The 51,722-nt window shown below is 40.6% G+C and carries 51 protein-coding genes and 2 tRNA genes (1 of these 53 only partly in view); 46 read left to right on the top strand and 7 right to left on the bottom strand.

Going from position 1 to position 51,722, the window contains the following annotated elements:
- Window positions 1–80 precede the first annotated feature (80 nt).
- Window positions 81–335, top strand: a complete 255-nt coding sequence (locus WMO43_RS10110; RefSeq protein WP_306723472.1) for an HTH domain-containing protein — start codon at window positions 81–83, stop codon at window positions 333–335.
- Between the two features lie 121 nt (window positions 336–456).
- Complete coding sequence (locus WMO43_RS10105; protein ID WP_353531085.1) at window positions 457–1,083, top strand: DUF3879 family protein; 627 nt, start codon at window positions 457–459, stop codon at window positions 1,081–1,083.
- A 314-nt stretch (window positions 1,084–1,397) separates the two neighbouring features.
- Here WMO43_RS10105 and WMO43_RS10100 read toward each other — a convergent pair whose 3' ends face one another.
- Both WMO43_RS10100 and WMO43_RS10095 read right to left on the bottom strand, forming a co-directional pair.
- The gene (locus WMO43_RS10100) at window positions 1,398–1,637 is read right to left on the bottom strand and encodes a DUF6061 family protein (RefSeq protein ID WP_055233313.1); all 240 of its coding nucleotides are present in this window, start codon (window positions 1,635–1,637) and stop codon (window positions 1,398–1,400) included.
- 446 nt (window positions 1,638–2,083) lie between these two features.
- Entirely contained in the window at window positions 2,084–2,443 is a 360-nt protein-coding gene (locus WMO43_RS10095; RefSeq protein WP_434784179.1) for a helix-turn-helix domain-containing protein, read from the bottom strand.
- Window positions 2,444–2,671: 228 nt separating this feature from the next.
- Between WMO43_RS10095 and WMO43_RS10090 the strand changes: the two genes are divergently transcribed.
- The 24 genes from WMO43_RS10090 to WMO43_RS09975 all read left to right on the top strand — a co-directional run bounded on the left by WMO43_RS10090 (window position 2,672) and on the right by WMO43_RS09975 (window position 28,997).
- A complete protein-coding gene (locus WMO43_RS10090) occupies window positions 2,672–3,364 on the top strand; it encodes a response regulator transcription factor (protein WP_353531078.1) in 693 nt (230 codons plus the stop codon).
- Window positions 3,361–4,392, top strand: a complete 1,032-nt coding sequence (locus tag WMO43_RS10085; protein WP_353531077.1) for a sensor histidine kinase — start codon at window positions 3,361–3,363, stop codon at window positions 4,390–4,392. Before WMO43_RS10090 ends, WMO43_RS10085 begins: the two co-directional genes overlap by 4 nt.
- 26 nt (window positions 4,393–4,418) lie before the next feature.
- Window positions 4,419–4,838 (top strand): nuclear transport factor 2 family protein, encoded by a 420-nt coding sequence (locus tag WMO43_RS10080; protein ID WP_044946403.1) that lies wholly within the window; start codon window positions 4,419–4,421, stop codon window positions 4,836–4,838.
- 189 nt (window positions 4,839–5,027) lie between these two features.
- Window positions 5,028–5,693, top strand: coding sequence for an ABC transporter ATP-binding protein (locus tag WMO43_RS10075; RefSeq protein WP_353531076.1), 666 nt, complete (start codon window positions 5,028–5,030; stop codon window positions 5,691–5,693).
- 14 nt (window positions 5,694–5,707) lie between these two features.
- A complete protein-coding gene (locus WMO43_RS10070) occupies window positions 5,708–8,200 on the top strand; it encodes an ABC transporter permease (protein ID WP_353531075.1) in 2,493 nt (830 codons plus the stop codon).
- Between the two features lie 30 nt (window positions 8,201–8,230).
- Window positions 8,231–8,644 carry a hypothetical protein gene (locus WMO43_RS10065; protein WP_353531074.1) on the top strand — a complete coding sequence of 138 codons (414 nt, stop codon included), beginning with the start codon at window positions 8,231–8,233 and terminating at the stop codon, window positions 8,642–8,644.
- 523 nt (window positions 8,645–9,167) lie between these two features.
- The gene (locus tag WMO43_RS10060) at window positions 9,168–11,024 is read left to right on the top strand and encodes a diguanylate cyclase domain-containing protein (RefSeq protein ID WP_353531073.1); all 1,857 of its coding nucleotides are present in this window, start codon (window positions 9,168–9,170) and stop codon (window positions 11,022–11,024) included.
- On the top strand, window positions 11,005–11,259 hold the full coding sequence (locus WMO43_RS10055) for a potassium-transporting ATPase subunit C (protein ID WP_353531072.1): 255 nt from the start codon (window positions 11,005–11,007) through the stop codon (window positions 11,257–11,259). The genes WMO43_RS10060 and WMO43_RS10055 overlap by 20 nt, the downstream gene beginning before the upstream one ends.
- 134 nt (window positions 11,260–11,393) lie before the next feature.
- Complete coding sequence (locus tag WMO43_RS10050; protein ID WP_353531071.1) at window positions 11,394–12,734, top strand: TrkH family potassium uptake protein; 1,341 nt, start codon at window positions 11,394–11,396, stop codon at window positions 12,732–12,734.
- A gap of 13 nt (window positions 12,735–12,747) precedes the next feature.
- Complete coding sequence (locus tag WMO43_RS10045; RefSeq protein WP_353531070.1) at window positions 12,748–13,395, top strand: potassium channel family protein; 648 nt, start codon at window positions 12,748–12,750, stop codon at window positions 13,393–13,395.
- Between the two features lie 21 nt (window positions 13,396–13,416).
- On the top strand, window positions 13,417–13,959 hold the full coding sequence (locus WMO43_RS10040) for a LysR substrate-binding domain-containing protein (protein ID WP_353531069.1): 543 nt from the start codon (window positions 13,417–13,419) through the stop codon (window positions 13,957–13,959).
- Between the two features lie 37 nt (window positions 13,960–13,996).
- On the top strand, window positions 13,997–16,696 hold the full coding sequence (locus WMO43_RS10035) for an ATP-binding protein (protein WP_353531068.1): 2,700 nt from the start codon (window positions 13,997–13,999) through the stop codon (window positions 16,694–16,696).
- Window positions 16,689–17,390: a response regulator gene (locus tag WMO43_RS10030; protein WP_353531067.1), complete on the top strand. Its 702-nt coding sequence runs from the start codon at window positions 16,689–16,691 to the stop codon at window positions 17,388–17,390. The genes WMO43_RS10035 and WMO43_RS10030 overlap by 8 nt, the downstream gene beginning before the upstream one ends.
- 232 nt (window positions 17,391–17,622) lie before the next feature.
- Window positions 17,623–18,741: a hypothetical protein gene (locus tag WMO43_RS10025; RefSeq protein ID WP_353531066.1), complete on the top strand. Its 1,119-nt coding sequence runs from the start codon at window positions 17,623–17,625 to the stop codon at window positions 18,739–18,741.
- 72 nt (window positions 18,742–18,813) lie between these two features.
- A tRNA-Lys gene (locus tag WMO43_RS10020) sits at window positions 18,814–18,886 on the top strand.
- 522 nt (window positions 18,887–19,408) lie between these two features.
- The gene (gene pepT, locus WMO43_RS10015) at window positions 19,409–20,629 is read left to right on the top strand and encodes a peptidase T (protein WP_353531065.1); all 1,221 of its coding nucleotides are present in this window, start codon (window positions 19,409–19,411) and stop codon (window positions 20,627–20,629) included.
- Window positions 20,630–20,873: 244 nt separating this feature from the next.
- The gene (locus WMO43_RS10010; protein WP_353531064.1) at window positions 20,874–21,782 is read left to right on the top strand and encodes a substrate-binding domain-containing protein; all 909 of its coding nucleotides are present in this window, start codon (window positions 20,874–20,876) and stop codon (window positions 21,780–21,782) included.
- 121 nt (window positions 21,783–21,903) lie between these two features.
- Window positions 21,904–22,761 (top strand): phosphate ABC transporter permease subunit PstC, encoded by an 858-nt coding sequence (gene pstC, locus WMO43_RS10005; protein WP_353531063.1) that lies wholly within the window; start codon window positions 21,904–21,906, stop codon window positions 22,759–22,761.
- The gene (gene pstA / locus WMO43_RS10000; protein ID WP_353531062.1) at window positions 22,761–23,648 is read left to right on the top strand and encodes a phosphate ABC transporter permease PstA; all 888 of its coding nucleotides are present in this window, start codon (window positions 22,761–22,763) and stop codon (window positions 23,646–23,648) included. Before pstC ends, pstA begins: the two co-directional genes overlap by 1 nt.
- 9 nt (window positions 23,649–23,657) lie before the next feature.
- A complete protein-coding gene (gene pstB, locus WMO43_RS09995; protein WP_353531061.1) occupies window positions 23,658–24,410 on the top strand; it encodes a phosphate ABC transporter ATP-binding protein PstB in 753 nt (250 codons plus the stop codon).
- Window positions 24,410–25,054, top strand: a complete 645-nt coding sequence (phoU, locus tag WMO43_RS09990; protein WP_353531060.1) for a phosphate signaling complex protein PhoU — start codon at window positions 24,410–24,412, stop codon at window positions 25,052–25,054. The genes pstB and phoU overlap by 1 nt, the downstream gene beginning before the upstream one ends.
- 143 nt (window positions 25,055–25,197) lie before the next feature.
- On the top strand, window positions 25,198–26,976 hold the full coding sequence (locus WMO43_RS09985) for a Na/Pi cotransporter family protein (protein WP_178052268.1): 1,779 nt from the start codon (window positions 25,198–25,200) through the stop codon (window positions 26,974–26,976).
- A 16-nt stretch (window positions 26,977–26,992) separates the two neighbouring features.
- Window positions 26,993–27,664: a response regulator gene (locus WMO43_RS09980; protein WP_353531059.1), complete on the top strand. Its 672-nt coding sequence runs from the start codon at window positions 26,993–26,995 to the stop codon at window positions 27,662–27,664.
- A gap of 7 nt (window positions 27,665–27,671) precedes the next feature.
- Window positions 27,672–28,997 (top strand): sensor histidine kinase, encoded by a 1,326-nt coding sequence (locus tag WMO43_RS09975; RefSeq protein WP_353531058.1) that lies wholly within the window; start codon window positions 27,672–27,674, stop codon window positions 28,995–28,997.
- Between the two features lie 130 nt (window positions 28,998–29,127).
- Here WMO43_RS09975 and WMO43_RS09970 read toward each other — a convergent pair whose 3' ends face one another.
- Window positions 29,128–29,778: an HAD family hydrolase gene (locus WMO43_RS09970; protein WP_353531057.1), complete on the bottom strand. Its 651-nt coding sequence runs from the start codon at window positions 29,776–29,778 to the stop codon at window positions 29,128–29,130.
- Window positions 29,775–30,422, bottom strand: coding sequence for a tRNA (guanosine(46)-N7)-methyltransferase TrmB (trmB, locus tag WMO43_RS09965; protein WP_177962962.1), 648 nt, complete (start codon window positions 30,420–30,422; stop codon window positions 29,775–29,777). The genes WMO43_RS09970 and trmB overlap by 4 nt, the downstream gene beginning before the upstream one ends.
- A 179-nt stretch (window positions 30,423–30,601) precedes the next feature.
- On the opposite strand from trmB, the gene WMO43_RS09960 reads away from it, so the two are divergent.
- The gene (locus WMO43_RS09960) at window positions 30,602–31,981 is read left to right on the top strand and encodes a D-alanyl-D-alanine carboxypeptidase family protein (protein ID WP_177962963.1); all 1,380 of its coding nucleotides are present in this window, start codon (window positions 30,602–30,604) and stop codon (window positions 31,979–31,981) included.
- 144 nt (window positions 31,982–32,125) lie between these two features.
- Here the strand turns inward: WMO43_RS09960 and WMO43_RS09955 are convergent, their stop codons facing one another.
- Window positions 32,126–32,644, bottom strand: coding sequence for a hypothetical protein (locus WMO43_RS09955; RefSeq protein ID WP_177962964.1), 519 nt, complete (start codon window positions 32,642–32,644; stop codon window positions 32,126–32,128).
- Window positions 32,645–32,809: 165 nt separating this feature from the next.
- Here WMO43_RS09955 and WMO43_RS09950 point away from each other — a divergent pair, with 165 nt between their 5' ends.
- Both WMO43_RS09950 and WMO43_RS09945 read left to right on the top strand, forming a co-directional pair.
- Window positions 32,810–33,451, top strand: a complete 642-nt coding sequence (locus WMO43_RS09950; RefSeq protein ID WP_353531056.1) for a type IV toxin-antitoxin system AbiEi family antitoxin domain-containing protein — start codon at window positions 32,810–32,812, stop codon at window positions 33,449–33,451.
- Complete coding sequence (locus tag WMO43_RS09945; RefSeq protein WP_353531055.1) at window positions 33,451–34,320, top strand: hypothetical protein; 870 nt, start codon at window positions 33,451–33,453, stop codon at window positions 34,318–34,320. Before WMO43_RS09950 ends, WMO43_RS09945 begins: the two co-directional genes overlap by 1 nt.
- A 4-nt stretch (window positions 34,321–34,324) precedes the next feature.
- Here WMO43_RS09945 and mobA read toward each other — a convergent pair whose 3' ends face one another.
- Window positions 34,325–34,969 (bottom strand): molybdenum cofactor guanylyltransferase, encoded by a 645-nt coding sequence (mobA, locus tag WMO43_RS09940; protein ID WP_177962967.1) that lies wholly within the window; start codon window positions 34,967–34,969, stop codon window positions 34,325–34,327.
- Window positions 34,970–35,041: 72 nt separating this feature from the next.
- Between mobA and WMO43_RS09935 the strand changes: the two genes are divergently transcribed.
- From WMO43_RS09935 to WMO43_RS09885, 11 genes are all read left to right on the top strand, one after another.
- Window positions 35,042–36,514 (top strand): aminotransferase class I/II-fold pyridoxal phosphate-dependent enzyme, encoded by a 1,473-nt coding sequence (locus tag WMO43_RS09935; RefSeq protein WP_353531054.1) that lies wholly within the window; start codon window positions 35,042–35,044, stop codon window positions 36,512–36,514.
- A 59-nt stretch (window positions 36,515–36,573) separates the two neighbouring features.
- A complete protein-coding gene (locus WMO43_RS09930; protein ID WP_353531053.1) occupies window positions 36,574–37,173 on the top strand; it encodes a nucleoside/nucleotide kinase family protein in 600 nt (199 codons plus the stop codon).
- 4 nt (window positions 37,174–37,177) lie between these two features.
- Window positions 37,178–37,618 (top strand): YaaR family protein, encoded by a 441-nt coding sequence (locus WMO43_RS09925; protein WP_177962970.1) that lies wholly within the window; start codon window positions 37,178–37,180, stop codon window positions 37,616–37,618.
- Between the two features lie 11 nt (window positions 37,619–37,629).
- The gene (locus tag WMO43_RS09920; RefSeq protein ID WP_353531052.1) at window positions 37,630–38,619 is read left to right on the top strand and encodes a DNA polymerase III subunit; all 990 of its coding nucleotides are present in this window, start codon (window positions 37,630–37,632) and stop codon (window positions 38,617–38,619) included.
- 1 nt (window position 38,620) lies between these two features.
- A complete protein-coding gene (locus WMO43_RS09915; RefSeq protein WP_353531051.1) occupies window positions 38,621–39,532 on the top strand; it encodes a PSP1 domain-containing protein in 912 nt (303 codons plus the stop codon).
- Window positions 39,519–40,259, top strand: a complete 741-nt coding sequence (locus WMO43_RS09910) for a tRNA1(Val) (adenine(37)-N6)-methyltransferase (protein WP_434784178.1) — start codon at window positions 39,519–39,521, stop codon at window positions 40,257–40,259. Before WMO43_RS09915 ends, WMO43_RS09910 begins: the two co-directional genes overlap by 14 nt.
- A gap of 24 nt (window positions 40,260–40,283) precedes the next feature.
- Window positions 40,284–41,120 carry a 16S rRNA (cytidine(1402)-2'-O)-methyltransferase gene (gene rsmI / locus WMO43_RS09905; RefSeq protein WP_177962973.1) on the top strand — a complete coding sequence of 279 codons (837 nt, stop codon included), beginning with the start codon at window positions 40,284–40,286 and terminating at the stop codon, window positions 41,118–41,120.
- A 36-nt stretch (window positions 41,121–41,156) separates the two neighbouring features.
- Complete coding sequence (locus tag WMO43_RS09900; protein ID WP_353531050.1) at window positions 41,157–41,921, top strand: DeoR/GlpR family DNA-binding transcription regulator; 765 nt, start codon at window positions 41,157–41,159, stop codon at window positions 41,919–41,921.
- A 195-nt stretch (window positions 41,922–42,116) separates the two neighbouring features.
- Entirely contained in the window at window positions 42,117–43,601 is a 1,485-nt protein-coding gene (locus WMO43_RS09895) for an FGGY family carbohydrate kinase (protein WP_353531049.1), read from the top strand.
- Window positions 43,602–43,637: 36 nt separating this feature from the next.
- The gene (locus tag WMO43_RS09890) at window positions 43,638–46,022 is read left to right on the top strand and encodes a glycyl radical protein (RefSeq protein WP_353531048.1); all 2,385 of its coding nucleotides are present in this window, start codon (window positions 43,638–43,640) and stop codon (window positions 46,020–46,022) included.
- Window positions 46,023–46,043: 21 nt separating this feature from the next.
- A complete protein-coding gene (locus tag WMO43_RS09885; RefSeq protein WP_177962835.1) occupies window positions 46,044–46,937 on the top strand; it encodes a glycyl-radical enzyme activating protein in 894 nt (297 codons plus the stop codon).
- Window positions 46,938–46,980: 43 nt separating this feature from the next.
- Here WMO43_RS09885 and WMO43_RS09880 read toward each other — a convergent pair whose 3' ends face one another.
- Complete coding sequence (locus WMO43_RS09880) at window positions 46,981–48,762, bottom strand: DUF885 domain-containing protein (protein WP_353531047.1); 1,782 nt, start codon at window positions 48,760–48,762, stop codon at window positions 46,981–46,983.
- Between the two features lie 144 nt (window positions 48,763–48,906).
- On the opposite strand from WMO43_RS09880, the gene WMO43_RS09875 reads away from it, so the two are divergent.
- The 6 genes from WMO43_RS09875 to rpsF all read left to right on the top strand — a co-directional run.
- The gene (locus WMO43_RS09875; RefSeq protein ID WP_353531046.1) at window positions 48,907–49,527 is read left to right on the top strand and encodes a nucleoside recognition protein; all 621 of its coding nucleotides are present in this window, start codon (window positions 48,907–48,909) and stop codon (window positions 49,525–49,527) included.
- A complete protein-coding gene (locus tag WMO43_RS09870) occupies window positions 49,524–50,051 on the top strand; it encodes a spore maturation protein (RefSeq protein WP_177962848.1) in 528 nt (175 codons plus the stop codon). Before WMO43_RS09875 ends, WMO43_RS09870 begins: the two co-directional genes overlap by 4 nt.
- Before the next feature lie 233 nt (window positions 50,052–50,284).
- Window positions 50,285–50,358 (top strand) — tRNA-Met (locus tag WMO43_RS09865).
- 210 nt (window positions 50,359–50,568) lie between these two features.
- Window positions 50,569–51,282, top strand: coding sequence for an NAD-dependent protein deacylase (locus tag WMO43_RS09860; protein ID WP_353531045.1), 714 nt, complete (start codon window positions 50,569–50,571; stop codon window positions 51,280–51,282).
- 26 nt (window positions 51,283–51,308) lie between these two features.
- On the top strand, window positions 51,309–51,500 hold the full coding sequence (locus tag WMO43_RS09855) for a DUF951 domain-containing protein (RefSeq protein ID WP_177962838.1): 192 nt from the start codon (window positions 51,309–51,311) through the stop codon (window positions 51,498–51,500).
- Between the two features lie 142 nt (window positions 51,501–51,642).
- A protein-coding gene (rpsF, locus tag WMO43_RS09850) for a 30S ribosomal protein S6 (protein WP_177962839.1) crosses the window boundary here: on the top strand, window positions 51,643–51,722 show its start. Its footprint extends 211 nt past the window's final position; only the first 80 of its 291 coding nucleotides appear in the window; the start codon lies at window positions 51,643–51,645; its stop codon lies off the right edge, out of view.

The raw sequence follows: 51,722 nt of genomic DNA, 5'->3' as shown, positions 1-51,722 counted from the left end.
CAGTGAGGAGGATATAAAGAACCGGACAAAAAGATATTCTTCACTGGTAACGGAATTGAGTTCATAATTCAGAATTTTAAATAGAAGTAGGATTTCTGTATTTTGGAGCGATTGAAGATAAGGATAAGCAATTAAGCGGTTTTTTGGAAGTGCTTGTTTCCTATCATGGCATATCCAAGCTAACGATAGCAAAAATGGCTGATGTTGAGGAACAGGATATTGACAGGCTTTTAGCCAATCCGCCAGAAAAAGTTGAAATCGAAGTAAAATATAAAATTGCTGTGACTGTTATGGAACTGCGATTTTGGCTAAAGGATTGTGAGTTACCTGTATAATTGTGAGGGCACTTAACGGTGAAATTTATTTCTTGGAGATTTATGACGATATATACCATATAACATTGAGTTAATTCTAAACGGATTTTGAATTTATTTACAAGGAGGTTTTTATATGGCAATGAATATCAGCGGATTAGGTAACACGTATAATGGCATCAATACAAATAGCAAACAATATAAGGCTTTGAAAGAAAAAGGCTGGTTATCTGGTATTATGCAAAATGAAGCCATGATGTCACCAGAAGAAAGAATGATATATGAAACATTCGGTGGAAGAGATACCATTATTAAGAATCTGATGAAGCAATTTGATTCAGAAGGTGATTTGCTGAATGCAAATGGAGTGGCAGGAATGGATGTTACCGGCACAGGTACATCGTGGCAGCAACTCACAAGTGTATCTGAGGAATATCGTCAAAAGATGTTTGATAATGTGAAGAAGGAATTTATTCAGGAAAATGGTCTTTCAAATGGTGATACAACGAAGCGTTCAGATATTTTCAAAGATTATCAGTTAAGTGTAAGCAAAGACAAACGGCTAAGTGGCACATGGACTTTAGAGCAATACGAAGGACAGTATAGAGCCGCTATGTATGCAGCAGTGAAATCAGCTAATCCAAATTGGAAACCGGGACAAAAGTTTGATACAAGCATTCTTGATAATGTCACAAGAGAATCAGTGGAATCTACTCTTGTCAAAAATGGTAATAGGTTAGTTCGCAATTCTATTGATGTATCAGTATAAAATTAGGAGATTTAGATAATAACACAAGGGAAGAAGTTGAAAACTTTTCAAAAACTTCTGGTAACGCTTTGAAATACATATCATATCAATAGATACGATAATATAAATTATGTTTGTATTTGTTGATAACAGGTTTATATTGGAAAAATTGTAAATTTATTTTCTATGTGAATTTTCATTTTTGTAGGGCTGGCATTAGACCAGCCCTTGATTTCATTATAATAGATAAAAAGATATTGAATATATATGCACGGTAAAAAGACGATTCTCAATAAATGAGATTGGAAAAATTAACCTTAGTGCTGTTGAAAAAATCACCATAGTTCTAATGAATCTTCTGCATCTACCCATATCTGCATTGTTTCATCAAGATATAATTTTGCATATTCAAGCGGTTTATCAATGGCAAGTGCGTTCAATGCACAGTCTGATCCGGGTGTGGTTTTTAAATCCTTTTCGGTTTCCCAACAGTCAATGCGGAGCATATAACCAGCAGAAGTATAAATATCAATGCTGTTTCTGTGTGGATTGTATTCTGCAAATATTGTTCTCATCGTATAGAATCTCCTTATCATTCAATCAGTCATTTGTTACAAAAATCAGAAGCATTTCAATCAGTTCACCATGTCACTTTTATTTTGTGTTATACTGTTTTATAGATTTTTCTTGCCCTTGTATTTGCCCTTATCAGAGTTCGTAAACACTGACGGGACGATATAACACAAGGGAAACAATAAGGGAAAGCTCACCTGCGATAAATCCAGTGTTTTCAAGGGTTTGCGGAGAATTTAATAACAAAATATAACAGTTATTAAATTCCCTAAAACAGGTGAAAGCTCAATCGAAATTTGTAGGATTAGTAAATCTCGATTTTGGGAAATACAAGAATGTGTCTCATTATGGTTTTAATGCGGTTTGTAAGGAGAAACAATATGATTGGGTTTGTTATTGCTTGCCACTTAGCGACAGCCCCTAAAATGGCGCAAAAAAACAGAGGCCCTTATTCTGGAATCTCCGTTTCTCTGGCTTTCTTAATGCCCTCGGCTGTGGCTTCTATTACAACAAGCTCTTTTTCATTCATAGAATTTAGGAGCATATCAATGTGCTTTCTGCAAGAACTTGACCTTGCCCCTCCGTCCGCATGAATAAACTGGTCAACTGAAACGTCAAACATCGTAATGAGTTTAACAAAAAGGTCGAAGCTGGGATAATGACCTTTGTTCTCAATATTCATAATGGTACGGGAGTCACGGTCTACTAATTCCGCAACGTAGGCTTGTGTCCAGCCCTTTTCTTCTCTGGCTCTTTTGAGAGCTGCCCCGAGGCCGTGAAAGTCAAACCTTCTTTCATCTTGGTTCATTCTCATATCACCCTATATCATTGTACATTTCGGGTTGGATTATGAGAATGTAATGAAACTTTATGTAAGGTAGTATTTCATTTCACTATTCACTTGTAAAATCTTGATGTAAAAGCCAACAGGCTATACAATTTATGAAGAAATAATTTTTTCAAAAATTCGTCCGCTGTAACATTTCACGGACATTTGCCTGTTATACTATCTGCAAAAAGCAAAGGAAGTGAGGATATGAAGCAGATTTTAATTGTCGAGGACGACAGTTTTTTGAATAAGATGTTGGCCTATAACCTGACTGCAGACGGCTACGGCGTGACTTCTGCCCTAAATGCCAGAACCGCAGCCGAAGCCATCCGCCAGCGGGAATTTAATTTAGTGCTGCTGGACATCAACCTGCCGGACGGGAACGGTTTTGAACTGTGCAAGCTGATAAAGCCCCAGCACCCGGACACCATCGTAATATTCCTGACCGCCAACGATCATGAGAGCGACCAGATACGGGGCTATGAGGTGGGCGCGGTGGACTACATCACAAAGCCCTTTGTGATCGGGGCCTTGCAGCGGAAAATCAAAGCCATGTTCGCCATGCTGGAACACCACAAACCGGCTAAGGACATTTACGACGACGGGCGGCTGTTTCTGGACTTCTCGGAGCAGACGGCTTCCCTAAACGGCAAGCCCCTGACCCTATCCCCGATGGAGTACAAAATGCTGAACCTGTTCCGCAAAAATCCCCGGCAAGTGCTGACCCGCGGGCAGCTTTTGGAAAGGCTGTGGGATATAGACGAGCGGTTTGTAGACGAACACACCCTGACAACCTCCATCAGCCGGATTCGCAGCAAGATTGAATCCGACGGCGGCGCGCCCTACATCAAGACCGTTTACGGCATGGGCTATCAATGGACGGGAGGTGAGGCAAAATGAAGTTTCAAAATCTCTCGGTAAAGCGGCTGTTTAGCCGGGTGGCAATGGGGCTTGCCCTCTCCATGTCCGGGATCACCATAGCCCTGTTTCTTGTGACAAAACAGATTGCGGTGCTGCCGACAGGCGGGGCGCTGCTGCTGTGCGCCCTTGTGGGGATTTTTGTACTGACGCAGGCGTTTGGAAAGCGGCTGTCGCAGTTTACCGCTGACCTGTGCCAGACCTTAGACCACATGATCGCCGGGAATGAAGCGCCCCAGCGGCCAGAGGACAGCGAAACCCAGCTTGCCAGAATCGGACACCGGCTGGCAAGGCTTTACCAGATCATGCAGGAGAACCGCCGCCGGGTGGACGAGGAACGGCAGGAGTTACAGACCCTTGTATCGGATATTTCCCATCAGGTGAAAACGCCGGTAAGCAATCTGAAAATGGCGACGGACACCCTGCTGGAAAAGCCCATGACCGAGGCGGAGCGCACCGACTTTATCCGGGGAATCCGCAGCCAGACGGATAAGCTGGACTTTCTCTTTCAGGCCCTTGTGAAAACCTCCCGACTGGAAACAGGCGTGATCCAGTTGGATAAGAAGCTGGGCCGTCTTTTTGATACTGTGGCGCAGGCCATGAGTGGGATCGTGTATGTGGCGGAGAAAAAGGAAATCGCCGTGTCCGTGGACTGCCCGGAGGATTTGACCGTTTCCCATGACAGCAAGTGGACATCGGAAGCCCTCTTTAACCTGCTGGACAATGCGGTGAAGTACACCCCGGCAGGCGGGAAAATCGCTGTGTCGGTGGTGCTGTGGGAAATGTATGTGGAGGTCAAAGTGACCGACACCGGCAAGGGCATTTCCGAAAGCAATCAGGCTGCCATCTTCCGGCGCTTCTATCGTGAGGAAGAAGTACACGAACAGCAGGGCGTGGGCATTGGCCTGTATCTGGCCCGCGAGATTGTAATGCGGCAGGGCGGCTATGTCAAAGTGGTTTCGGAGCCGGGCAAGGGTTCGGAATTTTCCATTATGCTGCCTACAAAATGAAAGTAAACAAGCGAGGTGTTTCTATTATGAATGAACGAGAAAAAATAATCCGACTGTGGTTTGATATGTGGCTTTATCAGAAAGATATGGGCATTGATGATATTTTTGCGGAAGATGTACTCTATACAGAAAGTTGGTGTCCCCAGTATAGCAATCGTAAAACAGTAAAACATTGGTTTCAGGAGTGGAATACCCGTGGAAAGGTGGTAGTTTGGGAAATCAAGCAATTTTTCCATAAAGAAAATCAAACGATTGTAGAGTGGTATTTCAAAAATGGAATGAACAATGGGGATATAGAGGAATTTGACGGTATTTCTTTGATTGAATGGACAGAGGACAATAAAATAAAATCATTAAAAGAGTTTGGGTGTAACCGTAATACCTACAATCCTTATCAAGAAAGCGATACTCCTCAATTTAGAAATCAAAAGGCGAATTGGTTTTAGAACAGATCATGAGCTACGGCGGACGGCCATTTCCGGCTGCCCGCCGTAAATTTTTTTGAAATGTCCGAGCGTTGTAACATTTCACCCCGATTTTCAATGAAATTTTTGGGCCGCTGTAACATTTCGCGGACATTTGGGTTTTACAATACCCTTATCAGCAGGCAGAAAGCCTTGAAAGGAGTTTTGAGTATGAGTATTTTACAGACTATCGACCTGAAAAAGTATTACGGCACAAAGCCGAATATCACCCGCGCCCTTGACGGCGTGAACTTCTCCGTAAATGACGGTGAGTTTGTGGCCGTTGTGGGAACCTCCGGCAGCGGCAAGTCCACCCTGCTTCACATGATGGGCGGGCTGGACACTCCCACCAGCGGAACCGTGATTGTCCGGGACAAAGAGCTGTCGAAAATGAACGACGAACAGCTCACCATCTTCCGCCGCCGCAACATCGGCTTTATCTTCCAGAACTATAACCTTGTTCCGATCCTGAATGTGTATGAGAACATCGTCCTGCCGGTGGAGCTGGACGGGGACACGGTGGATCAGAAGTTTTTGGACGAGATCGTTCATCTGCTGGGGCTGGAAGATAAACTGAAAAACATGCCGAACAATCTTTCCGGCGGCCAGCAGCAGCGTGTGGCTATCGCCCGCGCCTTGATTACCAAACCGGCTATTGTGCTGGCCGACGAGCCGACCGGCAACCTTGACAGCAAGACCAGCGCCGAGGTGCTGGGACTTATCAAGCGTACCAGTGCGGAGTTTCGGCAAACTGTTGTGATGATTACCCACAACAACGACATTGCCCGCCTTGCAGATCGGATTGTCCGCATTGAGGACGGCAGGATTGTGGAATAAGGAGGTGGCAAGCTATGACATGGCCTTTTGAAAATGATACCAGTGACATTGAAAAGAAGCTGGCAAAGCGCAGTTTGCATCGTGAACGGCAGCGTAATTTATTTGCAATCATTGCTCTTGTGCTAACTGCATTTATGATAACTGCGACATTCAGTATTGGTTTTAGTTACTTTGAAACCTACCAAATGCAACAAATTCGGTTAATGGGAACTACCGCTGATGTCGGAATCACAAATGTAACAGAAAATCAGTTGGTTGAAATTTCAAAATCAAACCTTGTCCTTGACGTAGGTATACAGCAGCGTTTAGGCAGTGTTGATACAGAGCAACTGCAAAATGCGAGATTAGGTATAGTTTGGATAGATGATACCGAGTGGGGAACCCACCGTCTGCCTACTATATCAAGTGTTGTAGGAAATTACCCATCAAGTAAAAACGAAATTATGCTACCTACATGGGTGCTTGAACAGATGGGCATTTCTGATCCGCAAATAGGGATGGAGATTGTGTTGTCGTACCAAATTGGCGATAGCTATAATTATGTCTCAGACACCTTTTTGCTGTCGGGCTACTATACGGACTACATTCCAATGCGCACAAATAATCGTGGTTATGTTTATGTTTCATCCGCTTTTAAGGATAGCTTAAATGTATCACTGGATAATAGTGTTACGGCAATGATCCGTTTTCAAGGCAATGATAATGCTGACAAAAACTGTGAAAGATTGCGGCGTGAGATTGACTTTACAGAAGGGCAAACATTTGAAATTGTACCATTAGAACAGGCAAATGGTGGAACTATTATTTTAGCTGTAATAATTTTAGCAGTTTTTATATCCTTTAGTGGCTATCTGCTGATTTATAATATTCTTTATGTCTCTGTCGTAAAAGATGTGCAATTCTATGGCCGTCTTAAAACGATTGGAACGACCCAAAGGCAGATAAAGAGAATTATCTATAAGCAGGCAATCAGAATCTCTTGTATTGGTATTCCGATTGGTCTGTTACTTGGTGCGGTTGTTTCCTTTGGCATTGTTCCTTACTTCCTGAATATGATGTATTCAACAAATTCTGATGTGGGAACAAAAGTATCTTTTTCGCCGTTTATTTTCATAGGAGCGGCCATATTTACGTTCATTACCGTTATGATTGCAAGCATGAAGCCCGCCAAAATTGCCGGAAATGTTTCACCAATAGCAGCACTCCAATATACAGCAGCCAGCACAAAGAGCAGCGCCAGAAATTGTAGCAAAATGAAGTTGTCCAGAATGGCATGGAACAATGTCTTTCGTAATGCTAAGAGTACAACCCTTGTTTTTGCATCGCTTTTTTTCGGCCTTTCCTTGTTCCTTGTCGTCACAGGGCTATTACATGGTTTAAGCCCGGAGAATTATGTGAGCCAATGGGGAGTAAGCGATTTTGCACTCACATATAGTATCCACGAAAGAGAAGATTTAATTTCCAGCGAAATGGTTTCAGAGATTGGTCAGCTTGACGGCATTGAGAATTTGAGGTTGACCTATGCACCTTATCCTCAAGTAGCAGCAGATGTTGTATATGACGATGCTGTATTTCACGAGTTTCTTGCGTCATTAGACGGAGTAAACGGCATTGATTTTTCTGATCCGGCAAAATTAGAAAATTATCAGCAAAACTTTTTTAGCGGGGTTTTTGGAATTGACAGTGCATATTTGGAAGAAATCAATAAAACCTTAAACTTGCCTATTGACACGTCTGCCTTTGAACAAGGAAAGGTTGTGCTGCTGTCCAAAACAGTAGAAGACCTTATTCAGCCGGGGCAGGAAATAACAATCCAGACGCAGAACGGACAGCATTCCTTTATTGTAGCGAACGGTTATTTGAATGAAGGGTTTCGAGCAGGAGGAGGCAATGAGAGAGGGACGGCTCCTGATTTGTATATTAGTCAAACAGCTTTGAAAGAACTCTTTCCGCAATATAGAGTGTTCCGCGTGGCCTTTGATACGGATGGTCAACATGACGAAAGTATACTGCAAGAATTAAAGCAAATCACCGCATCACAAGCTAACATTGATATTATATCCCGATATGAACGGCGAGAAGAAATGCAGGAATATCTCATTACAGCAAAGGTTTTAGGAACAGGGTTGTCCGTGATCCTGCTGCTTGTTGGTGTCATGAACTTTGTCAATACAATGGTTGTCAATGTAAATACTCGGCGCTATGAATTAGCTGTTCTTGAAAGCATTGGAATGACAAAGCGACAAATCAAACGAATGCTATTTATGGAAGGTTTCTATTATTGGGGCGTTTCCCTTTCCCTTGCAGTCACCATTGGAACAGCAATCTTCATCTTGCTATATATGATTTTTAGTAAAGTGGCCTATTATGCTGTTTTCTCCTATCCATTTATCCCACTGGTGCTGGTGTCTGGGCTGGTGTTGCTAATCTGCCTTATTGTGCCTATATGGGTCTACAAAACTGACGTTAACCTTCCAGTTGTGGAGCGATTGCGGTTGACAGAGTGAGTTTAATCAAATAGCAAAATGTGTTTATTTTTGATTACTCTTGGAGAACCAGTCTCTTATCCTGTCAATCAGGTTGACGGCTTTGAATTGACCATTGAAAAGCCCACATGGTCTCCGTTTAAGGGATATACCATTCGCTGGGCTGTTACTGCGAATTCTAAAGAAATCTATTCCTTCGGTGAGGATGGTAGTCCTGGCTTTGAGTATCTCGAACGCCACATTGACGAGCAATGGTATCGTTTGACATATTCGCAGGATATATTTCCTTTTAATAATTTAGAATTCTCATTGGGTGGAGACAGTACGGGCTTGCAGGGAAGTATTGTTCAAAAATATGATTATTATGGAACTCGCTTGGAGGCGGGAACCTATCGTGTAGTATTAGAAATGAAGGCAAAGGACGGAACACCGCATTATTTGGCGGCTGAATTTGATGTTGAGTAAATAAGCAGAAAGACAACTTCAAGTTTGTAAAACTGATGGAATAAAAAAATGTAAAGCTGGGAGCATTAGCTTACGGCTTTTTAAGTTAAAGCAAATAGAAGTAAATAATGGTCAAAAAATAATCGACATCCGACCTCACACACGTTATAATATAGATAATCTAATAAGAAAACAGTGTTATCATTACCGCATATTCAGTGAGAATGGTAGCCATAAATATGAATTCGCAGGAACGGAATGGTTGAACCCTCAGGGTGACAGTGTCACTCATTTGTCAGCGAGAGGTGCTTAACTTGGATGATTTTCAGTTTTCTTATTTTGACATGGATTTACAGGAAAGTCAGTAAAATCAAGTTGTTGCTTGACTTATGTTGACCAAGAAAAACATAGATTTTCTGTAGTGACTTGAACTCCTAAGCACTAGTTGAGGGTTCGATTCCCCCTGGGAACGTTCAATGTGCAACAATGATGATAAGTCATTGCTGCTTTTAATTTAGAATGTGTATTTGAGGAGTAGATCAATATGAATTTTGATGAATTCTTGAAGGAAAAAGAAAAAATTGAGAAATTATCAATAGAAGAACAAAAAAAATTCTATGAGCAACTGTTGAAAAATAAACATGATAAAACAGAGCTTTATGTGTATGCAAGTTTTTATTATGGACATTTGTTTTACCAGAATGGAAATTTTGGAAAAGTGATAGAAATCATGGAACCAATTGTAATGGATTATCAGAGTTATCCGTATACACCAAAAATATTGTCATGTTTTAATTTGATAGGTGTAGCAGCACATTGTGAAGCAGAATACAGTATTTCACGCTTTTTTTATAAGATTGCATTAAAGATTGCAAAGGAAAATAGTGCTAAGTTTTATTATGCGTTTGAGTATAATAATATTGCACTGACGTACATTGCGGAACAGAACTATACGGAAGCAATCAGAAATCTTGAATTTGCAGAAGATGTTTTGAAAGATTGCGATGAAGAGATGGGTGCATATATCTATATAAATAAATCCATCTCACTTCAGAAGTTAAACCGATTGACAGAGGCACTGCAGGCATATGAAATTGGTATCAATCAATATCATGCGGATAAAATTGTCCCGGATGATGCGATTCGTTGTGCGGCAACTCTTTATTACAGATTGGGAAAAATGGACAAGTATAAAGAGTATAAGCAACAAATTCTTTTGAAAATAAGAGACATGCATGCTGCTGAATTTATGGATGCATGTAAAGAACTGTTTGAATGTGGAATGGATTCGGATGATGATGAACTCATGACCACTATTTTGCGTTCGATGGATTGGTATATAGAAAAATATACGAATGAAATTAAGGTAGGGCTTGTTTTTTCCGAATTGAAATATGAGTATGCTGTTAAAAAATCAGATAAAGATGCGGTGTTGGATGCTTTAGAGAAAAAGAATGATTATAAAGACCGTATAATTAAGCATTCTATAGAAAAAAGACTGAAATCCTTAGAGCAGCATATAGAAATCAATTCACAAATTTCTGACCTGGAGCTGGATGCATTAACCGGATTTAGAAATCGTAAGGCATATTATAAAGATATTAATATGATCGAACAGGATACAAAGATGAATATGCGTCCCGTAGGAATCGTATTTGCTGATGTGAATGGTTTGAAAAAAATAAATGACAGTTTAGGACATGAAGCGGGAGATAAGTTAATTGCATCTGTTGCAAATACAATAACCGAGATTTTTCCTGAAGCAAGGCGGTACCGCTTCGGAGGAGATGAATTTGTAATCTTATCTTTTGATAAAAATGAAGCTGCATTTAATGAAAAACGCAAAAGGCTTGAGGCGTCATGGAAAGACGGATATTCAGCTTCGATCGGAACGATTTGGAAAGAGCATGCAATAGATTTTGAAAAAAGTGTTGCTGCTGCAGATGAAATGATGTATATGGATAAGAGCAGCTATTACGAAAAGAAAAGGCATGATCGGAGGTCATATACCTATATAGATACGGAAGAGTCTTTGAAAAAGGTAGAAACGGTTGCAGAACTTTTGCCAGGAGGCTTTTTTGTATATCATGCAGATGAAGAGGAGCAAATCATTACTTTTAACCGGGAGCTATTACGGATTTTTAAGTGCCAAAATAAAGAGGAATTTATAGAACTTACAGGAAATTCCTTTAAAGGTATGGTCCATCCTGATGACCTGAAAATAGTAGAGTGTGATATTTCAAGTCAGATTACGCAGGAAAAGGACATAGAACGGGTGCAATATAGAATAGTGTGTAAGGATGGAACGGTGAAAACCGTTTTGGATTATGGCCGTTTTGTTCATACAGAAATGTATGGGGATGTATATTATGTATTTATAGATGATATATCTATTAAGTAAACCATTAACCAAAAGTTTAAACTGCGTAAACAAAGCGAGACTTCATAAGAGGTCTCATTTTGTTTATACAAGAATTGCAAAAGCAAATAATATGAGTAAAGAAAAAGTCGGAGCTATTATTGAAAAATGCACCGACAGTAGATTTTTAGGTGTTTTTGGAGAGAAAACAGTAAATGTTCTGAAAGTCAATTTTGATGTTGGACGGTATCCTGTAACTAGCACTCTCAAAAGATGAGCAAAAGATTTCAGACTTCTGCTCATCTTTATACAATCTTAATTTCAAAACAAACTTACTTACGCCCATTTAATACAAATAAAGATAGAATAAAGAAAATATAAAAAAGAAATTAAGATTATGGGGATATAGTTATGCAACAGATAAACAGATCAAGACATCGACATATAACATCATTTCAAGTGATTAGTTTAGGGTTTTTATCCGTGATTCTCTTAGGCAGTCTGCTTTTGATGCTGCCGATTGCTACAAAAAGCGGTCAGTGTACCTCCTTTTTGGATGCTTTGTTTACCGCAACTTCTGCGGTTTGTGTGACGGGACTGGTTATTAATGATACGGCAACCTACTGGTCTTTATTTGGCCAAGGAGTTATTTTACTGCTGATTCAAATCGGAGGTATGGGAATTATTACGATTGCTATTGCGATTTCTGTTGTTTCCGGACGCAAAATTGGGTTGATGCAGCGAAGTACCATGCAAGAGGCAATTTCGGCTCCAACGGTGGGTGGTATTGTGCGGAGAACGCAATTTATTATTCGGACTACTATTCTTATCGAAATCATTGGTGCGGTTCTTTTAGCCCCTGTTTTTTGCAGGGACTTTGGGTTTTGGAAAGGAATATGGTATTCATTGTTCCATTCTATTTCTGCTTTTTGCAATGCAGGATTTGATCTAATCGGTATAAGAACCCCTTTTTCCTCGTTGACCTCTTATTCTGTACAGCCGATTGTAAATCTTGTGATTATGATGCTGATTATTGCAGGAGGTATTGGATTCCTTACCTGGGAGGATATAAAGAATCATAAATGGCATTTCAAAAAATACCGGATGCAAAGCAAGGTGATTTTTATGGTAACAGGAATATTGATATTCTTACCGGCTCTTTACTTTTTTTGCTTTGAGTTTTCAAATGTGCCTCTTACAGAAAGAGTATGGGTTTCTTTGTTTCAATCCGTTACGCCGAGAACAGCAGGATTTAATACGGCAAATTTGACTTTGCTCAGTGAAGTTGGGCAAATGCTTATCATTATGCTGATGCTCATCGGTGGCTCGCCCGGTTCCACTGCAGGTGGTATGAAAACGACAACTCTTGCAGTTCTCGTTTCATCGGCATTATCTGTATTTAGAAAAAAGGAACACACCCATTTTTTCGGCAGACAAATTCCGGATGGCACTATCAGAAATGCAGCTACGATTTTTTTGATGTATATCGTTTTATTCCTTGTCGGAGGAATGGTAATTAGCAGAACAGAAGATATTCCACTTATGACTGCTCTATTTGAGACAGCGTCGGCAATCGGGACGGTAGGGTTATCGTTGGGAATAACTCCTAAGCTGGGGCTTGTTTCCCATATAATCTTGATTTGCCTGATGTTTTTTGGCAGAGTGGGAGGATTGACCTTGATTTTTGCTACCATTTCTGAAAAAAAGCCTAACGGTTCAAAATATCCTCAGGAAAATATCACAGTAGGTTAAAGGAGAATGAAAAATGAAATCAATATTACTTATCGGTCTGGGAAGATTCGGACGACATATTGCTATAAAATTAGATGAATTGCACCATCAGGTGATGGCGGTAGATAAAGAAGATACCCGAGTTGATGCTGTACTTCCCTTTGTAACCAACGCTCAGATTGGGGATGCGACTAATGAGGATTTTTTAAGTTCGCTTGGTGTTGGAAATTTTGATGTTTGTATTGTGGCTATCGGAGATAACTTTCAGAATTCATTGGAAGTAACGTCCCTTTTGAAGGAACTCGGTGCAAAAATGGTGGTGTCTCGTGCCGCTCGTGATGTTCATGCAAAATTTCTTTTACGAAACGGCGCAGATGAAATTGTTTATCCCGAAAGGCAGCTTGCCGATTGGGTTGCGATTCGTTATAGTGCTGATCATATTTTCGATTACATAGAACTAGATGAAGAACATGCAATCTTTGAAATATCTATACCGGAAGAATGGATAGGAAAAACAATCGGTCAGTTGGATATACGAAAAAAATATAACGTCAATATTATGGCGCTGAAAACAAATGATATTATGAATTTGAAAATAAGTTCCGATACGCAGTTGTCAAAGGACAGTACCATGTTTGTTCTTGGGGAGACGAAACATATTCAAAAATGTTTTCATATTTAATTTTTGAAAGAAGTTGGTGATATGAAAGACTTTGTTTTACTTATGGTGGTATTGGTACCATTTATTTATGGTTATTTTCTTATGGAAAAGCTGGATAAATTTCTCGAGGAAAATCAATCCCAAAAACTTATTTCAGATTCTAAGCTCAGGATTGGATTCGAAACACCTGCAATCATAGATTCTATTGCAGATCTATTAGAACAATTTTCAAGCGAATACCCAAACTATGAGCTGAACCTGTTCTACGGTTCTGTAAGTGAAATAATAAATGGGCTGGGAAATAATAAACTTGATTTTGGCTTTATCATAGAAAATTCCAACGATATTTTGAAAGATGAGTATTGTTCCTTATCCCTTCAAATAAAGCAAAGTGTCATTACTCCAGGCTCTATAGACATTGCGGTACATCCCATCAACACAATTGAGAAACCAGCGAGAGTGATATGGCAAAATGACATTAATTGTATGAAGGGTGTATTTGTAGAAAAATTGCATGATTTTTCGAAGCGTTTTCTGTTTTCGGCTACATGCCCGAATGGAAAAAAAGAAGAAAAGGTGGTATAATTTTTTATATATTGTTTTTGTACAGGGAGGTGACCGTATGGGCGAAAGCAGACAAAATCCGGAACAGTTGCTAAAGTCACTCCAAACCGATGAAGAAAACCGGAATAAAGGGCATTTGAAAATCTTTTTCGGATATGCGGCTGGTGTGGGTAAAACCTACGCCATGTTAGAAGCAGCTCATATGGCAAAACAGCAGGGAATTGACGTGGTAGCCGGTTATGTAGAACCCCACGCATGTCCCAAAACAGCAGCTCTTTTGAATGGCTTAGAAGTTCTTCCTACAAGAGAAGTTTTTTATAATGGTATGATACTGGACGAATTCGACATTGGCATGGCGTTGAAAAGAAAACCACAGCTTATCCTTGTAGATGAACTTGCGCATACGAATGCCGAAGGATGCCGTCATGCAAAACGGTATCAGGACATTAAGGAACTTTTGAATGCAGGGATTGATGTCTATACGACTGTCAATGTTCAGCATATTGAAAGCCTTTGTGATACAGTTGCATCCATTACGGAAATTGTTGTAAGGGAACGCATCCCGGATTCTATTTTTGATAATGCAGATCAGGTTGAATTAATAGATATTGAACCACAGGATTTGATCAACCGTTTGAATACAGGAAATGTATACAGACAGACACAGGCAAAACAGGCAGTAGAAAATTTTTTTACAATAGAAAATTTGACAGCTCTCCGGGAGATTTCACTGCGGCGATGTGCGGACCGGGTGAATATCCTCACAGAAAATACCCGCATAAAAAATCATGGAGATTATCACACAGGCGAACATATTCTTGTATGTCTATCTTCTTCTCCATCCAATGCGAAAATTATCCGTACCGCCGCAAAAATGGCTTCTGCTTTTAAAGGGGAGTTTACGGCTCTATTTGTAGAAACCCCAGATTTTTCGGTGATGAGCGAGGAAAATGTAAAACGCCTGCGTTCAAATATTCGTCTTGCTGAGCAGCTTGGGGCAAAAATAGAAACAGTTTACGGAGAAGATGTTCCGTTTCAGATTGCGGAATTTACTCGTTTGTCCGGTGTGTCAAAGATTGTGATCGGACGTAGTTCTGCTACAAAACGGCATTTGCTCAGCAAACCGACCCTGACAGAAAAATTGATTGATTATGCCCCTAACCTGGATGTGCATATTATTCCGGATACGGTTTCTAATGCGGCAGTGTATCAGTCAAGAGGGGGCAGGAAAAAGAACCATATCGTATTCTCTGTCACTGATACATTAAAATCTACTGCGATTCTGATTTTATCCAGTTTAGTCGGAATGATTTTCCAGAAATTTGGATTTGACGAAGCAAATATCATTACTGTTTTTGTTTTAGGTGTTCTTGTCACCGCTGTCATCACGAAACATCAGATATACAGCCTAATTTTTTCGATTGTAAGTGTTTTGGTCTTTAATTTCCTGTTTACGGAACCTCAATTTACCTTGCAGGCGTATGATCAGGGTTATCCTGTTACCTTTATTATCATGTTGTTGTTGGCATTTTTAACCGGTTCTCTTGCTATACGGATTAAAAACCAAGCAAAACAGGCGGCACAATCTGCTTACCGTACCAAAGTGTTATTTGATACAAACCAGCTATTGCGACAGGCAAAAGATAAAAATGAAATTGTATCTGCAACTTCAAATCAGCTCATTAAACTCTTGAGAAAAGATATCGTTTTTTATTTAGCTGATGGAGAAGTGTTGGATACGCCGCATATTTTTTCTGTAACTGAAGAAAATTTGGAATCGTGTATTTCCGAAAATGAAAAGGCCGTTGCCGGCTGGGTATTGAAAAACAATAAACGTGCCGGAGCTACAACAGGAACGCTTTCCAATGCAAAATGCCTGTACCTTGCTGTTCGCAGCAACAGTATGGTATATGGAGTTATTGGAATCGTGATGGGGGAAATACCTCTTGATCCATTTGAAAACAGTATTCTACTATCCATTCTCGGAGAATGTGCCCTGGCTTTGGAAAATGAGAAAAATGCCCGTGAGAAACAGGAGGCGGCCATTCTTGCAAAAAATGAACAGTTGCGAGCGAACCTGCTACGTGCTATTTCACATGATTTGAGGACACCGCTGACATCCATTTCCGGTAATGCCAGCAATCTTTTGTCCAACGGCGATTTCTTTGATAATGATACAAAAAAGCAGCTGTACATGGATATTTATGATGATTCCATGTGGCTGATTAACCTTGTAGAAAACTTGCTGGCTGTAACCCGGATTGAAGAAGGACGGTTGAATCTCCGTATAACGGAAGATTTGATGGATGACGTGATCACAGAAGCGTTACATCATATTAACCGAAAGAGTGAAGAACATCATATTTCCGTTGAAAGCAAAGAAGAATTTCTTCTTGCAAAAATGGATGCAAAGCTTATTGTTCAGGTAATCATCAATATTGTTGATAATGCTATCAAATATACACCTAAAAACTCTCATATTGTTATTCGGACAGAAAAGCGGGGAAAACAAGCAATCGTATCTATATCGGATGACGGAAACGGAATTGCTGACGAAATAAAGCCACGGATATTCGACATGTTCTATAGCGGTGCAAATCAAATTGCAGACAGCCGCCGAAGTTTAGGACTCGGATTATCTTTGTGCAAGTCCATTATTAACGCCCACGGCGGAGAACTTACTGTTTCAGATAATCTACCGCACGGAACAGTATTTACATTTACATTACCGGCAGGGGAGGTCAAAGTATATGAATAAGTCACTAATATTAGTTGTAGAAGATGACAAATCTGTCAGAAATTTAATTACAACAACCTTAAAAACGCACGAATACCGATATCTGACGGCACCCGATGGTCAATCGGCAATTTTAGAAACATCTTCACACAATCCTGACATTGTTTTACTTGATTTAGGACTTCCTGATATAGACGGTGTTGAGATTATTAAAAAAATCCGTACTTGGTCAAACATGCCAATTATCGTAATCAGTGCTCGCAGTGAAGATACCGATAAAATTGATGCGTTGGATGCTGGCGCAGATGATTATTTAACAAAGCCATTTTCTGTTGAGGAACTGCTTGCCAGACTACGAGTCACGCAAAGAAGGTTATCGATGATGCAAAAAGTATCCCCTGCCGAAGCGGTTGTTTTTGTAAACGGAAAACTTCGTGTAGATTATGCTGCAGGTTGTGCTTATTTGAATGAAGAAGAATTGCATTTAACACCTATTGAATATAAGTTACTTTGCCTGTTGACAAGAAATATAGGAAAAGTTCTGACCCATACTTTCCTTACGCAAAGCATTTGGGGAAGTAGTTGGGATAATGATATTGCTTCCCTTCGTGTGTTTATGGCAACACTTCGTAAAAAAATCGAGAAAGAACCGAACTCTCCACAATATATCCAAACACACATTGGCGTGGGGTATCGGATGCTGAAAGTTGATTGAACTTCACAACACCATAGTTAATGCAACTGAAAAAATGTGTTCATCAGACGGTAACGTGGTTGGGGAAATGCTTTTAAGGATGGAGAGAAGTTAAAGTAAAATAGGGAGAAATTGTTGCAGAAAACCATCGACATCCGATGTCATAAACGTTATAATATATTTAATAATGACGTTCTAAAAATGCTTTTGTCACCCAAAAGCGCTTTACTTAGATGACACGGAGGTATTTCACATGAGCAAAAGGAATTCAGGGGAACAGAAAAGAGAAAACAGCCAACTGAAAATCACATTTTCCGTATTAATTATGGTACTGTCATTTTTAGCAGAATTGTATACCATGATTATTTTAAAGGGAAATCCGATTTACTTAGCAGGATTTGGTCTGGTATTTTTAATTTTTTCTTATGTGCTGATGAACAGCGTAATGCAGCTACAGTATCAGAAGTTAAGAGAAGAAAAAGAAGAGCATGAAGGTCTTTTGAAGTCAGAAAAAGCAAGTTATCTGATCATCAAGAAATCATTTGATGAAGTCTTTCAGAGAATGGATTATATTGAAAAAAATCTCCAGCTTCCGACAGAAGAATTATTAACAGCACAGAAAGCATTTGCAAAGATCAATATTAACAGAAGTAAAGAAAATGCAGACGCACTTATGAATTCTAATGATAAATTGTTAGAAAAGATCGTGAGTTTTGAAAGAACACTGCAGAACAATAATGAAAAATTATTAGACGGTCAGAATCAGAATATGGAACAGCGTCTGCAGGAAGTGATTTTAAGACAGCAGGAGTTGAGTTCTTCCATAAAAGAATTAGAATTGAATATGAGAAATGAGATCCTCCAGGCAGTAAACTCCATTACATCTTCCCAGCCACAGGTAATCATGCAACAGCCGGTACAGCCGCCTGTTATGGAAAATGTGCAGCCAGAAGAACCGATGGAAGAAGAACCGGTCGTAGAAGAACCAATCGTAGAAGAGCCATTGATTGAGGAACCGGTCGTAGAAGAACCAATTATAGAAGAACCACTGATGGAAGAACCAATTATAGAGGAGCCATTGATTGAGGAGCCGGTCATAGAAGAGCCAATCATGGAAGAACCACTGATGGAAGAGCCAATAGTAGAAGAGTCAATCATAGAGGAACCACTGATGGAAGAACCAACCATAGAAGAACCACTGGTTGAGGAACCATTAATAGAGGAGCCGGTAGCAGAAGAACCGGTTATCCAGGTAGAAGAACCGGCAGAGGAAGCTGAAGAAGAGGAAGAAGAAGTGCTGATTCCGGATATGTCAGATCCAAACAAAATGATGACTCCGGATGAAATTGCAGCATTAATCGCAAATTTATAAAAAATCCTTTAAAAATCTATTGCATTTTTCTAAAAAATGAGATATAATCATTCTTGCGTTGAAAAAATGCATGGGTTTTTAGCTCAGCTGGCAGAGCACCTGACTCTTAATCAGGGTGTCCAGGGTTCGAACCCCTGAAGACCCATTTTGAAAGTACTGTTTTCGATGTTAGAAGAACATTGGGGATGGTGCTTTTTTTATGCAATAAGGGTTTGATATTGAAATTATATTTTTGTAATTGTTTCCGCAGGGCTGCACAAATGAAATATTCCACGTTTCCTTGTGCAGACCATTCCAATGAACCTCTGAAAGCAGAAATCGTGTGCGCCAATGGGCTTCACGATTTCCTGAGTTTCATTTCCATTGCACAAAAAGAAACGTTCCATACTTCATTTGTGCAGCCTGCTAATTTACGAAAAAGTATAGTGTTTATATAAATTGGAAGCATAAAAAATAGAAAAATATAACTTTCATATAGAATAGAAACATAAAAATAAAAAAGTATAGATTTCATATTGATGAGAGATATAATAATAGAATAAACGGAGAAGATATTCAATTGCCACCTATATTCTAACAGCTTAAGTAGCAAGATGGATCATTCCTTATTGACGATTAATAATATTAATCATAAACATATTTTAACAGAAGGGAGCAAAAACAAAACATGGCAGTAGAAAAACGATTTTTAAAATATGTATCTTATTGGACAACCTCTCAAGATGATCAGGAGAACATCCCAAGTACGAAGCGGCAGTTTGAGCTTGCAAAAGTATTGGAACAGGAATTAAAAGAACTCAACTTAGAAAAAGTAAGATTAGATGAACATTGTTATGTCTATGGTCTGCTTCCGGCAACTGCGGGAATGGAAGGTAAGAAAGCAGTGGGATTTATTGCGCATATGGACACCGCACCGGATTTTTCAGGAGAAAATGTAAAGCCGCAGATCATCGAAAATTATAATGGTGAGGATGTTTTATTGCCGGGAAGTGGAACTTATATAAAAGTAGAGGATTTTCCACATTTGGCTTCTTTAAAAGGAAGAACATTGATCACAACCGATGGAACAACGCTGCTGGGTTCTGATGATAAGGCAGGAGTAGCAGCGATTATGCAGGCGGTAGAGGAAATCCAGAAAGAAGGAATCCCTCACGGAGATATCTGGGTAGGATTTACGCCGGATGAAGAAGTCGGACGTGGGGCGGAACTGTTTGATCTGGATTATTTCAAAGCAGATTTTGCATATACGGTAGATGGCGGATATGAGGGCGAAATAGCTTATGAAAATTTCAACGCGGCAAGTGCTGAATTTGTGATCCATGGAGTGAACGTACATCCGGGAGAAGCAAAAGACATTATGGTCAATGCAGCAGCCATTGCCTGTGAAATAGAGTCTAAGATCCCGAAGAACGAGACACCGGAGCATACAGAGGGCAGAGAGGGATTTTATCATCTGACCGATATTTCCGGAAATGTGGAAAAAGCAGAACTTTCCTATATTGTGCGTGACCACGATATGCAGAAATTTTTGAATCGAATCGATTATTTGAAAAAAATAGAAAAAGAGATGCAGGATCTATATGGAAAAGAAACAGTTACCTTGAAAATACAGGAAAGCTATCGCAATATGAATGAGATTATCCGTGAGCATATGGAAATTATTGAAATTGCAAAGGAAGCGATCCGTGAAAACGGAATAGAGCCGACACCTGACCCGATCCGTGGCGGAACCGATGGGGCAACACTCAGCCACAAAGGACTGCCTTGCCCAAATCTTGGAACCGGTGGATATGCTTATCACGGACCAATGGAGCATGTAACGGTAGAAGGAATGGAAACGGTTGTCCGTATTATCAAGAAGATCAGTGAAAAAGTAACTGCATTGTAATCATTCCATATTTTGTGCAGCCCGCTAGTTTAAGAAACAAAATATTTTTTCAGAAAAATTATAGGATTACACAGACGAAATGATAGAGTTTTGTCTGTGTAATTTTTTTAATTACATTTTACCCCCATTTTACATAAGAGTGATTTTATATTTTACATAGGGTTTTTAGAATAAAATCATACCTTCCAAAGAGAAGGAAACATAAAATTTCATAATATGAAAAAGATAATATGGAGGAAAAAAGATGAAAAAAACAGTGTGTTTATTACTTGCCGGCTTAATGACGATCGGTGCATTAACAGGATGCGGCAGCAGTGCAGACAACAAAAAAGATGATTCTGCAAAGACAGAGACAACAGGTGAAAAGAAGTCAGACGGATTTGATACAAGCTCAGATATTACCGTAGTATCCCGTGAGGATGGTTCCGGAACAAGAGGAGCATTCATCGAACTGTTTGGAGTACAGCAGGAAGAGAACGGTGAAAAAGTGGACATGACCACAGAGGAAGCTGTTATCGCAAACAGCACAGCAGTTATGATGACCACAGTAGCCGGAGATGATTACGCGATCGGTTATGCATCCTTAGGTTCTTTAGATGACACAACCAAAGCATTAAAGGTAGACGGAGTAGAGCCAAGCGTAGATACCATTAAAGATGGTTCTTACAAAATCTCCAGACCATTCAACATTGTAACAAAAGACAACGTAAGTGATGTTGCACAGGATTTCATCAACTACATCATGAGTGATGACGGACAGAAAGTAATCGAAGACAACGGATACATTTCCGTATCAGATGGAAAATTCGAGAGCAACGGAGCAAAAGGTAAGATCGTAGTTGCAGGTTCTTCTTCTGTAACACCGGTTATGGAAAAATTAAAAGAAGCATACTTAGCAGTAAACAAAGAAGCAGAGATCGAAGTTCAGGAAAGTGATTCCACAACAGGTATGACAGCAGCAATGGAAGGAACCTGTGATATCGGAATGGCATCCCGTGAATTAAAAGACAGCGAGAGCGAGTTAAAAGCAACAGCAATCGCAATGGACGGAATCGCAGTCATCGTAAACAAAAACAACACATTAGATGACATCACATCCGACCAGGTAAAAGATATCTACTTAGGAGATGTAACAAGCTGGGATGAGCTGTAAAAAGGTTAAGGAGCTATGGCTCCTTCCCTCATTTAAAACAAGGTAATTCAAATAAAGGAAACAATACCCGCTGACAAGCGGGTATCCGTAGTATCTGAAAATAAATAGAGAGAGAAATGATATGAGCAAATATAAAGGAAAAGAAAAACTGATGGAGATCATATTCCTCATTGCAGCATGTATATCCATCATATCGGTTGTTTTAATCTGTATTTTTCTATTCATGAATGGAATACCGGCAATGAAGAAAATCGGATTTGGCGATTTTATCTTCGGACAGAGATGGAGACCGGGAAATAATATTTTCGGGATCTGGCCAATGATCCTGGGAAGTATCTATGTAACGGCAGGAGCAATCATCATTGGAGTACCAATCGGTGTATTGTCCGCAATCTATCTTGCGAAGTTCTGTCCAAAGGGAATTTACAAAATTATCAAACCGGGTGTTGAGCTGTTAGCGGGAATCCCGTCGGTTGTATATGGATTTTTCGGACTGGTCGTACTTGTACCGTTTATCCGCAATACCTTTGAAGGGAACGGAAACAGTATTTTAACGGCATCCATTCTGCTTGGAATCATGATACTTCCAACGATTATCGGAGTATCGGAATCAGCCATCCGTGCCGTACCAAATAAATATTACGAAGGTGCACTGGCACTGGGTGCAACACATGAAAGAAGTGTATATTGTACCGTTGTACCGGCAGCAAAATCGGGAATCATGGCAGGAATTGTCCTTGGAATCGGAAGAGCGATCGGAGAGACCATGGCTGTTATCATGGTTGCAGGAAACCAGGCAAGAATGCCAAAGGGCATATTTAAAGGGATCAGAACCCTGACCGGAAATATCGTGATCGAGATGGGATATGCTACAGACCTTCACAGAGAAGCATTGATCGCAACAGGTGTGGTACTGTTCGTATTTATTCTGATGATCAACCTGTTATTTTCCGTATTAAAAAGAAGGAGGGCTGATTAATGGATGTTGAAATGAAAATCCAAGAACCGATCAATAAGGTTACAAGAAAACAAAAATTAAAAAACTACAGTAAGCATCCGGGTTCTTTCCTTCTTGCATTACTTACAAAGCTGGCAATTTTACTGACGGTTTTAGCACTGGGCTTTATCCTGATCTACATTTTAGTAAAAGGAATCCCAAACCTAAGCACAGACCTTTTTGCACTCAAGTATACGACCGAAAATGTGTCCATGCTTCCTGCAATTATAAACACACTGATGATTACCTTACTTTCCTTATGTATAGCAGGACCGATTGGAATTTTTTCAGCGATATATTTAGTAGAGTATGCAAAAAAAGGAAACAAACTAGTGGGAGTGGTTCGCGTTACGGCGGAAACACTGACAGGAATTCCATCCATAGTTTACGGACTGTTCGGAATGTTGTTTTTTGTTACAACGTTAAAATGCGGTTATTCCCTTCTGGCAGGAGCGCTGACCTTATCCATTATGGTGCTTCCGGTCATTATGCGAACAACGGAAGAGGCATTGTTAGCAGTTCCTAACTCCTTCCGTGAAGGAAGTTTTGGACTTGGAGCAGGAAAACTGCGTACCATATTTAAAATCGTTCTTCCGTCAGCAGTACCGGGAATTTTAGCAGGAGTCATTCTTGCGATCGGACGTATGGTAGGTGAAACAGCAGCGCTGATCTATACGGCAGGTACGGTTGCAGAGATTCCTTCGAGCATCATGAGTTCGGGAAGAACACTTGCAATCCATATGTACAGTCTTTCAAAAGAGGGACTTTACACAAATCAGGCATATGCAACAGCGGTCGTATTACTGATCGTTGTAGTTCTGATCAATATGCTTTCTAATTTTGTGGCAAAAAAATTTACGAAAAAATAGGAGGAGCAGATGGGAAACAAATTTGAAATCAAAGATCTCAATCTGTATTATGGCGATTACCACGCGTTAAAAAATATCAACATGAATCTGGCTGAGAACGAGATCACAGCCTTTATCGGACCTTCCGGATGTGGAAAATCCACATTTTTAAAATGTCTGAACCGTATGAATGACTTAGTAGAAGGATGTAAGATTACAGGTTCCGTAACCTTAGACGGAGAAGACATTTACGGAAACATGGATGTCAATAAGTTAAGAAAAAGAGTAGGTATGGTATTCCAGAACCCGAATCCGTTTCCAATGAGTGTTTATGACAATATTGCCTATGGACCGCGAACCCATGGAATCCGTAATAAAAAAGTGCTGGATGAAATTGTAGAGCGTTCTTTAAGAAACGCAGCAATCTGGGATGAATTAAAAGATCGTCTGAAAAAAAGTGCACTTGGTCTTTCGGGAGGACAGCAGCAGAGACTCTGTATCGCAAGAGCACTTGCGGTAGAACCGGAGGTAATTCTGATGGATGAGCCGACTTCTGCATTAGACCCAATTTCCACTTCCAAAATCGAAGATTTAGTCATTGATTTAAAAAGTAAGTATACAATTATTATGGTAACACATAATATGCAACAGGCAACCCGTGTCTCAGATAAGACAGCATTTTTCCTGTTAGGAGACATGATTGAATATGGAGATACCGAAGAATTATTCTCTATGCCGAAAGATAAGAGAACAGAAGATTACATTACAGGGAGGTTTGGATAATGCGAAACCGATTCGACAGACAGTTAGAGCAGCTTAACAATGAACTGATTAATATGGGCAGCCTGATCGAAGAAGCAATCGAGATGGCAATTACCGCACTGATGAAGCAGGATGCCAAAAAAGCAAAGGAAATTGTGGACTTCGATGAAGAAATTGATGAAAAAGAAAGAGAAATCGAAAGTCTTTGTCTGAAACTTCTCTTACAGCAGCAGCCGGTGGCAAAGGATCTGCGTCAGATATCCGCAGCATTGAAGATGATCACAGATATGGAAAGAATCGGAGACCATGCCGCAGATATTTCTGAGATGACAATCCTGATGGCGGGTACTCCTTATATCAGAAACATTGAACATCTGCAGACCATGGCAAAAGAAGCAATGGTTATGCTGGTAAAGAGCATCGAAGCCTATGTGGAAAAGGATTTGGCAAAAGCGGAAAAAGTCATTGAAAGTGATGATGTGATCGATGATCTGTTTGATCAGATCAAAGCGGAGCTGATAGATGCCATTCATCAGAATCCGGAGAATGGAGAACAGGCAGCAGACCTTCTCATGGTATCAAAGTATCTTGAGAGAATCGGAGATCATGCAACAAATATTGCAGAATGGGTAATCTTCTCCATTACAGGAAACCATCCGGGCTAGGAAAACAGCAAAGGAAAATACTTCTAACCTCGAAAATTTACATAGATTTTACATAAATACCCCTTGTTTTTTACAAACCCCACCTACAATGGCTTTGATAGTGTAAAAAAATAGTAAAGTATGTAAATTTAAGAGGAGAAGAGATGGATTTTTTTGATTTATTGACAATGGTAGGCGGACTGGCTCTGTTCCTGTACGGAATGGATGTTATGGGAGACGGTCTTGCAAAGACTTCCGGTGGTAAACTGGAACAGATCTTGGAAAAACTGACATCTACACCAATTAAAGCAGTATTACTTGGTGCAGGAGTAACGGCAGTCATTCAGTCATCATCGGCAACGACAGTCATGGTTGTCGGTTTTGTTAACTCCGGGATTATGAAATTATCCCAGGCAGTGGGAATTATCATGGGTGCCAATGTTGGTACAACAATCACTTCCTGGATTTTGAGTCTGACGGGAATTGAGAGCGAGAACTTCTTTATACAGCTTTTAAAACCGTCCTCATTCGCTCCGATTTTAGCATTAATCGGAATCTTTATGATGATGCTGACAAAGGACAGCAAGAAAAAAGACATTGCATCCATTATGCTTGGATTTGCGGTCCTGATGTTTGGTATGGAAACTATGAGTGAAGCAGTAAAACCTCTTGCAGATGTGCCGGAGTTTACAAATATCCTGATGATTTTCACCAATCCGATTCTTGGTATGTTAGCAGGTCTTGTTTTAACGGCAGTTATTCAGAGTTCTTCTGCATCGGTAGGTATTTTGCAGGCTCTTTGTGCAACCGGTTCGATGAGTTTTGGAATCGCATTACCGATTATCATGGGACAGAATATCGGAACCTGTGTTACGGCAATGATTTCTTCTATTGGAGCAAAGAAAAATGCAAAACGTGCAGCATTGATACATCTTTATTTTAATATTATAGGAACCGTACTGTTCATGATTGTATTCTATGCAATTAACTCGTTTGTACATTTTGAATTTTTAAATGATGCGGCAAATCCAATGGGTATTGCAGTAATTCACAGTACCTTCAACATTGCAGCAACACTGGTACTGCTTCCGTTTGGAAAGGTATTGGTAAAGCTGGCAACACTTACCATTCCGGAGACCGAGGACGAAAAAGTGGAGGAAATCCCGGATGCAACAAAACTTCTCGATACACGTTTCTTAGAGAAGCCGGCATTTGCTGTTGCCCAGTGTAAGAATGTTGGAATCGAAATGGCAAAATTAGCACAGCGTTCCTTAGAGTATGCAATTGATTCGATTACCGATTATGACCAGAAAAAAGTCAAAGATGTGTTCCGTTTAGAGGATATGATCGATCACTATGAAGATGAGCTTGGAACATATCTGATGAAGTTAAGTGGAAAACCTCTGTCTGATGAGGATAATCATACCGTATCAAATCTTTTCCACTGTATGGGAGATTTTGAGCGGATCAGTGACCACGCTTTGAACTTAGCCGAAACTGCAATGGAAATGCAGGCAAAAGAGGAGACTTTCTCAGAAAAAGCAAAAGGCGAGTTAGTGACCTACGGCGAAGCAGTAAAAGAGATCATGGATCTATCCGTAGAGGCATATAAGTCAGGAAGCATGGCACTTGCTGAAAGAGTAGAGCCGTTAGAAGAAGTCATTGATGATCTGAATGTAAAGATCAAGAATCATCATGTAAAACGTCTTCGCAAAGGAAAATGTACGATTGAACTCGGACTTTCCCTGTCTGACATTCTGACAAACTATGAGCGTGTGGCAGATCACTGTTCAAACATCGCAGTCTGCCTGATCCAGGTAGAAGAAGATGGATTTGAAACACACGAATATCTGAATGAAGTAAAACAGAAGGATAATAAAGACTTCCAGAACTTATATCAGATGTATTATAATAAATATCAGATAGGTAAAGCTGACAAATAAAAAAGCAGGTGATGAAATGGCTTTGATTTACATTGTAGAAGATGATGTGAATATTCGAGAAATTGAGACATTTTCTTTAAAAAACAGTGGTTATACGGTAATGGATTTTGAGTGTGCAAAAGATTTTTACCATAAACTTTCGGATAAGGTTCCGGACTTGATCCTTTTAGATATCATGCTTCCGGACGAGGACGGACTTGAGATTTTAAGAAAACTCAGAAAAAATCCGGAGACCAGAAAAGTTCCGATCATTATGGTAACAGCGAAAACCACGGAAATTGATAAGGTAAAGGGGCTGGATTCAGGAGCAGACGATTATCTGACAAAGCCATTTGGAGTCATGGAGCTGATCTCCAGAGTGAAAGCGCTTCTTCGCAGAAGTATGAATATGGACGAATCAAAGATTTTGTCCTTAGGTGAAATCTCTATTGATAATGAGAAACATAGAGTAAGCGTGCAGGGTCAGCCCTGCGAGCTTACTTATAAGGAATTTGAACTTTTGAAACTTATGCTCCAGAACGTTGGCATTGTTCTTTCCCGTGACGTAATTATGGAACGCGTCTGGGGAGTAGACTTTGAAGGAGAATCGAGAACCCTTGATATGCACATTAAGACACTCCGTCAGAAGTTAGGCGAAAGTGGAAAACGGATCAAGACCGTGCGTAACGTAGGCTATCGATTGGAGTAGTGATAAGATGAAAAAAAAGATAAATCTTCAATTTATGTTTATTTCGGCGGTAGGTATTCTGTTAACATTCTGTTTATCTACCGTTATTTTTTATGAATTATTTAAGAGTGAAGTTGTAGACGAGTTAAAGACCTATGCAGATGTCATCAAAGAGACACAGTCATACGATCAGATCCTGCAGGGAGAATACGATCCTGATGTGGATGACCTCAGGATCACAATGATAAAAAAAGACGGAAAAGTCTTTTACGACAGTTTTGCGGATGCAAAAAAAATGGAGAACCATGCAAACCGGCAGGAGGTCCGCCAGGCATTAAAGCATGGAAATGGAAAAGCAATCCGTACGTCGGATACTTTAGATAAGAATACGTTTTATTATGCAGTCCGTTTAGACGATGGAAATATTCTTCGTGTTGCAAAGGAGTCAAGAAGTATCTGGAGTGTCTTTATCAAAGTGACTCCGGCAATCCTGATCCTGATCTTTGTGATTCTTGCGATCAGTAAGATGCTGTCAGATGTTCTGACAAAGAGCCTGTTGTTGCCGATCGAGCAGATGTCAGAGAATCTGGATCACTTAGAGGACATCACAACCTATAAAGAACTGATGCCGTTTATCAATACGATACAGGAGCAGCATAAAAATATTTTAATGAATGCAAAGATGCGGCAGGAGTTTACGGCAAATGTATCACATGAATTAAAGACACCGTTAACAGCCATCTCCGGCTATTCCGAACTGATACAGAACGGAATGACAAATGAAGAGGAGACGATCCGTTTTGCGGGAGAGATCCATAAGAGTGCAAAACGTCTGCTGACCCTGATCAATGATACGATCCGTCTGTCGCAGTTAGACACCTCCGAACAGAAGGTGATCTATGAAGCGATCGACTTATATAAAATAGCTGAGGATTGTGTGAATATGCTGAAATTTTCAGCCGAGAATCATGGTATTACCATTTCGATACATGGAACAAATGCTTACTTAGAAGGCAACAAAGAAATGCTTGAAGAGGTCGTCTATAATCTTTGTGACAATGCGATCCGTTATAATAACGAAGGTGGAAAAGTAGATGTTACGGTAAAACCGGTAAAGGGAAAAATCTATCTTTGTGTCGAGGACAATGGTATCGGAATTTCCAAAGAGCATCAGGAGAGGATTTTTGAAAGATTTTACCGGGTAGATAAGAGCCGCTCGAAATCCACCGGAGGAACCGGACTTGGACTTGCCATTGTAAAACATATCATCCAGCAGCATGGCGCTCATATGGAGCTGACCAGTGAAAAAGGCAAAGGAACAAAGATAGAGATCGAATTTTCAAAGAGCAGATAAGAGTATTCTGCATAAGATAAAATAAAAAATGGATATCTTTAACAAAATACTCTTTTATACTTATCACAAATCTTTTATCCAGAAACGAATGAGAAATATGAGAGCATCTCTTCGTGAGATGGAAGAAATCTTAAATAAGGAAGCCTAAGATTTCCTCCGGGGTGTCCACAATGTGGGATGCCCCTTCTTTTTCTAAAAAGGCACGTCCCTTAAAGCCCCATGCAACACTGATGCAGTCCATGCCGGAATTTGCGGCAGTCTGCAGATCCACTTCGGAATCCCCTACATAAACGGCAGAGTCAGCGTGTTCGCCTAACTCCTCTAAGGCAGTAAAGACCGTATCCGGTGCAGGTTTCTTTCTTACGCCGGTTCTTTCACCGATCGCCACAGAAATGATCCCTTCAAAAAAATCTGCTGCAAGACGTTTGACTGCTGCATCATTTTTATTAGAAACGATCGCCATAGGGATCTCATGTTCCTGTAAAGTCTTTAAAAGCTCCATAATGCCCGGATACGGAGCAGTTGCTTCTTTACAGTGGTCAGTATAGTAGGTTTTAAAAGCGGCAAATACTTCTTCAAACTGTGGGTTATCCTCTCCCTGTGGGATTGCACGGATCAAAAGAAGCCGCAGTCCGTTGCCGACAAAGCTCTGGACTTCAGGAAGCGTTCTGGTCGGCATATCAAATTCCTGCAACGTATGGTTCAGGGCATTCGTTAAATCCTCGATCGTATTTAAAAGTGTTCCATCTAAGTCAAAGATGACGGTAGAATATTTTTTCAAGAAAAAGACCTCCTTGCAATTAATTTATGGATCGGGTGTCCGAGAGAAGAAAATTTTTCTTCGTATTCAGTCATTACATTTCCTTCGTTTAAGACCGGGTCGTGGTGCAGATCAAAGGTATGCGCATCAAGCGTCCATCCGGCTTCTGCTACTTCCTCCATAGAGAAAGCAAACAGATCATCATTGTCCGTCTTAAATTCCACAACACCGTTTCCCGCTAAAATCTTATCATAGCGTTCAAAGAACTGCCGGCTGGTCAGACGGCGCTTGGCGTGGCGTTCCTTTGGCCATGGGTCGGAAAAATTCAGATAGATCTTAGCGACCTCTTCTTTATCAAAGACTTCCGTAATGATAGAAGCGTCCATGCACAAAAAGCGGATATTTGGCAGAGGCTCTATCTCCATTTTCTGTAAAGCACGGAGCAGTACGGAAGAATAACGCTCAATTCCGATGTAATTGATATCCGGGTGTTCTTTTGCAAGCTTCATGATGAACTGCCCCTTTCCCATGCCGATCTCAATGTGGATCGGATTCTCATTTCCAAATATCAGATGCCAGCGCCCTTTTTCTGCCATCGGTTCCTGTATACAATGCGGGCTGTCAGCGATTGCTTCATCTGCGCCCGGAATATTCCTAAGTCTCATAATGTCACTCCTATAAAATCATTTTGCAATACATATTTTACATGAAAAGGACAGGAAAAAAAAGAGTTTATAAAAAATAAGTTGCACCAAGAGGACAGGGAGATTATACTATTAAATAGTGAGCAATTTTAAAAATAGAAGATAGAAATATCAGGGAATGATAATATGGAGAAGAAAGAATGAAGAAAAACAGATGGAAAAAGGGCATAGCACTCTTTTTAAGCATAACGGCAATATTTACAGGCAGCATGATCCCGGTACAGGCATCTGAATACTGGCCGCAGGCACCGGAAACGGCATCTCCGTGTGTGATGGTGATGGAGATGAACACGGGAGCTGTATTATATGAAAAGAATGTAGACGAGGTTCATTACCCGGCAAGTATCACGAAGATCATGACAACGCTGATCGCCATTGAAAAAGGAAAGATGGACGATATCGTTACTTTTTCAGCGGATGCGGTATACAAAAACGAGGGAGACACCTCCCATATTTCAAGAGATTTAGAAGAGAAGATGACTTTAGAGCAGTGTCTTTACGGCGTCATGCTCGAATCTGCAAATGAATGTGCCTATGCCGTTGCAGAGCATATCGGCGGTGGTGATGTCAGCAAGTTTGTCGATATGATGAATGAAAAGGCAAAAGAATTAGGATGTACGAATACGCATTTTAATAACACGAACGGTCTTCCGGACGAGCAGCACTATACCTCAACGAGAGACATGCTCTTAATCGCCCGTGCCGCATATGAGAATGAGGAATTTCGTAAGATTACAGGTACGAAGGTCTATGTCATTCCTCCGACCAATAAGCATGAAGACGAAACCACACTACATAATCACCACAATATGCTCTATCCGTTCCGTACGGCAAAATATATCTATGATGGATGTACCGGAGGAAAGACCGGATATACCGTAGCGGCAAACAGTACACTGGTCACTTATGCAGAGCGTGACGGAATGTCCCTAGTCTGTGTCGTTATGAATGCACAGGCACCGGCGCATTTTGAAGACACGGTAAATCTGTTCAATTACTGTTTTGACAATTTCCAGATATTCAGTGTCAAAGATAATGAAAAAGCATATACCAAGGACAAGATACAGGATACGGGAATCCTGAATACGGATCAGTCCTTTGCAGGCTTGGATAAAAACGGAGGGATCATCCTTCCAAAGACCGCTTCTTTTGAAGATGCGAAAGTAGAAGTGAAAGAAAAAGGTGAATCAAAGAACAGTGCCGGCCGTCTGGAATACACCTATGCAGGACATGCTGTGGGTGGAGCCGATATCATGGTCACAAAAGCAGAGCCGGAGAAGTTCCCATTTGACAATACAAAAGAAGCAGGCAAAAAGGGAGAAAAGACAGCATACGTCAAAGGAAATACCATTGTGATGTTAGTGATCATCGTATTAGTCTGTGCAGCATTAGCACTGATCGGACGATATGTTTCCGATAACTCCTTTGTGATAAAGACGAAAGTGGACAGAAAGCGAAATAAACCGGACCCACGTTATACCATCATCCGAAATTCGAAAAAGAAATGGCGCAGAAAGTAGAATAAGACTTAAATCAAAGACAAACAATATAGAAAAGGACAAGTTCAAGTTGAAGAAATTGTCCTTTTTGTTATTTATAGACATATCGAAAAAATAAATAAAATGTCAGATAATGTATAAACAATTCACATTAAAATATCTAACTTAAAGTTCTATCAGACTATTTAAAAGAGTTACCAAAACAGGTTTATTTAAAGTATAGAACAGGATCCCATTAGAAGTCTTTACCATCGTAATGTATTTATCCTGAAAGGTAATGGAACCTTCGATCGTATCCATCAGATAGGAAGCTAACTTAGCATCCGCTCTTAAAAATACAGTCTCATATTCTTCTAACGGCTCGACAGAAGCGGAAGCCTTTTGAAACAGATAACGCAGATCCTCTTCCTGTTCTAACTGTTCTCTGGACTTATTGATGATAAAATAGCCGTTAGAGTCCTTTGGCATATTCATGGATTTGACAGCCCGCTGCACCTGTTTGGCAAGACTGTCGGAAGCAGGATAAAGAGATTCAAAGTAAGACATGAAATCAGAAGCCTGCTTAAAGTGTCGGTTTGTTCCTTTTTCTAAAACCTCCGTCATCAGAATCCGCTTGATAATGGTTTCGCAGGTCTGTCGTGACGGATTCTTGCGAAGTGTAGAATGCATGGTTTGATGGTCCATGGTAAATCCCCTTTCCTGTTATTAAGAATATTATAGAAAAAATCAACCGGAACGACAACCCTGTTTTACAAGGATTTTTCACTTTTATAGGTTTGACAGGGATTTTCCAAGAGCATATAATAAGTATATAAAAATACCAAAAGTACATCTATGGAGCGGAAAAAAATGGCAGAAGAGAAGAAAGAACGATTATCCAGACAAGAGAAGAAAGAGCAGCAGCTAGAAGCAATCCGTAAGCTGATCGAAGAAAAGGGCGGGGTAGCGAAAACGTCAGAGCTGTATACCTTAGGTCTGGACTATCGGGTACTCCAGAGATTTGTAGAGGAAGGAACGTTAGAAAGGATCAAGAGCGGGTACTATTCCTTAGGTTATCGTAAGAAATCCGAAGAAGAGATTATACCGGTGCTGTTCCCGGATGGAGTGCTGTGTATGGAGAGCGGTCTTTATTATCAGGGATATCTCAAAGAACGTCCTTACATATGGAGTATTGCGGTGGATAAGAACACTTCAAAATCCAGATTTAAGATGGATTATCCGATCGTACATCCATACTATACGGAAACGAAAGTCTTAGAGATGGGTGTCGAAACCTTCGATATGAACGGACAGAAGATAAAGATATACGAAAAAGAGCGTCTGATCTGCGATTGTCTGAAATATGAGGACAAGTTAGATGCAGACAGTCTGAAAAAGGGACTGCTTGCATTCATCAAAGATGAAGAAAAAGACATCGCAAAACTCATGATGTATGCAAGAGAGCGTCGAGTGGTAGAAAAAGTACGCAATAGGATCGGGGTGTGGCTGTAATGTCCAAAAAGAGCCTGTCAGCCGTAAAGGCAAAGAGTGAAGAACTGAAAATTCCATATGAGAACCTGTTATCGGCATTTGTCATAGAAGAAGCCGTAACGGCGTTCTGTGGATCTGACGAGGCAGAGAACTTCCGGTTAAAAAACAACAGCATATTGTCGTTGGAGTATTACAGGCGAAAAGCACCGACACGTTTAGAGTATGTGGTCTTAAGCGAAGAAGAACTGACCGTGCGAAATGTGATACACCGCATGAGTAAGATCTTTCAGAATGAGAAAAAAGCAGAGCTTTGGTGGAAATACCGGGTAGAAAAAGAGGACGAAGGCATCTGCGTATATTTAAGTGCTAAAATCGAAGAACTTCAGATCCCGGTGCAGCTGGTCTTAGAGCAGGAAAAAGAGGAGCCGTCAGAGCCTTCGCGTGAAGAGCTGCATCCGTTCTTAGAAGAGGAGCGGAGTGTGGAATATCTGCATTATCCGATGGAAGGGATATTAGCGGAGCATTTTATCCGTATCATGAGGGATATGGAGCTTATCAATGACATGGGAAGTTATTATATTCTCTATGAGCTGCTCAGCAAAGAAATGAACAGCAGCAGAAAAGTCACGGAGCAGATAGAAAGTCTTGCAAAAGAGCAGAGGATTCCGCTGAAAAAAGAGCGTTTTGAGATGTTTGAAGGATATCAGAACAGTTCTTATATGAAAAAGAAATGGAAATCCTATTTAAAGAAAGAAAAAAAGAAGACCCCTTCCTTTGAAGAGGTCATGAAAGTCATGATCGCTTATTATCGTCCGATCTGGGATTCCCTTGCCGAAGGAAATTATTATTTAGGAGACTGGATGCCGGAATTAATGCGTTATCTGGATTAAGCGATTAATTGGAAAGTTCGGAAGTTTCCCGAAATATGGCATCTCCTTCTAAGTCATGCAGATATTGTAAAGCCTGATAGTAGGAAGCCCTTGTATCGAGTTCAAAAAATTGTACATCAAGAGGCGGCAAAAAGTCTAAGTCCTCTTGCGGAACATACAACGTCTTACATTTGTCCTGAACATTTTTAATGGAATACTGACGTAAAAGAAGGCATTTTCCTAATTTGGTAATGCAGGACTTAGAGTAAACCGTAGAAAGGATCTGCTCGGTCTCGTCTTCTTTTCGCTGTATCGTACAGATGTCGTAGGATGCACTCATTTCTAAGAGATGTGCAGCTAGCTTCGGATCGAAAAAAGGCGTATCTATGGAAATATAGAAAGCCCGTTCTTCATCGATCATGGACAAAGTGCTGAACACACCGGCTAAAGGACCGGCATTCAGGTAAATATCGGAAATCTCCTGTACGTTTAAATGCAGATGGGAATAAATGCCCTTCTGCTTTACGGATAAATATATTTTTGAGAAATATGGCTCAAATTTATGAACAAGGTATTCAACCATGCAGCAGTTGCCAAATGGAAGCAGGGCTTTGTCAGAACCCATGCGTGAACTGTCACCGCCACAGAGAATTACTAATGCATTCTCCATAGGAATCCTCCTTTGTAAAAGACTAGAATCGACAATACTATATCACAAAATGCAAATGATTGCGAGGAAAAAATGAAGCAGGAATACTTAGATGCAAAATTAGAAAGATATCGTCAAAAAGAAATATACCCGTTTCATATGCCGGGACATAAGCGAAAAGAGCATGCATTAATGGACCCTTATTCCATGGATATCACGGAGATCGAAGGGTTTGACAATCTGCATGAACCGGAAGGGATCCTGTTAGAAGGCAAGGAACGGTTAGCAGAGTTATATGGAGCAAAAGAGAGTTTTTTCTTAGTAAACGGAAGTACCTGCGGACTGTTAGCAGCGATCAGTGCCGCCACAAGGAGGGGAGATACCATACTGATGGCAAGAAACTGTCATAAAGCCGTCTATCATGCCGTGGAATTATCAGAGTTAAAGACCGAATATCTCTATCCGTCCATCACAAAAGAAGGGATACAGGGCAGCATCCATCCGAAAGATGTGGAGGAGGCATTGAAAAGACATCCTAAGATCAAAGCCGTTATCCTCACCTCACCAACTTATGATGGAGTGCTTTCGGATATCAGAACGATCGCAGGGATGGTTCATGAGAAGAACATTCCGCTCATCGTAGACGAGGCACACGGAGCACATCTTGGATTTTCAGAGAGTTTTCCGGCTTCTGCAGTATCAGAAGGAGCGGATGTCGTGATCCAGAGTTTTCATAAAACACTTCCGTCACTGACGCAGACAGCCGTGCTCCACCGCATGAGTGAACGGATCGCACCCGAAAGGATACGAAAATATCTGAGCGTGTATCAGACATCTTCTCCATCCTATCTGTTAATGGCATCGATAGACCGGTGTGTGAGGATCTTACAGAGCCGGAGTGAGCGGTATTTTGCAGACTTAGAAGAGAATCTGACCACCTTTTATCGGAAGGTGCAAGACTTAAAGCATTTAAAAGTCCTGACAGAAGAAGATTTTTCAAAAGAAGAGGGATATGCATTTGATCCTACAAAAATCCTCATTTATACGGGAGATACGGATATGACCGGAAAAGAACTGATGGACATATTAAGAAAAGACTGGGATATGGAGTTAGAGATGGCATCCGGGTATTATGCACTGGCACTGACCGGTATTATGGACACGGAGGACGGATTTTTCAGTCTTTCCGAAGCACTTCATACGATCGATGAACAGATGAAAAAGACAGGGAAAGATGTTGCGGTAGAAGAATCTATCAAAATAGAAGATGAAAACGAACATGTTTCGTATCTCTTTATGCAGGAATTGTATGGAAAAAAAGAAGTGGTCTACCCGGTCTGGGAAGCAGAGGACATAAGAAAAATGGAGATCTCTTTAGAAAGTGCATTAGGAAAGATCAGTGCGGTAACGGTCAGCCTGTATCCGCCGGGAATCCCGCTCCTGCTTCCGGGAGAACGGATCGAGAATGGATTTTTAGAAGGAATCGCAAAATGCCGGGAAAGCGGACTGCATATCAGCGGATTGTCCGGGACATCAAATGAACGGATAGAGGTTGTGATTCCGTAAAAATTATATTATACTATTTATAATTGGCTTTTTGCCAAAAACGCATTAAGGGAGAGATCATGGGCAGAATATTTTGTCTGATGGGGAAAAGTTCATCAGGAAAAGATACGTTATATGCAAGATTATCAGAGAAGCTGCATTTTTCTACCATCGTTCCCTATACCACACGCCCGATCCGGGAAGGTGAAGAAGAGGGAAGAGAATATCACTTTATTACGGAAAAAGAAGTAGAAGAGTTCGAAAAGCAGGGGCGCATTATTGAGCTACGCGCATATAATACGGTACACGGGGTCTGGAAATATCTCACAGTGGATGATAAACAGACCGATGTAGAGCATCACGATTATCTGATGATCGGAACGGTGGAATCCTACCGGAAATTAAAAGAATACTACGGAGAAGCGTATCTGGTGCCGATATATATAGAAGTAGATGATGGTGTCCGTTTGCAGAGAGCTTTAGAGCGGGAGAGAAGTCAGGCAGAGCCGAAATATGCGGAGATGTGCCGCAGATTTCTTGCGGATGAGGCAGATTTTTCACCGGAAAAGCTGCAGGAGGCAGGCATCACAAAGACATTTGTTAACAACGATTTAGAGCATACCGAGCAGGAGATCATTTCTTATGTGAAATCCTGTATGACAGAATCCACAATGAGGTGACCGTATGGATATGAAGATTAATGAGACAACTCCGGTTTCTCAGGTAGAAGCGACAGCTCCAAAGGAAAAGGTAGACGGAGATTTTAAGTTTACTTTAACCAGTAAGATCGAAGAGTCGGAATTGCAGGAAAAGCTTAACGGACTGATGAAAGAGATCGACAAACAGGGCAAGAAGCTTTCCGAGCATATGGATGTAAGGGATATGAAAAAATACCGCTCACTCGTCAAGGAATTTATGAATGAGGTAGTCAACCGTTCCCATAAATTTTCCAGAGAGAATTTTTTAGACCGGCGCGGCAGACACAGGGTATATGGTATTGTCCGTCTGGTGGATAAGAATTTGGATGAATTAGCGGAAGAGTTAGTCAAAGATGAGAAAGATCATATCAATATTTTAAATAAAGTGGATGAGATCAGGGGACTTCTGATCGACATTTCTACATAAAGGAGATTTCAATGGCAGGATTTGCGGAGATTATAGGACATGAACAGATAATTGAACATTTACAGAATGCGATCTTATCGCAGAAGGTTTCACATGCCTATATTTTAAACGGACCGGATGATTCCGGGAAAAAAATGATAGCGGAAGCATTTGCAATGGCACTTCAATGCGAAAAGCATGGGACAGAGGGCTGTATGGAATGTCATTCCTGCAAACAGGCGATCAGCAAAAACCAGCCGGATATTATTTATGTGACACATGAGAAGCCAAACACGATTTCCGTGGATGATATCCGTAGACAGGTAAAGGACGATGTGGATATCAAGCCGTATGCAAGTCCGTACAAGATCTATATCATCGATGAAGCGGAAAAAATGAATGTACAGGCGCAGAATGCATTGTTAAAAACGATCGAAGAGCCGCCGGCATATGTGGTCATTCTCTTATTGACAACCAATGCAGATTCGTTTCTGCCAACGATAAATTCCCGCTGCATCACACTGGATTTAAAAGCAGTGCCAAATGAAAAGATCAAAAGTTATCTGATGGAGCATTGCCAGATCCCTGATTATCAGGCAGAAGTGTGTACGGCGTTTGCACAGGGAAATGTAGGAAAAGCGATCAAATTAGCATCCTCAGAATCCTTTAACGAGATTAAAAACTCGGCATTACAACTGATCCGCAGATTAAAAGAGATCGACCTCTACGAAATGATGGAGGCAGTAAAGCAGATCAGTGAATACAAACTGGAAATAAACGACTATTTTGATATCATGATGATCTGGTATCGGGATGTCTTATTATATAAAGCAACAGCAGATGTCAACCATCTGGTATTCCGGGATGAGATCTATGACATCAAAAAGAGTGCGAGCAAAAGTTCCTATGAGGGAATTGAGCAGATCTTAGAGGCATTAGAGAAAGCAAAAGTCCGTCTGAATGCCAACGTCAATTTTGATCTGGTCATTGAACTGCTGCTGTTGACGATAAAGGAGAATTAACATGATAAAAATTGTAGGAGTCCGATTCCGTAAAGCCGGAAAAATCTATTATTTTGATCCGGCAGGAATGGAAATAGAGACGGGAACACACGTCATCGTGGAGACAGCCCGTGGAATAGAGTTTGGAACCGTCATGATCCCACCAAGAGAGATGGAAGAGGACGGTGTCGTACAACCGTTAAAGCCGGTGATCCGCATTGCAACAGAAGCAGATGAGATCACGGAGCAGAAGAATAAGGAAAAAGAAAAAGAAGCCTTTCAGATCTGCTTAGAAAAAATCGCAAAACACAAACTGGAAATGAAGTTAGTGGAAGCAGAGTACACCTTTGACAATAACAAATTGCTTTTTTATTTTACGGCAGACGGAAGAATTGATTTCCGTGAGCTGGTAAAGGATTTAGCTTCGGTATTCCGTACCCGTATCGAATTACGGCAGATCGGTGTGCGTGATGAGACAAAAATTCTTGGAGGAATCGGTATCTGTGGCAGACCGTTGTGTTGCAGTACCTACTTATCAGAATTTATACCGGTATCCATCAAAATGGCAAAAGAGCAGAACCTGTCTTTAAATCCAACAAAGATATCAGGAGTCTGTGGACGATTGATGTGCTGCTTGAAAAACGAAGAAGAAACATATGAATATCTGAATTCCAGACTGCCGAATGTCGGTGATTATGTCACAACCATTGAAGGTTTAAAGGGTGAAGTACAGAGCGTATCAGTTCTGCGTCAGCTTGTAAAAGTGATCGTAGAAGTCAATGATGAAAAAGAAATCCGTGAATACAAGGTGGACGAGCTGAAATTCCGTCCGAAACGCCGCCGCGACAACACGAAGATTTCCGCGGAAGAAATGAAGAAGTTAAAGGCGTTAGAGGACAACGGAGGAAAGTCTAAGATTGATGATACAAAATAATCTGTTAGAGAATGAACGGATAGACGATCTACAGAGAAACGGTTACCGAATCATACAGAATCCGGAAAAATTCTGCTTTGGCATGGATGCAGTGCTGCTCAGCGGTTTTGCAAACGTAAAACAGCAGGAAAAGGCTCTTGACTTAGGAACAGGAACCGGGATCATTCCGATTCTTCTAAAGGCAAAGACAAAGGGAGCACATTTTACCGGACTTGAGATCCAAAAAGAGAGTGCAGACATGGCAAGAAGAAGTGTCGTACTCAATGGATTAGAAAAGGACATCGAAATCGTAACAGGAGATATCAAAGATGCTTCAGAATTGTTTGGAGCATCTTCTTTTGATATCATTACCACAAATCCGCCTTATATGATAGGGCAGCATGGACTGCAGAATGGAAACGAAGCAAAGACCATTGCCAGACATGAGATACTCTGTGATCTGGAGGACATTTTAAGGGAGGGCAGCAGACTGCTCAGAGAGCATGGAAGATTCTATATGGTGCATCGTCCGTTCCGGTTGGCGGAAATCCTGAGTAAAATGTGTGCATACAGGATAGAGCCAAAACGGATGCGGCTTGTTTATCCCTACGCAGATAAAGAACCGAACATGGTACTGATCGAGGGATTAAAAGGCGGAAAGCCGCGGATGACGGTAGAAAAACCACTGATCGTCTATCAGGAGCCGGGGGTATACACCGACGAGATCTATGAAATCTATGGGTATTGATATCAGACAGAAAGGAATACCGGAATGCAAGGAAAATTATATTTATGTGCAACTCCCATCGGAAACTTAGAAGATATTACCCTGCGTGTCCTTCGGACATTGCAGGAGGTGGATCTGATCGCGGCAGAGGATACACGCAATTCCATAAAGCTGTTAAACCACTTCGACATCAAAACTCCGATGACAAGTTATCACGAATTTAATAAGATCGAAAAAGCACATCAGCTTGTGGAAAAGATGCAGTCGGGAACGAACATAGCGTTGATAACGGATGCCGGAACACCGGGAATTTCAGATCCGGGAGAAGAGTTAGTAAAGATTGCCTATGAAGCGGGAATTGAAGTAACCTCCCTTCCGGGAGCAGCAGCATGTATTACGGCATTGACGCTTTCGGGGCTGTCTACCAGAAGATTTGCATTTGAAGCATTTTTGCCAAAGGATAAAAAAGAGCGGAAAAGGGTGTTAGAGGAACTAAAGGATGAGACACGCACGATCATCATATACGAAGCACCTCATCATCTGATAAAGACCTTAGAGGAGTTAGAAAAAGAACTTGACAACCGTAAGATCACACTTTGCCGGGAGCTGACCAAAAAATATGAAGAGGCTCATAGAACGACAATACATGAGGTCTTGGACTACTATAAAGACAAAGAACCCCGCGGAGAATATGTCTTAGTACTCGAGGGAAAGACAAAAGAACAGGTAGAGGAAGAACGGAAAAAAGAGTGGGAAAACCTTACGTTAGAGGAACATATGCAGGTTTATGAAGAAAAAGGTGTTTCTCATAAAGAAGCTATGAAGCTGGTTGCAAAGGACAGAGGAATTTCAAAACGGGATGTCTATCAGGCATTGATTTAAAAAAGAAAAAGAATATAGAGAGTTGGAGTGAAGAGAATGTTATATATTGAACGCAGAGAGAAAATATTAGAGATGCTGAGAAAATCAGGAAATGTGAAAGTTTCAGATTTGGTGGATATATTTCATGTAGATGCGACAACCATAAGAAGAGATTTAAAAGCACTGGCAGATAATGAAAAAGTTAAGATGGTATATGGTGGTGCGTATTACATTAATGAAATGTCACAATGGCCCATAGAGGATAATCCCGATGTAAAGAGAACGATAAATATTGAGAAAAAACAGATTGTTGCACAGAAGGCTGCAAAGGAAATCAAAGACGGCGATACGATTATATTAAATAATGGGGTGACAGCCGAATTGATTTTGGATTACTTACCGGAGATGAAATCCCTGAATCTGATTACACAATCTTTAATTATTGCACAGAAAGCGGTAGAGAAGCAGTTTATAGATGTATATCTTCCAGGTGGAAAATACAGAAAGAAGTCAGGAATGTTTTATGGTGATTTTGCAATTGATGCAATTAAAAAATTTCGTGCCAGCAAAATATTTCTTGGTATTCTGGGCGTATCCATTCACGATGGAGTCACGCACCCGGCAATTGAGGAAGTTCCTGTTATGCAGGCGTTATTAGAAATCAGTCATAAAAAGTATCTGATTGCTGATACAACAAAGTATGGAAAAGCATTTTTGGGAAAAATAGCCGGCTTATCGGAGTTTGATACTTTAATAGTAGATGAAGAGCTGCCAGAAATCTATTATAAATATGCAGAAGAACACGGAATACGAATAATATAAGCTGTAAAAGTGCAAAAAAGGGCATAAAAATGCATAATAATGTTTTTATGCCCTTTTATATTGACAAAAATGCAAAAACATAATAAAATAAAGCATGTAAATGATATAAATGTGCACAAATATCATAAGCAACAGAGAAGAAAAAACAAAAACGGGTAACAAGATGCATATGAAAAGCATCAGAAAGGACATGCTATGGGAAAAGATTATATTTTAGTAATTGATGAGGGTACTACAGGAACAAGAGCTATCTTATTTGATAAAAAATTTCAGATTGCAGAGCAGTCATATGAAGAATTCTGTCAGCATACTCCGGCAGAGAATATGGTAGAGCATGATGCAGAAGAAATTTATGATTTAAGTGTTAAAATGTGTAAAAATGTAATTGAGAAAAAGGGAATCTCAGCAGAAAATATTATTGGTATCGGTATTACAAATCAGAGAAATACGGCAGTAATCTGGGATAAACATACAGGAAAGCCGTTACACCATGCACTTGTATGGCAGGATTCACGAATGGGAAAAATGTGTGAGGATATTAAAGCGACACCATTTTTTGAAGAGATTTTAAATACAACCGGAAAAGTAATTGGTCCACACACCAATGTGCTTTTCCTGAAATGGTATCTTGACAATATTCCTGGAATTAAAGAGAAAATCGAAAAAGGAGATGTCCTTTTCGGAACAATCGATACCTGGCTAGTATGGAAGCTGACCGGTGGAAAAGTACATGCAACCAGCTTTTCTAATGCTTCTAGTACAGGATGTATGGATGTTGAAAAGCAGGAGTGGTATCAGAAATTGTTTGACTATGTAGGAGTGCCGGTATCTGTATTCCCGAGCATCCAGTCAGAATCCTCCGATTATGGAGAAACTACTATTTTTGGAGGTTCTATTCCAATCCGTGGAGTGATTGCAGACCAGCAGTCCGCATTATTTGCAGAGGCATGTATTGATGCAGGAACCGTAAAATGTACCAATGGTACCGGCAGCGTCTTAAATATTAACGTTGGTTCAAAATTCCAGACATCACCGGGTGGAGTAGATACTATAATTGCATGGAACTTAGACGGAAAGTGTACATATGCAGTTGAGGGACTTGTCCCGGTTACCGGTTCTGCAATACAGTGGCTTCGTGATGGATTAAAAATTATAGAGAGTGCAAAAGATATAGAAAAATTGGCATCCAGTGTTCCGGATACAAACGGTGTATACTTCATTCCGGCATTAAGCGGATTGATGGCACCTCATCAGGACCCGTTCGCAAGAGGAATGATGATTGGAATCACCAGAGGTACGACAGACGCACATATTGCAAGAGCAACCTTAGAAGCAATTGCATTTTCCATCAAAGATATTTTGAATATTGTAGAAGAGAATGGCGTTAAAATTAAAGAGATTAAGATTGATGGTGGTGCTTCAAAGAATAATCTGCTGGCACAGACACTTGCAGATTACTGTGATGCTGAAATTATGCGTCCGGAATCCTTAGAAGCAACAGCCTTAGGGGCAGCCTATATGGTGGCATTATATGCAAACCTGATTTCCTCAGAAGACGTGAAAGGATTGGTAAAAATAGAATCCGAATTTAAACCGGAAATCAAAAAAGAGAAGATGAAAGAACATTACGAGTATTGGAAAGATGCTGTAGAACGTTCTAAAAAATGGATAAAAGCCTAATCAGGTCAGGAAAAAATAGTAGGAGGAGAAAAGGATATGAGAGAGCGTTTTTTTAAGCTTCGCGATAAACTTTTGAACACAACTCCCAAAATCTGTATCGAGAGAGCAAAGATTGTAACGGAAGCCTATAAGAAATATGATGCCTATCCAAATATTGAAAAAAGAGCAATGGCATTAGCGGATGTTTTAAGAAATATGACCATCTATATTGAAGAAGAGCAGCTTTTAGCCGGAAATCAGGCAAGTTCAAACCGGGCAGCACCGCTCTTCCCGGAATATGCATTTGCATATATTTTGGATGAATTAGATGATTTAGAAAAAAGAAGCAGTGACAAATTCACTATTACGGAGGAAAATAAAAAAGTATTAAGAGAAATTCTTCCGTGGTGGGAAGGAAAAACATTAAAAGACAGAGCTATTGCCATGCAGCCGCAGGAAGTGTTGGATGACCGTGTGACCGGTGTACTTGGATGGCAGGGAAATGTTTCGACAGGAGAAGGTCATATTGTTCCGGATTATGACATGGTAGTTCGTCTGGGCTTTGCCGGATTGAGAGATAAGATTCAAAAGCATATAGATGAATTGGATTTAAGTAAACCGCAGGATTTAGAAAAGCTGACCTTTTACCGTGCCTGCAAGGCGATTATAGACGGATGTCTGGATTACATAAAGCGTTACTGTATTTTAGCAGAAGAGCAGGCAGAGCAGTGTAAAGATGCAGCAAGAAAGGAAGAACTGTTAGGAATCAGCGAAAGATGTCAGGCACTCTTAGAAAGAGCACCGGAAACGTTTTTTGAGGCATTGCAATGTGTGTGGTTTGTACAGGTTATTCTGCATATTGAAACCAATGGACATTCCCTTTCCTTTGGACGGTTTGACCAGTACATGAATCCGTTCTTACAAAAGGATTTAAAGGAAGGCAGAATCACGATGGAAGAAGCAGAAGAAATGCTTGGCTGCTTTTACCTGAAGATATACAGCAACAATAAATTGCGTTCCTGGTCTAATACTTTAACGCAGATGGGCTCTCCTACCTATCAGAACATCTGCTTAGGAGGACAAAAGGCAGATAAAACCGATGCCGTAAACGAGATGTCATGGCTGTGTTTAGAAATGTTAGACGAAATACATCTGCCAGAACCGACGGTATATATCAGAGTACATGAAAACATATCGGAAGCATTCTTGAAAAGAGCGGTCAAAATTGTAAAACAGGGAGTGGGTATGCCTGCCTTTGTAAATGACCAGACAATTATTGCCGCATTAGAGAAAAGAGGCGTGACAAAAGAGGATGCACTGAATTATTCCACCATGGGTTGTACAGAGGTTCAGGTTCCGGGAAAATGGGGATATCGTGCAAACGGAAAGAGCAAGATTAATCTCTTAAAGATTCTTGAAATAGTTTTAAATGGAGGAAAAGACCCAAAATCCCAAAAGCAGGTATTTAACGATATGAAGCCATTAGAAGAATATACCTCCATTGAAGAGCTGAAGCAGGCTTATAAGAGAGCGATAGAGTATTATATGCGCTTGCATGTCATTGCAGATAATGTCAATGAACTGGCAATGACCCAGATGACACCGGATGCATTTTGTTCTTTACTGGTACAGGATTGTTTAGGAAGAGGAAAGGCCATCAAGGAAGGCGGTACCATTTATGATATGGTTAGTGGCACTCTGGTTGGAATCCCAAATGTGGGAAATGCAGTCTATGCCATTAAGAAAAATGTTTTTGATGAAAAGAGAATGACGGCAGCAGAACTGAAAGAAGCCTTAGATACGGACTTTGCGGGAGAAAAAGGCAAAGTCATTAGGAAATATCTGTTAGAGCGGACAGAGAAATACGGAAACGATGAAAAAGAGGTAGATAAGCTGACAAATGAGCTGGCAAACTATTATGTAAATCAGATATATCATTATAAGACCCTTCGTGAGGGAAAAGGGCCGATAGGATGCTGCTATACCAGTTCCACCGTAACCATAACTGCCAATATTCCTTCCGGTGCAATCGTTGGAGCCTCCGCAGACGGAAGAAAAAAGGGAATGCCGACAGCAGATGGAATATCTCCATCTACGGGAACGATGAAAAAAGGTTTAACGGCAATGTTCCAGTCAGTGGGAACGCTCAATACAGAACTTTTCACGGGAGGACAACTGTTAAATGTACGAATCAATCCAAGTACACTTAAGACAGAAGAGGACGAGGATAAATTCATACAGATTTTAAAGGCGGCAGGAAATCTTCATTGCTGGCACTCCCAGTATAATGTAGTTTCTAATGAAACCTTAAGGGATGCACAGAAGCATCCGGAAAATTATCAGGATTTAATGGTAAGGGTAGCAGGCTATAATGCATTATTTACCTCTTTGAATCAGGAATTACAGGAAGATATTATTGCGCGAACACAAATGGATTTGTAAATATTTTACAGGGGAAAGAAAATGGATGAAACGATGAGAGCAAATGTATTTAATATTCAGAGAAATTCCATACATGACGGACCGGGTATCAGAACAACGGTATTTTTTAAAGGGTGTCCTTTGCGTTGCAGATGGTGCTGTAATCCTGAATCGTGGAGAACAGAATCTTTTGTATATAGTGAAAACATAAAGTGCATCCATTGTGGAAAATGTGTTGCAGCATGTACGATGCAGGCAATCATAACAGAAAATGAAAAACAGGTAATAGAGTATGAAAAATGCATGGATTGTACGGACAAAAAGTGTGTACAGATATGTCCTTCCGGTGCACTGTCTGTTATGGGCAGGGAGATGAGCGTAGAAGATATATGGGAAGAAGTAAAAAGAGATATTGTCTTTTACGGAAAAGGAAGGGGCGGTATCACAGCGAGCGGCGGAGAGCCGCTCCTCCATGCAGAATTTATAAGGACACTGTTTGAATACTGTCATGCACATAACATTACAACAGCGATAGAGACCTGTTTATGTGTAGGAAAGGAACAAGTCCGGGAAGTATTAGAAGTAACGGATTATGTAATGTGTGATTATAAACACTGGAACAAAGAGAAGTTTTACCAGTGGACAGGTGGCAATCTGGATATCATAGAAGAGAATCTGGCAGACATTCTAAGCAGCAAAAAAGATGTTGTAGTCCGGATTCCCCTGATTCCTGATTTTAACGCAGACAAAGAAACCATTCAGAGGATGTGTAAGAAATTAAGGGATTTTGGGGCAGAAAAGATAGAATTACTCCCATATCATCGCTTGGGAAAAATAAAATATGAAAACATGAATATGTCATATCAAATGAAGGATGACAGATTATTGCCGGAAGAGCTGATCCGGGAACTAAAAAGCATTCCTGAAAGCATGTGAGGGTTGTTGCAGATCCACAGGATAAGTGGGAAGTGACGGTTAATCACTTCCCACTTTTTGGAATATAATCTAACAAATATTTTTTTATAATATCAAACGGTGCAGGTCCGATCCGAAGGACAGCCTCATGAAATGCCCGGTCGGTGTAATTTTCGCTAAGGGCTTTTTTTGCATATTTCTGTAAATCTAAAAACTTCAGATACCCGATATAGTATTTTAAATAGTTTGCCGGTTCACCTAAGATGTATTCATAGGTGTCATTTGCGGCGGAAGCATTGCTGATGCCATAGTCAGAGAGGAAATTCTTAACATCAGAAGCATCCCAGCCCTGATAGTGGATTCCCATATCCATGCTTGCATACAGGCTCAGCAGAATGGACTGGTTTAATTGAAGAACCTTGGCAAGATCCTTATCAAGTCCTGCATACTGATAGGAAATCATTTCGACATAGGTTGCCCAGCCCTCCGTGTAGCCGGAGTAATTCAAAAGCTGACGCACGGACGGCAGACCGGAAGTATTTGCAAAGACGTTCTGGTACAGATGTCCCGGAAAGCCTTCATGTGCTAAGGTTGTAAAGAGCTTCATTTTTTCATAATGAGACCCTTCATTAATATAAATAGAATTTTCTTTATAGTCATCGATCGGAGAAGTTAAGTAAAAAGCAGGAGACAGATAATCTTCTAAGGCTTCATCCACATACTTTACCGTAAAATTCGCATCCGGTGCCTCCGGGAAATCCTTCTTGATCGTCTCCTTTAACTGTGCAAGGATCTGTGACGGATCACTGGTATCAAGCTGGTAGGATTCGCTCTCCTTTGCCAAAATGGGATTTTTGGTCAGCAGTTCGGAAAGCTGCAACAAATCTTCTTTTCGTTTTTGTTCGACCTGTTTTTGTAAGTCCTTGATACTGTCGGATGAGCCGGTGGAGTATCTGACCAGATATTCATAGTAGTCTTTTCCGTCCTCGTAATTGCAAAGACCGCCTTTGTTACTGCCGGAATCTTTAAGTTCTTCTATGGCGGCGGCAAGATTTTTATAAGCCGGGATAATCTTTTTTAAGACATAGGTTTCGTTTTGGGAACGATATTCCTCCTTGGCACTTGTGCTTAAGGTGGACAGAGATTCGATCCGGTTATCAAAAGTCTCGATCAAAAAGCAGGATTTCGGGTTTTCTATAAAATCCTGACACTGGCTGATAACGGTGTCAGCGTTTTGCTTAGACATAAAAAGTCCGGCATTTGCCTTTGATTTTTCAAACTGAATGATCTCATCAAAATAAGAAGGAAGCAGTGACAGCAGTTCTAAGTAATCGGTGACATCTTTCTCGCAGCGGAAAGTATATTCTGCTAGAAGAACCGGAAGCTGGGTATGGGTACCGGTACTTGGCTGGAGAACCTCGCTGTAGAGATAGAGCTTTGCATTATCGAGTTCTAACTTAGAGTAATCATCTAAAATATCATAGGTAAGCTGCTGATCATCCCGTAAAGCAGGATAAGAAAAATCGTCTAACGAAGAACGCATATTTTCTAACATGGTAACACTTTCGGACAGGGATTCATCCGTGACGGAACCTAAGGAAATCTCATAATCATTGATCCCATAGGCAGCCGGGTCAGCCAGCGTATAATGCAGGGCGATCGTGTTCAGAGTGACCTCCTCTTCAAACAGTTCATCGGTATAGGTGTCGAACTCTGACTGGATCTCGGATTCTTTTTCTTCGGATTTCAGGGAAGGAAGAGATTTTTTGACATTACAGCCCGTAAAAAAAGAAGCCGTAAGTACAAGACTCATTCCCAAAGCAGCAAAACGTTTTCTATATGTCATGATTTTGTCCATCCGTTCTTATATTTAAGTTACCTCATTCTAACATATCTTATCGTAGAATTATATATTTTATTCTTCTTTTTCAGAATCTTCATCGAATGCAAAAGTATGCATAGAATAGAAAAAAAGCAAGAGGAAAAATCCATGTTAAATTACCTATGGGGCTTTATGATCATCATAGGAACGATTTTTGCAGCTTTTACCGGAAATCTGCCAAGTGTCACGGAAGCGGCGCTGGATTCGGCAAAAGAAGCGGTAATGCTTTGCATTACGATGATCGGAGTCATGTCCTTCTGGGTGGGGCTGATGAAGATTGCGGAGCGGGCAGGACTGATAGAGGGGGCTTCTAAAAAATTAGAGCCGCTTTTAACCTTTTTGTTTCCTTCTATCCCAAAAGATCATAAAGCAAGAGAATATATTTCCACAAACATGATCGCAAACTTTTTTGGACTTGGCTGGGCGGCAACACCTGCCGGGATCAAGGCGATGGAGGAGCTTGAAAAATTAGAGGATGAAAGAAGAAAAAGTCCGGTGCTTGGCAAAAGAGGAGTGCCAAAAGGCATCGCTAATACAGAAATGTGTACATTTTTAATTGTCAATATTTCCTCGCTTCAACTGATCCCGATCAACATTATTGCCTATCGGACGCAGTATGGTTCCACAAACCCCACAAGAATTGTGGGAGCGGCAATTTTAGCAACCACGGTGTCGACTGTAGTTGGAGTTATTTTTGCGTGGGTGATGGAAAGGGTGAAGAAGGTATGAAAATCTTACTGTTTTTATCGGATGCCATTATCCCGCTTTTAATATTTTCCATTGTAGGTTACGGACTGATGGCAAAGCAGAATGTCTATGACGATTTTATCGACGGGGCAAAAGACGGATTTCACACGGTCATTCAGATCATGCCGACTTTGATAGGTCTGATGATCGGAGTGGGAATTCTTCGTGCGTCAGGATTTTTGGATTTTATTTCAAAGCTGATCGCACCGTTGACAGAGCTGGTCGGATTTCCTTCGGAACTGGTTCCGGTCACGGTCGTAAAGATGTTTTCCTCCTCCGCGGCAACCGGACTGGTGCTGGATATTTTTAAAGAATATGGGACAGATTCACTGATTGGCACGATGACATCTTTAATGATGAGCAGTACGGAAACGATCTTCTATACGATGTCTGTCTATTTTATGGCGGTCAAGGTCAGTAAAAGCCGCTGGACACTGGCAGGTGCGTTGCTGGCAACTTTAGGCGGTACGGTGGCAAGTGTGGTACTGGCGTATATGATGGTGTAAAATGTAATGGAATATAAAACCGTTCATTTTCAAGGGATTGGAGATGGACGGTTTAGATACCGGATATGAAAAAGTATCAAAAAGCGGTTTCCTAAAAATTTTTTGATTGGCAACTTGCCAGCCACTAAGTTGTGAACCATTTTTTGACACTTTAATCAAAACAGGTATAAAAACTAAAATTTTTGCATAGAATTTGACAGTTAGAAGAAATAGGTCTATAATAATTATATTGACGCGGGATGGAGCAGTCTGGAAGCTCGTCGGGCTCATAACCCGAAGGTCGCAAGTTCAAATCTTGCTCCCGCAACTCGAAGGGCATTATTGCAGAGATCAGAGAATCCTGTGGTAGTGTCTTTTTTGTTTAAAAACATAGTGGTTGTACAAAGAAAAGATACATATTATAATGCAGATAGAGAGAAGGAACTGGGCAGCATTTTGATGAAAGAAGCAATCCTGACAGCAAAAATAAAACATAAAAAAGTGTAACATAAAAAAATAACGCGAGGAGGCCTGTAACATGAACGAGATAGAGCGCTTTAAAGAACTGGTGGGAAATTCGGATAATATTGTGTTTTTTGGCGGTGCGGGAGTATCGACCGAGAGCGGTATCCCGGATTTTAGAAGCGTAGACGGTCTGTATAACCAGAAATATGATTATCCGCCGGAAACGATCTTAAGCCATTCCTTCTATTTGTATCATACGGAGGAATTTTACCGTTTTTATCGCGATAAAATGCTGGCACTGGATGCCGAGCCGAATATGGCACATAAAAAATTAGCAGAGTTAGAGCAGAAAGGCAAACTGAAAGCCGTCATCACACAGAACATTGACGGACTGCACCAGAAAGCCGGAAGCAAAGAAGTCTTAGAGCTGCATGGAAGTGTACATAGAAATTATTGTCAGAAATGTCATAAGCTCTATGATGCAAGATATATTCTCGAATCAGAAGGCATACCGACCTGCGAGTGCGGTGGTAAGATTAAGCCGGATGTGGTACTTTATGAAGAGGGATTAGACAGCAGGACGTTGCAAAAATCCATTGAATACATCAGCAATGCCGATATATTGATTATCGGCGGTACATCCTTAGCCGTTTATCCGGCGGCAGGACTGATTGATTATTACAGGGGCAACAAGCTGGTTTTGATCAATAAAAGTGCAACGCCGATGGACAGCCGGGCGGATCTCATCATCCATGAGAGTATAGGAAAAGTATTTGGCGCATTGTAGTCCGACCAGAAAAATCAGGAGAAACTATGAATCAATATCAATATGAAGTGGGAGATATCGTAAAACTGAAAAAACAGCATCCGTGTGGAAGCCATGAATGGGAAATCCTAAGAGTAGGCGCAGATTTCCGGCTTAAATGCACAGGCTGCGGACATCAGATCATGATAGCAAGAAAACAGGTAGAGAAAAACACGAAAGGACTTACGAAAAAGTCCTAAAAAACCACGAAAAATGGGAAAATGCCAAAAAATGCTTGAAAGTTGGAAAAACCCATGCTAAAATATATCTTCGTGATATATTATCAAATTCCTTGCTCCTTGTGAGACAGGGGGCCAGAGACCAAAAGGAGGTAAAAGCAACATGAACAAATATGAATTAGCACTCGTTGTGAACGCAAAAATCGAAGACGATGCCAGAGCAGCAGTCGTAGAGAAAGCAAA

This window comes from Maccoyibacter intestinihominis, from assembly GCF_040096355.1.
Classification (GTDB): Bacteria; Bacillota; Clostridia; order Lachnospirales; family Lachnospiraceae; genus Maccoyibacter; species Maccoyibacter intestinihominis.
This window is presented reverse-complemented; position numbering and strand designations above follow the sequence as displayed.

Excerpts from the sequence above, each read along its gene's own strand:
- WMO43_RS09955 (WP_177962964.1), bottom strand. The coding sequence starts at position 32,644 with ATGGACCATCAAACCATGCATTCTACACTTCGCAAGAATCCGTCACGA.
- pstA (WP_353531062.1), top strand. The coding sequence starts at position 22,761 with ATGGATGTTGAAATGAAAATCCAAGAACCGATCAATAAGGTTACAAGA.
- WMO43_RS09855 (WP_177962838.1), top strand. The coding sequence starts at position 51,309 with ATGAATCAATATCAATATGAAGTGGGAGATATCGTAAAACTGAAAAAA.
- WMO43_RS09975 (WP_353531058.1), top strand. The coding sequence starts at position 27,672 with ATGAAAAAAAAGATAAATCTTCAATTTATGTTTATTTCGGCGGTAGGT.
- WMO43_RS09980 (WP_353531059.1), top strand. The coding sequence starts at position 26,993 with ATGGCTTTGATTTACATTGTAGAAGATGATGTGAATATTCGAGAAATT.
- WMO43_RS10080 (WP_044946403.1), top strand. The coding sequence starts at position 4,419 with ATGAATGAACGAGAAAAAATAATCCGACTGTGGTTTGATATGTGGCTT.
- WMO43_RS09950 (WP_353531056.1), top strand. The coding sequence starts at position 32,810 with ATGGCAGAAGAGAAGAAAGAACGATTATCCAGACAAGAGAAGAAAGAG.
- WMO43_RS10055 (WP_353531072.1), top strand. The coding sequence starts at position 11,005 with ATGATATATCTATTAAGTAAACCATTAACCAAAAGTTTAAACTGCGTA.
- rsmI (WP_177962973.1), top strand. The coding sequence starts at position 40,284 with ATGCAAGGAAAATTATATTTATGTGCAACTCCCATCGGAAACTTAGAA.
- WMO43_RS10050 (WP_353531071.1), top strand. The coding sequence starts at position 11,394 with ATGCAACAGATAAACAGATCAAGACATCGACATATAACATCATTTCAA.
- WMO43_RS10010 (WP_353531064.1), top strand. The coding sequence starts at position 20,874 with ATGAAAAAAACAGTGTGTTTATTACTTGCCGGCTTAATGACGATCGGT.
- WMO43_RS09920 (WP_353531052.1), top strand. The coding sequence starts at position 37,630 with ATGGCAGGATTTGCGGAGATTATAGGACATGAACAGATAATTGAACAT.
- WMO43_RS10060 (WP_353531073.1), top strand. The coding sequence starts at position 9,168 with ATGAATTTTGATGAATTCTTGAAGGAAAAAGAAAAAATTGAGAAATTA.
- WMO43_RS10030 (WP_353531067.1), top strand. The coding sequence starts at position 16,689 with ATGAATAAGTCACTAATATTAGTTGTAGAAGATGACAAATCTGTCAGA.
- WMO43_RS10085 (WP_353531077.1), top strand. The coding sequence starts at position 3,361 with ATGAAGTTTCAAAATCTCTCGGTAAAGCGGCTGTTTAGCCGGGTGGCA.
- WMO43_RS09985 (WP_178052268.1), top strand. The coding sequence starts at position 25,198 with ATGGATTTTTTTGATTTATTGACAATGGTAGGCGGACTGGCTCTGTTC.
- WMO43_RS10105 (WP_353531085.1), top strand. The coding sequence starts at position 457 with ATGAATATCAGCGGATTAGGTAACACGTATAATGGCATCAATACAAAT.
- mobA (WP_177962967.1), bottom strand. The coding sequence starts at position 34,969 with ATGGAGAATGCATTAGTAATTCTCTGTGGCGGTGACAGTTCACGCATG.
- WMO43_RS09870 (WP_177962848.1), top strand. The coding sequence starts at position 49,524 with ATGAAAATCTTACTGTTTTTATCGGATGCCATTATCCCGCTTTTAATA.
- phoU (WP_353531060.1), top strand. The coding sequence starts at position 24,410 with ATGCGAAACCGATTCGACAGACAGTTAGAGCAGCTTAACAATGAACTG.
- WMO43_RS09880 (WP_353531047.1), bottom strand. The coding sequence starts at position 48,762 with ATGACATATAGAAAACGTTTTGCTGCTTTGGGAATGAGTCTTGTACTT.
- WMO43_RS09900 (WP_353531050.1), top strand. The coding sequence starts at position 41,157 with ATGTTATATATTGAACGCAGAGAGAAAATATTAGAGATGCTGAGAAAA.
- WMO43_RS09935 (WP_353531054.1), top strand. The coding sequence starts at position 35,042 with ATGAAGCAGGAATACTTAGATGCAAAATTAGAAAGATATCGTCAAAAA.
- WMO43_RS09890 (WP_353531048.1), top strand. The coding sequence starts at position 43,638 with ATGAGAGAGCGTTTTTTTAAGCTTCGCGATAAACTTTTGAACACAACT.
- WMO43_RS09875 (WP_353531046.1), top strand. The coding sequence starts at position 48,907 with ATGTTAAATTACCTATGGGGCTTTATGATCATCATAGGAACGATTTTT.
- WMO43_RS09895 (WP_353531049.1), top strand. The coding sequence starts at position 42,117 with ATGGGAAAAGATTATATTTTAGTAATTGATGAGGGTACTACAGGAACA.
- WMO43_RS09925 (WP_177962970.1), top strand. The coding sequence starts at position 37,178 with ATGGATATGAAGATTAATGAGACAACTCCGGTTTCTCAGGTAGAAGCG.
- WMO43_RS10045 (WP_353531070.1), top strand. The coding sequence starts at position 12,748 with ATGAAATCAATATTACTTATCGGTCTGGGAAGATTCGGACGACATATT.
- WMO43_RS09960 (WP_177962963.1), top strand. The coding sequence starts at position 30,602 with ATGAAGAAAAACAGATGGAAAAAGGGCATAGCACTCTTTTTAAGCATA.
- WMO43_RS10095 (WP_434784179.1), bottom strand. The coding sequence starts at position 2,443 with ATGAACCAAGATGAAAGAAGGTTTGACTTTCACGGCCTCGGGGCAGCT.
- WMO43_RS09860 (WP_353531045.1), top strand. The coding sequence starts at position 50,569 with ATGAACGAGATAGAGCGCTTTAAAGAACTGGTGGGAAATTCGGATAAT.
- pstB (WP_353531061.1), top strand. The coding sequence starts at position 23,658 with ATGGGAAACAAATTTGAAATCAAAGATCTCAATCTGTATTATGGCGAT.
- trmB (WP_177962962.1), bottom strand. The coding sequence starts at position 30,422 with ATGAGACTTAGGAATATTCCGGGCGCAGATGAAGCAATCGCTGACAGC.
- WMO43_RS10070 (WP_353531075.1), top strand. The coding sequence starts at position 5,708 with ATGACATGGCCTTTTGAAAATGATACCAGTGACATTGAAAAGAAGCTG.
- WMO43_RS09885 (WP_177962835.1), top strand. The coding sequence starts at position 46,044 with ATGGATGAAACGATGAGAGCAAATGTATTTAATATTCAGAGAAATTCC.
- pepT (WP_353531065.1), top strand. The coding sequence starts at position 19,409 with ATGGCAGTAGAAAAACGATTTTTAAAATATGTATCTTATTGGACAACC.
- WMO43_RS10090 (WP_353531078.1), top strand. The coding sequence starts at position 2,672 with ATGAAGCAGATTTTAATTGTCGAGGACGACAGTTTTTTGAATAAGATG.
- WMO43_RS10040 (WP_353531069.1), top strand. The coding sequence starts at position 13,417 with ATGAAAGACTTTGTTTTACTTATGGTGGTATTGGTACCATTTATTTAT.
- pstC (WP_353531063.1), top strand. The coding sequence starts at position 21,904 with ATGAGCAAATATAAAGGAAAAGAAAAACTGATGGAGATCATATTCCTC.
- WMO43_RS09945 (WP_353531055.1), top strand. The coding sequence starts at position 33,451 with ATGTCCAAAAAGAGCCTGTCAGCCGTAAAGGCAAAGAGTGAAGAACTG.
- WMO43_RS09910 (WP_434784178.1), top strand. The coding sequence starts at position 39,519 with ATGATACAAAATAATCTGTTAGAGAATGAACGGATAGACGATCTACAG.
- WMO43_RS09930 (WP_353531053.1), top strand. The coding sequence starts at position 36,574 with ATGGGCAGAATATTTTGTCTGATGGGGAAAAGTTCATCAGGAAAAGAT.
- WMO43_RS09915 (WP_353531051.1), top strand. The coding sequence starts at position 38,621 with ATGATAAAAATTGTAGGAGTCCGATTCCGTAAAGCCGGAAAAATCTAT.
- WMO43_RS10025 (WP_353531066.1), top strand. The coding sequence starts at position 17,623 with ATGAGCAAAAGGAATTCAGGGGAACAGAAAAGAGAAAACAGCCAACTG.
- WMO43_RS10035 (WP_353531068.1), top strand. The coding sequence starts at position 13,997 with ATGGGCGAAAGCAGACAAAATCCGGAACAGTTGCTAAAGTCACTCCAA.
- WMO43_RS10075 (WP_353531076.1), top strand. The coding sequence starts at position 5,028 with ATGAGTATTTTACAGACTATCGACCTGAAAAAGTATTACGGCACAAAG.
- WMO43_RS10100 (WP_055233313.1), bottom strand. The coding sequence starts at position 1,637 with ATGAGAACAATATTTGCAGAATACAATCCACACAGAAACAGCATTGAT.